Origin of the sequence: Streptomyces canus, from assembly GCF_041435015.1 — a bacterium.
Taxonomy (GTDB): Bacteria; Actinomycetota; Actinomycetes; order Streptomycetales; family Streptomycetaceae; genus Streptomyces; species Streptomyces canus_G.
Window position 1 is genome coordinate 5869561 of record NZ_CP107989.1, and the last position, 56765, is coordinate 5926325.

A 56765-nucleotide genomic window follows, 5' to 3' on the forward strand; every position below is an offset into this window, starting at 1 on the left:
CCCGAGCTCGTCGAGGAGCGGCCGGTACGCGGCGGTCACCGCGCGCTGGGCGGCGTACAGCGCGAAGCACAACTGGTCGTCGAGCAGCAGTGATCCGGCGTCCTCTTCGTTCGTCACGCGCCCATTGTCACGGACCGCGGATCGAATCCGAAGGGCAACTCCAGCCGGTGGGCCCGCATCAGCTCGTCGTCGGCGAGGAGTTCGCCCGTCTTTCCGTCCGCGGCGATGGTGCCCTCGCTCAGGATCAGCGAGCGCGGGCACAGCTCCAGCGCGTACGGCAGGTCGTGCGTCACCATCAGCACCGTCACGTCCAGCGAGCGCAGGATGTCGGCGAGTTCGCGGCGGGAGGCCGGGTCCAGGTTGGAGGAGGGCTCGTCGAGGACGAGGATCTCCGGCTCCATCGCCAGCACGGTGGCCACCGCCACCCGGCGCCGCTGGCCGAAGGAGAGGTGGTGCGGGGGCCGGTCCTTGAACTCCGCCATGCCGACCCTGCTGAGCGCCCGGTCCACGCGCTCCTCCAGCTCGGGGCCTCTGAGCCCGGCCGCCGCCGGTCCGAACGCCACGTCCTCGCGCACGGTCGGCATGAAGAGCTGGTCGTCGGGGTCCTGGAAGACGATGCCGACCTTGCGCCGGATCTCGGCCATGTGCTTCTTGTCCACGGGCAGCCCGGCGACCGTCACCGTGCCCACCCCGCCGCTCAGGATGCCGTTGAGGTGCAGCACCAGGGTCGTCTTGCCGGCGCCGTTAGGGCCGAGCAGCGCGACCCGCTCGCCGCGCGCGAGGGAGAAGTCCACGCCGAACAGGGCCTGGTGCCCGTCGGGGTAGGCGAAGGCGAGGCCGGAGACCTCCAGGGACGCGGTGCTCACAAGGTCGCTCACAGGGCCCATCCCACCACGCAGACGACAAGGGCGGCGACGGGGAGCGCGAGGGCGTACGACCACTGCGCCCGGGACGCGGTCACCTCGTCGATGACCGGCATCGAACCGGCGTACCCCCGGCTGACCATGGCCAGGTGCACGCGCTCGCCGCGCTCGTAGGAACGGATGAACAGCGCGCCGGCCGACTTCGCGAGGACGCCCCAGTGCTTGACGCCGCTCGCCTCGAATCCCCGCGACTCCCGCGCGATCCGCATCCGGCGCATCTCGTCGGTGATGACATCGCCGTAGCGGATCATGAAGGACGCGATCTGGACCAGCAGCGGCGGGAGCCTGAGCCGTTGCAGTCCGAGCAGCACCGAGCGCAGTTCGGTGGTGGACGCCAGCAGCACCGAGGCGGCGACCCCCAGCGTGCCCTTGGCGAGCACGTTCCAGGCGCCCCACAGGCCGCTCACGCTCAGGGAGACCCCGAGGACCTCGACCCGCTCGCCCTCCGCGACGAACGGCATCAGCACGGCGAACGCCACGAACGGCACCTCGATCAGCAGCCGCTTCAGCAGGAAGCCGGCCGGCACGCGTGCGGCGTACGCGACGACGCCCAGGAGGACGGCGTACAGGCCGAACGCCCACATCGCCTCGCGCGGGGTCGAGACCACGACCACCACGAAGCCGAAGGCCGCCGCGAGTTTCGTGTGCGGCGGCAGGGCGTGCACCGGCGAGTGTCCGTGCCGGTAGAGCCGGTGCGCGTGTCCGGCGCCCACGTCAGACGTCCGTGCCGACGGGGGTGGTGTCGGCCGTACGGCGCCTGCGCACCACCCAGAACACCGTGCTGCCCGCGACGACGGTGACGCCGACGCCGATCACGCCCGCCAGCCCCCCGGACAGGCGGGCGTCCTCGACGTCCTTCACGCCGTAGTCGGCGAGCGGCGAGTCCGACGTGGCGTGCTTCTCGGTCTTGGCGTCGATGCCCTTGTCGGCGGCGACCTTCTCCAGCCCGTCCGGGTCGGCGGACGCGTAGAAGCTGACGAACCCGGCGAGCACCAGCGAGGTGACCAGGCCGGTGATCCACACCGTGCGGTGCGACCGGGCGGTCACCGGGGCGGGTTCGGCGGGCACGTCGACGAGTTGGCCGTCCACCCGCAGCTTCAGTTTCTGCCGGAGGCCGCGGGCGCCGTACACCAGGTCGGGGCGTACGGCGACGACGGCGCCGACGGTCAGCGCGGTGATGACCGCCTCGCCGATGCCGATGAGGACGTGGACGCCGATCATCGCGGTGGCGACCTTGCCGAGGGAGACGTCGGTGGTGCCGCCGACGGCGTAGATCAGGGTGAAGGCGACGGCCGCGGCGGGCACGGAGAGCACGGCGGCCACGAAGGAGGCGGCGGTGATGGAGCCGCGCTTTCTGGGGAGCACCTTCACCAGCCCGCGGAAGACGGCGTAGGCCACGACCGTCGTGACGACGGCCATGTCGGTGATGTTCACGCCGAGCGCGGTCAGACCGCCGTCCGCGAAGAGGATGCCCTGCATGAGCAGGACGACCGAGACGCAGAGGACCCCGGTGTAGGGGCCCACGAGGATCGCGGCCAGTGCCCCGCCGAGCAGATGTCCGCTGGTCCCCGCGGCGACGGGGAAGTTCAGCATCTGCACGGCGAAGATGAACGCCGCGACGAGGCCGGCCAGGGGCGCGGTGCGTTCGTCCAGCTCGCGGCGGGCGCCGCGCAGGCTCACCGCGACGGCGGCCGCGGCGACGACTCCGGTCGCTGCCGAGAGGGGCGCGTCTATGAATCCGTCAGGCACATGCACCGTTCGATGATAGTGGCTTGTTGCGAACTCTTTGCAAGAGAGCCGTGCCACGAACAGCAACTCGCAGGCTTTCGACCCAGAGGGCGGAACACGGGAAATGTGCGACGCTGGAAGGGGAGCGGACGCACAGCTTCCACACAGGTTACACAGCGTGAGGGGTCCGTCACGATGTCTGTAGTCGAACAGTACGCACGAGCCCACATCGTTTCGGACGTGGACATCGCCGAGGACGAGGCGATCCCGGTGGTCCTGCGCTACGACCCGGAAACCGACCCGCGCTCGGTACGGATCGGCCTGCCGGGCACGCACGAATGGACCTTCTCGCGAGCGCTGCTGGAACAGGGACTCAGGGCGCCGGTCGGCAGCGGTGAGGTGCGGGTGTGGCCGTGCGGCCGGGTGCAGGCCGTGGTGGAGTTCCACTCCCCGCAGGGGGTGTCGGTGGTGCAGTTCGAGCAGAAGGCACTGCTCAGGTTCCTGCGGCGGACGTACATGGCCACGGCACCCGTGCGGAACTAGCCGCCCATCTTCAGCAGGGCCGCCACGATCGGGCCCGCCGTGTCGCCGCCGTGGCCGCCCGCCTGGACGACGCCCGCGGCCGCGAGGTCGCCCCGGTACGCGGTGAACCAGCCGTTCGGCTTCTTCTGGCCGTCGACCTCCGCGGAGCCGGTCTTCGCGCCGACGTTGCCGTAGACCCCGGACATCGCCTCGGCCGCGGTGCCGTAGCCCGCCGTGTACGCCATCAGCTCACGCAGCTGCGACAGCGTGCCCGAGGACATCGTGCGCGAGGCGGTGGCCAGCGTGCGGTGGTCGACCGAGGGGGAGACCAGGTAGGGCTGCTTGAAGGTGCCCGACTCGACGGTGGCGGAGACGGACGCCATGTTCAGCGGGTTCATCCGGACCCCGCCCTGGCCGATGAGCGAGGCCGCCTTCTGGGCCGCGCTCTGCACCGGCACCGAGCCGTCGAAGGACGGGACGCCGATCGCCCAGTTGTTCATGGACAGGCCGAAGACCTGCTGGGCCTGCTCGGTCAGGCTGTCGTTGTCCAGCTTGCCCGCCTGGCTGATGAAGGCGGTGTTGCAGGAGCGGGCGAAGCTCGCCTTGAAGGTGCCGCCCTTGATCTCGAACTTGTCGTCGTTCTGGAACTTCCAGCCGCCGTACGTGACGTACTTCGGGCACGGGTGCGCCTTGTCCGCCGACGCGAGGTCCTTGTCGATCAGCAGCGAGGAGGTGATGACCTTCATCGTGGAGCCCGGGGCGAGGGAACCCTGGAAGGCGGTGTTGAAGCCGTGGCTCGCGTTCGCCACCGCGAGGATCTCGCCGGTCGACGGACGCAGCACGACGACGGAGGACCGCGCCTGCTTGGCGACCTGCGCCTCGGCCGCCGCCTGGAGCGTCGGGTTCAGGGTCGTCCGCACGGTGCCCGGGGTGCCCTTGCTGAGCTCCACCAGCGTCTTGTCGGAGGACTTGGAGCCCTTCCCGCGGACCACCCGCAGCTCGATGCCCGCCTTGCCGCCGGCCTTCTTGCCGTACTTCTCGCGCAGGCCGTCCAGCACCGTGCCCAGCGAGGGGTACTTCGCCTCGGTGATCTCGCCGCCGTTCCGGTCGACCGCCTTGATCGGCGGGGTCCCGGACTCCCCGGTGACCAGGGTGTCGCCGTCCTTCAGGTCGGGGTGGACGACCGAGGCGGTCCAGTCGACCCGCGGCTTCCCGGTGGCGCTGTCGCGGACGACGGTCAGCGAACTGCCGTACGCCAGCGGCTTGCTGGTGCCCTTGTACGTCACCGTCGCCTTCACGGAGAAGGGCACCTTGTCGCCGGTGCGGGTGCCCGGGGTGAGGGTGACGCCGGTGAGGTGGGCGTCCTTGGTGTAGCCGGTGAGCAGGGAGGTGGCGGCCGCGCTGTCGCTCGTCGCGGCGGCGGCCGTGCTCACCTTGCCCTGCTGCCAGGAGGTCAGAAAGGTGGTCGCGGTGCTGGTGACCTCGGTCGCCGACAGCGGTCCGGTCTTGACCTTCGGCTTGTGGTCCTCGGCGGACGCGGACGTGTTCTGCGTCCGGTCGTCGGCCGCGGCCCCGGCACCGTAGAGCGCGTAGACGCCGAAGCCGGCGCCGCCGACGACCACGGCGATCATCCCGCCGATCACGGCGGGTTTGGTCTTCCGTCGCTCGGCGACGCGCCTTCTGCTACCCACGGCTTCCGTTTCCTCCGCCAGTTCCCAGGGTCCCCGTTGCCCTCATCCATCCCAACGACGGCCACAGCCTAGAGTCCCTGTCCCGCACGGGTGACGTCAGCCTGCGGCTCGTAGCACAGCTGCGACAATCGGGCCCGCCGCGTCGCCGCCGTGGCCGCCCTCCTCGGTCATGGCCGCCGCGGCCATGTCGTTGCGGAAACCGGTGAACCAGCTGTTGGACACCTCCTGCCCGTCGACCTCCGCGGAACCGGTCTTGGCGCCGATGTCCCCGCCGAGTCCCGCCATCGCCTTGGTCGCCGTGCCCTGGGTCGCGGTGAGCCGCATCATCTGCTTCAGCTGGGAGGCGGTGTTGTACGGCAGCCCCTTCGCGGTGGCCAGTTCGCGGTCGTCGAGCTTCGGCGAGACCAGGTAGGGCTGGCGGAAGGCGCCGGTGATGGCGGTGGCCGTCACCGAGGCCATGTTCAGCGGGTTCATCTGGACCTGGCCCTGGCCTATCGCGTTCGCCGCGCGGTCCGGACCGCTGACGGCGGGCACCTTCCCGTCGAAGGAGACGATGCCGGTCTTCCAGTCCTCGCCGATCCCGAACCTGTTCTGGGCCTCCAGCGTCAGCGACTCGTCGGTGAGCGGCTTCTCGTCGATCAGCTTGATGAAGGCGGTGTTGCAGGACCGCATGAAGCTGTTGGCCAGCGAGGCGCCCTCGTTGGGCTGCATGCCGGTGAGGTTCTTGAAGGTCTGCCCCTGCCACACGGCGTCGGGCGGACAGGGCGCCGGGCCGTTCATCGAGGTCACGCCGTTGTCGATGAGCATCGCGGCCGTGATGATCTTCATGGTGGAGCCGGGGGCCTTGGTGCCCTCGAAGGCCGCGTTGAAGCTGTCCGTGCGGTTGTTGGCCACGGCCAGCACCTCACCGGTGGTGGGCTTGACGGCGACCACCGACGACTGGCCGTACAGCTTCACGGCCTTCTCGGCGGCCGCCTGCGCGCTCGCGCTGATGGTGGTCTCCAGCTTGCCCGCCTTGCCCTCGGCGAGGGTCAGCAGCGAGGTGTCGGGCGTCTGGTCCGGATGCTTGATCGCCAGTTCGATGCCGGGGGTGCCGCCGGCCTCGGTTCCGTACTTCTCGCGCAGGGCGTCCAGGACCGGGCCCAGCGACGGGTACTTCTCCTTGGTCAGCACGCTGCCGTCGCGGGCCACCGCCTCGATGGACGGGTTCGCGGACTCGCCGGTGACCAGCCGGTCGTCCTTCTGGAGCTTCGGATACACCACGGAGGGCTGCCAGTCGACGAGCGCCTTCCCGGTGGTCACCCCGCGCACGACGGTCAGCTTGCTCTTGTACGCCAGGGGCTTCGACTTCCCGTCGTAGGAGACGGTCGCCTTCACGCTGTACGGCACGGTGGCGCCGGTCGCCTTGCCGGGCGTGATGCGCACATCGCCGATGTGCGCATCCGCCCCGTACGCGGCCAGCAGCACCTCGGCCGCCGTGTTGTTGTTCGTGAAGGCGGACGCGCTCGCCGCGTCGCCCTTCTCCCAGGCTGCGAAGAAGTCCTTCGACGTCTTCGCGATCTCGTCGTCGGTGGGCGGCCCGCTCCGCTTGGCCTCTCCGACCCCGCCGCTCCCGTCGTCGCTCAACGCCGACACGAAGTTGTACGCCCCGTATCCGGCCCCGCCGACCATCACGGCGAACACCGTGCTGACGACAGCGACCTTCACCCCCTTGGCCATGGTCTGGCCCCCTCCCCGATTTCCCCGTTGTTGTGGGAACTCTAAGCGGGAGGTGTGACACGAGGGGTAAGAGTTTCCCGATTCGTCGAAGCAGGTGCTCAATCACATACGTGAATGCCAGCCCTCTAGACCCACGTATCCAGCCACATCCGCGACCGCCAGTCGTCGATCGGAATGCTCGTGCCGGTGTACAGGGGCCAGAAGTAGATGAAGTTCCAGGCGATCAGGAGGACCAGGACTCCGGCCGCCGTGGCGCCCGCGACGCGGCGGGTGTCCTTGGCGCCCGGGGGGCCGACGAGGGCGCCGATGAGCATGGCGACGGCCAGGCAGAGGAAGGGCAGGAAGACGATCGTGTAGAAGAAGAAGATCGTGCGTTCCTGGTAGTTGAACCAGGGGAGATAGCCGGCCGCGATACCGCAGGCGATGGCGCCCGCGCGCCAGTCGCGGCGGAAGAACCAGCGCCACAGGACGTAGAGGATCGCGAAGCAGGCGGCCCACCACAGCAGCGGCGTGCCGATCGCCAGGACCTCGCGGGCGCACTTCTCGCCCGCGTCGGCCGGGCAGCCGTCGGTGCCGGGCGCGGGGGACTCGTAGAAGTACGAGACCGGGCGGCCGTCGACGATCCAGCTCCACGGGTTGGACATGTACGTGTGCGGCGAGGACAGGCCGACGTTGAACTTGTAGACCTCGTGCTCGTAGTGGACCAGGCTGCGCCACCAGTCGGGCAGGAAGGTCCAGCTGCCGCCCTGGCCGTCGTTCGCGGCCCAGTTGCGGTAGTAGCCGCCGGTGCCGTCCGCGGGGGAGAGGATCCAGCCGATCCACGAGGTGACGTAGGTGATGACCGCCACCGGCACCATGGCCAGGAACGCGATGCCGAGGTCGTACTTGAGGACCGCCTCGTAGGGGTGGCGCGCGCCCGCGACCTTGCGGGAGCCGACGTCCCACAGGACCGTCATGATGCCGAAGGCGATGAGGAAGAACAGGCCGTTCCACTTGGTGCCGATGGCCAGGCCGAGCAGCAGACCCGCCAGCCAGCGGTACGGCCGCATGCCGAGCCACAGCTTGTCGGCGACCCCCGCGTCGGGGCGCACGAACCCGTGGGCGTCGACCGGCAGCGCGGCCGCGAGTTTCTCCCGTGCCCGGTCGCGGTCGATGACCAGGCAGGCGAACGCGGCCAGCACGAAGAACATCAGCACACCGTCGAGCAGCGCGGTCCGTGCCATCACGAAGGCCAGGCCGTCCACGGTCATCAGCGCGCCCGCCAGGCAGCCCAGGAACGTGGAGCGGAAGATACGGCGGCCCACCCGGCACACGATCAGCACCGACAGCGTCCCCAGCAGCGCCGTCATGAAGCGCCAGCCGAACGGGTCGAACCCGAACATCAGCTCGCCGAGTCCGATGACGTACTTGCCGACCGGCGGGTGCACGACATAGGCGGCGTTCGTCGGGAGCGGAACGTTCCCGTTGTTGTTGAGGATCAGACTGTCGACGTTCTTGTCCCAGCTGAGCTCGAAGCCGCGGTGGACGAGCGCCCACGCGTCCTTGGCGTAGTACGTCTCGTCGAATATCACCTTCTTCGGGCTGCCCAGGTTCCAGAACCGCATCAGCCCCGCCACCAGCGTCACCAGCAGCGGCCCGAGCCAGCCCGACCAGCGCGCGATCCGCTCGGCGAGCGTCCGGGGCACGCCCAGGACCTGCCACATCCGCGGACTGGGCTCGACGAAGGGCGGCACCAGGCGCTCACGCACGTCGCTTCTGGCCTCGGGCGTGTAGCCGAAACGGCGCAGCCTCTGCTGCCACGACGGCCGCCGGTCCTGGGGGGCCTGGTCCTGCCGGGTGTCCGTGGAGGACGCGGTACTGGTCACCGCGCCATCGTAAGGAACGGCGCTGTGTGAGTCCCGTGCATGGGCGGATGCGTCCGGTTCGGGGCGCCCCTGGGAGGATGGGGGTGTGACTGGAACCCTTGTCTTGGCGGGCACCCCCATCGGCGACATCGCGGACGCTCCTCCCCGGCTGGCGGAGGAACTGGCCGGGGCCGACGTCGTCGCGGCCGAGGACACCCGGCGGCTGCGGCGGCTCACCCAGGGGCTGGGCGTGACGCCCAAGGGGCGGATCGTGTCGTACTTCGAGGGCAACGAGGCCGCCCGTACGCCCGAACTCGTCGACGAACTCCTCGGCGGCGCACGCGTGTTGCTCGTCACCGACGCCGGGATGCCCTCGGTGTCCGACCCCGGGTACCGGCTGGTCGCCGCGGCCGTCGAGAAGGACGTCCGGGTCACGGCCGTACCGGGACCGTCCGCCGTCCTCACCGCTCTCGCGCTGTCCGGGCTGCCCGTCGACCGGTTCTGCTTCGAGGGGTTCCTGCCGCGCAAGGCCGGTGAGCGGCTCTCGCGGCTGCGGGAGGTCACCGACGAGCGGCGCACCCTGGTGTACTTCGAGGCTCCTCATCGGCTCGACGACACGCTCGCGGCGATGGCCGAGGTGTTCGGGGCGGAGCGGCGGGCGGCGGTGTGCCGGGAGTTGACGAAGACGTACGAGGAGGTCAAGCGGGGGACGCTGGGCTTTCTCGCCGAGTGGGCCGCGGAAGGGGTCCGGGGGGAGATCACCGTCGTGGTCGAGGGGGCGCCCGACAAGGGAGCCGAGGAGGTCGACGACGCGGAACTGGTGCGCAGGGTGCGGGTGCGGGAGGAGGCGGGCGAGCGGCGCAAGGAGGCGATCGCCGCGGTGGCCGTCGAGGCGGGGGTCCCCAAGAGGGTTGTTTTCGATGCGGTCGTCGCGGCGAAGAACGTCCCTTCCTGACGCGTCGCATGAGGTGGGTCACACCCCCTCTGAGCAGGGCGCATGACTTCTGAGCGTGCGCCCCATGTGCCGGCAAAGCGGTGTCTCGGAATGCAAAGCTCCGCGTGGCCTCGCGGGGCGGTTCGGCAAGGAACGCCCAAATCGCCTCCAACAGTCGACAGGGCTGTCGCGCTCGGGTCCGCGGAGGCGTCCACTGGGGTGAGGGACGTACCCGTCCCCCCAACCAGCGGACACACAGGAGCTGGCATGAGCGAGATCGCAGGGCACCCCGGTGCGACAGCTGTCGTCAACGAGTCCTATTCCTTCGCCTGCATGCGCTGCGGGCACGGGTGGGAGCAGTCGTACGAGATAGAGCACCACGTCGACGGCGACGGCCGGGAATTCGTGCAGTACGTGGTGGACGGACAGATCGTGCCCTCTCCGCTCTCCAGGCCCGCGTGCGCGAACTGCGACCACCACGTTCTTCGGATCATGCGGCCCGGCCGGGTCGCGTCCGCCCGTGACGCGGCGCACCGTCAGCACCGCACGCCCGCCGCCGGGCCCGTGGAGGCGCCGACGGGTGGGGAGCCGGGCCAAGACCACCACTGGCACCTGGCCGACCTGCTGCACGTGTTCCAGCGCAAGGCGAGCTGACCGCTCCGGCATCCGGGTGGGCATGCCCCTTTCGTAGGATCGGGGCATGCCTTCGAACAGCCCCCGCGAGAAGAACGCGGCGCCGCCGCTCCCGGAACCCCTCCGGGTGCCCGTCGCCGACTCCCACACCCACCTGGACATGCAGGACGGGACCGTGGAGGAGGGGCTCGCGAAAGCCGCGTCGGTCGGGGTGACCACGGTCGTCCAGGTCGGCTGCGACGTACGGGGCTCCCGCTGGGCGGCCGAGACGGCGGATCGGTACGACGCCGTCCACGCCACTGTCGCCCTGCACCCCAACGAGGCGCCCCGGATCGTCCACGGCGACCCCGACGGGTGGTCACGGCAGGGGGCGCGCGGGGCGGGGGGCACGGCGGCGCTCGACGAGGCGCTCGCGGAGATCGACCGCCTGGCCGGGCTCCCGCAGGTCAAGGGCGTCGGTGAGACGGGCCTCGACCACTTCCGCACCGGGCCCGAGGGCAAGGAGGCGCAGGAGGCGTCCTTCCGCGCCCACATCGAGATGGCCAAGCGGCACGGCAAGGCGCTCGTCATCCACGACCGCGACGCCCACGCGGACGTCCTGCGCGTACTGAAGGAGGAGGGCGCTCCCGAGCGCACCGTCTTCCACTGCTACTCCGGTGACGCCGAGATGGCGGAGATCTGCGCAGGCGCCGGATACTTCATGTCCTTCGCCGGCAACGTCACCTTCAAGAACGCCCAGAACCTGCGGGACGCCGTGGCGGTGGCGCCGCTCGAGCTCCTGCTCGTGGAGACCGACGCGCCCTTTCTGACGCCGGTGCCGTACCGCGGACGGCCCAACGCCCCCTATCTCATTCCGGTCACGGTGCGCGCCATGGCCGCCGTACGCGGTATCGCCGAGGACGCGTTGGCCACGGCACTCGCCGCCAACACCGCACGCGCCTTCGGGTACTGAACCCCTCGAACGTAACTCCTGGTAGTCGTGTCACTTTGGAGAGTGACCACCGCTCCGCTAGGTTCTGTGGGCCCGATCCGGACCCTTCTGGACCCCTCGGCCCCTGGAGCGTGTCGGCGTGAGCAACTCGCCGTACGAGACGAACGAGACATACGGGCCCTATGAGCCGTACGGCCCGACCGAGCCGTACGGACCACCGGCGCACGGCGGTTTCGACACGCCCCCCGCCGATCCGCGGACCGCGGAGACGCTCGCCTACGGGCTGTACGGGGCACCGGACCCGGCGCGGACGCTGCCGTACGAGGACACGTACCGGCCCGCGTACGAGATGTCGGGCCCGGCGCCCCTGCCGTCCCCGCGTGCCGAAGCGGGTCGGGCCGCGCGCCGACGCAGGGCGCGGTCCGCGGAGCGCCCGGACAGCGCGATGCGCCGACTGCTTCCGCAGGCGCTGGTGGTCGCGTTCCTGGCGGGCGGTACCACCGCGTTCGTCGCCAAGGACAAGGCGATCGAGCTCAGCGTCGACGGCACGCCGCGGACCCTGCACACCTTCTCGGACGACGTGACCGAACTGCTCGCCGAGGAGGGAGTCGCGGTGGGGGCGCACGACCTCGTCGCGCCTGCCCCCGGCGAACAGCTCGCCAGCGGGGACGAGGTCGCGGTCCGTTACGGGCGTCCCGTGCGGCTCACGCTCGACGGGCACCGGCGAGAGGTGTGGACCACGGCACGGACGGTGGACGGGGCGCTCGAACAGCTGGGGGTGCGCGCGGAGGGCGCTTATGTGTCCACCTCGCGCTCCCGGCCGATCGGGCGGGAGGGGCTCGCGCTGGATGTGCGGACCGAGCGGTCCGTGACGATCATGGCGGACGGCCGGGCGCGGACGATCCGGACCAACGCGGCGACCGTGGGGGAGGCCGTCGAGGCGGCCGGGATCACGCTGAGCGGTATGGACACCACCTCGGTGGCACCGGGAAGCTTTCCGCGCGACGGGCAGACCGTCACGGTGCTGCGGATCACCGGGACGAAGGAAGTGCGCGAGGAGCAGATCCCGTTCCGGGAAGAGCGGAGCGAGGACTCCTCACTGTTCAAGGGCACGGAGGTCGTGGAGCAGGCGGGGGTGCCGGGGGTGCGACGGATCACGTACTCGCTGCGGACCGTCAACGGGGTCCGGCAGAAGCCGCGGCGGACCAGGGTCGAGTTGGTGCGGGAGCCCCGGGCGCAGAGGGTCAGGGTGGGCACGAAGCCGATGCCCACGTCGGTGCAGGGAGCGGACCATCTGAACTGGCGGGGGCTCGCGGTGTGCGAGTCCGGGGGCCGGCCGAACGCGGTGGATTCCTCGGGGACGTACGGAGGGCTGTACCAGTTCGACACGAGGACCTGGCAGGGGCTGGGCGGCTCGGGTCGGCCGCAGGACGCGCCTGCGGCCGAACAGACGTTCCGCGCGAAGAAGCTGTACGTGCGGCGGGGGGCGAGCCCGTGGCCGCACTGCGGAGCTCGCCTGCACGGGTGAGTACGGCACCCACGGCCCCGTACCCTTGGGGCCGTGAGCAGCAGCCCCTCCCCAGACGCCCTCCTCGGCCCCGCCGACATCCGTGAACTCGCGGCCGTCCTAGGGGTCCGCCCCACCAAGCAGCGCGGCCAGAACTTCGTGATCGACGCGAACACGGTCCGCCGTATCGTCAGGACCGCGGGCGTCCGCCCCGACGACGTGGTGGTGGAGGTGGGGCCCGGGCTCGGCTCGCTCACCCTGGCGCTGCTGGAAGCGGCGGACCGCGTGACCGCCGTGGAGATCGACGACGTACTCGCCTCCGCGCTGCCCGCGACGATCGCCGCCCGCATGCCGGACCGGGCCGACCGCTTCGCCGTCGTGCACTCGGACGCGATGCACATCACCGACCTCCCCGGCCCCGCGCCGACGGCACTGGTCGCGAACCTGCCGTACAACGTCGCCGTACCCGTGCTGCTGCACATGCTCGACACCTTCCCGAGCATCGAACGCACCCTCGTCATGGTCCAGGCGGAGGTCGCCGACCGGCTCGCCGCACCGCCCGGTTCGAAGGTGTACGGCGTCCCGTCCGTGAAGGCCAACTGGTACGCCGAGGTCAAGCGGGCCGGGTCGATCGGCCGCACCGTCTTCTGGCCCGCACCGAACGTGGACAGCGGGCTCGTCGCGCTGACCCGCAGGACCGAGCCGATCAAGACCAGCGCGTCGAGGCGCGAGGTGTTCGCGGTCGTCGACGCCGCCTTCGCCCAGCGCCGCAAGACGCTGCGGGCCGCGCTCGCCGGGTGGGCGGGTTCGGCCGCGGCCGCCGAGACGGCCCTCGTGGCGGCCGGGGTCTCGCCCCAGGCCCGCGGTGAGTCGCTCACCGTCGAGGAGTTCGCGCGGATCGCGGAACACGCAGAGCACAAGGAGTCCGGTCAGCTGTGAGCGTCACCGTCCGTGTCCCCGCCAAGGTCAACGTCCAGCTCGCGGTGGGCGCCGCCCGCCCCGACGGCTTCCACGACCTGGCCAACGTCTTCCTCGCGGTCGGCCTCTACGACGAGGTGACCGTGACGCCCGCCGAGGAGCTCCGCATCACCTGCGCGGGCCCCGACGCCGCCGAGGTCCCCCTCGACCGTACGAATCTCGCGGCCCGCGCGGCGATCGCCCTCGCGCAGCGCCGCGGGCTCGACCCCGCCGTGCACCTCCACATCGCCAAGGACATCCCCGTCGCCGGCGGCATGGCGGGCGGCAGCGCGGACGGGGCCGGTGCGCTGCTGGCCTGCGACGCGCTGTGGGGGACGGGCGCCTCCCGTGAGGAACTGCTCGAGATCTGCGCCGAGTTGGGCAGTGACGTGCCGTTCAGCCTGGTGGGCGGGGCCGCGCTCGGGACGGGCCGCGGGGAGAAGCTGCGCGCCCTCGAGGTCGGCGGCGGGTTCTCGTGGGTGTTCGCGATGGCGGAGCGCGGGCTGTCGACCCCGGCCGTCTTCCGGGAGTTCGACCGGCTCACCGAGGGCCTCGACGTACCCGAGCCCGTCGCCTCCGAGGGCCTGCTCGACGCGCTGGCCGGGGGCGACCCGGACGCGCTCGCCGCCGCCGTCTCCAACGACCTCCAGCCCGCCGCCCTCTCGCTCTTCCCCGAGCTCGCCGACACCCTCGCGGCCGGCAGCGCCGCGGGCGCCCTCGCCGGGCTCGTCTCGGGCTCGGGCCCGACCACGGCGTTCCTCGCCCGTGACGCCGGTGCGGCGGCGAAGATCGCGGACGCACTGCGCGCCTCCGGCACGTGCCGGACAGTGCGTGTGGCGTCGGGCCCTGCGCCGGGTGCGACGGTGATCTGATCCGGCCGGAGGCCGCGGGGCGAGGGGAAGTCGCGCGCCGGACTACCCTGGAGGGTCGATCGATCCCCCTGGGCAGGAGAGAAATGGCCGTCAATCTGGTCAATGTCGAGAACGTCAGCAAGGTGTACGGCACCCGTGCCCTGCTGGACGGTGTCTCGCTCGGCGTCTCCGAGGGTGATCGCATCGGCGTCGTGGGCCGCAACGGCGACGGCAAGACCACGCTGATCCGCATGCTCGCCAAGCTGGAGGACGCCGACACCGGGCGCGTCACGCACTCCGGCGGGCTGCGGCTGGGCGTCCTCACGCAGCACGACTCCCTCGACCCGACCGCCACCGTGCGGCACGAGGTCATCCGGGACATGGCCGACCACGAGTGGGCCGGCAACGCCAAGGTCCGCGATGTGCTGACCGGACTGTTCGGCGGGCTCGACCTGCCCGGTTTCCCGCAGGGCCTCGACACCGTCATCGCGCCGCTCTCCGGTGGCGAGCGCCGCCGTATCGCCCTCGCCAAGCTGCTCATCGAGGAACAGGACCTGATCGTCCTCGACGAGCCCACCAACCACCTCGATGTCGAGGGCATCTCCTGGCTGGCGAAGCACCTGCGCGAGCGGCGCTCGGCGCTCGTGTGCGTCACCCACGACCGGTGGTTCCTCGACCAGGTCTGCACACGGATGTGGGATGTGCAGAAGGGCGACGTCTTCGAGTACGAGGGCGGGTACTCCGACTACGTCTTCGCGCGTGCCGAGCGTGAGCGGATCGCCGCCACCGAGGAGACCAAGCGGCAGAACCTCGTCCGCAAGGAGCTGGCGTGGCTCAGGCGCGGTGCCCCCGCGCGGACGTCCAAGCCGCGGTTCCGGGTGGAGGCCGCCAATGAGCTCATCAAGGACGTGCCGCCGCCGCGGGACAGCAGCGAGCTGATGAAGTTCGCGTCGTCGCGGCTGGGCAAGACGGTCTTCGAGCTGGAGGACGTGACCGTCCAGGCCGGGCCGAAGGTGCTGCTGAAGCATGTGACCTGGCAGCTCGGTCCGGGCGACCGGATCGGCCTGGTCGGGGTCAACGGCGCGGGCAAGACATCCCTGCTGCGGGCCATGGCCGAGGCCGCGCGGACCGAGGGTGAGACCCAGCCCGTGGGCGGACGGGTCGTGGTCGGCCGGACCGTCAAGCTCGCCTATCTCTCGCAGGAGGTCGCCGAACTCAACCCCGGGCTGCGGGTGCTGGAGGCCGTCCAGCAGGTGCGGGAGCGCGTCGACCTCGGCAAGGGGCGCGAGATGACCGCCGGGCAACTGTGCGAGACGTTCGGCTTCAACAAGGAGAAGCAGTGGACGCCGGTCGGGGATCTCTCCGGCGGTGAGCGACGGCGGCTGCAGCTGCTGCGGCTGCTGATGGACGAGCCCAACGTCCTCTTCCTCGACGAGCCCACCAACGACCTCGACATCGAGACCCTGACCCAGTTGGAGGACGTTCTCGACGGCTGGCCCGGCTCGATGGTCGTCATCTCCCACGACCGGTTCTTCGTCGAGCGCACGACCGACCGGGTCTTCGCGCTGCTCGGGGACGCCACCCTGCGGATGCTGCCGCGCGGTATCGACGAGTACCTGGAGCGGCGGCAGCGGATGGAGGAGGCGGCCGCGGCTTCGGCGCCGGTGGTGGTGAAGCCGGTGGCCGAGAAGAGCTCCGCGGATCAGCGGACCGCGAAGAAGGAGCTCCAGAAGATCGAGCGGCAGCTCGACAAGCTCTCCGAGAGGGAGACCAAGCTGCACGCTCAGATCGCCGACAACGCCACCGACTTCGCGAAGGTGGCCTCCCTCGATGCCGAGCTGCGGGATCTCGCCGGGGAGCGGGAGGAACTGGAGATGCGGTGGCTGGAGCTGGCCGAGGACGCGTGAAGGTGCGGCACATCATCCTCGAATGACAGGAAAGCCAGGAATTAAGCTCTTCCGGGACACTTCTCACCGGTAGGGGAAGCGCAACGTCGAACTAGCGTGTAGCTTCCGGGGGCATGAAGGGCGGGGGTGCTGGGAGAGTGCCTCTGTCCGTGCGGATCAGAGGGCATCCATAGTGGGGCCTTCACGCGGATCCATGGGGGGACTGGGGGGTTGCTCGATGGGAGTTCGGCTCATGGTGGTCGACGACCACCGATTGCTCGCCGAGGCACTGGCCTCGGCGCTGAAACTGCGCGGGCACCGGGTGCTCGCGGCGGCGGCGCCTGCCGCGGGGGCGGCGGAGCTGGTGATCAGCCGGGCGCCCGAGGTGTGCCTGTTGGGGACGGCCACGCCGGCCGAGCCGGGGATGTTCGACCCGGTCGTGAGGATCAAGCGGGAGCGGCCGCAGGTGGCGGTGCTGGTGCTGGGCCCGGTGCCCAGCCCTCGGGGGATCGCCGCCGCCTTCGCCGCGGGGGCCTCCGGTTATGTGCGGCACGACGAGCGCATCGAGGGGGTCGAGCGGGCGATCATGAAGGCTCGGGCGGGAGAGGCGGCGGTTGCCCCGCAGCTGCTCCAGGGGGCGTTCAGTGAGCTGCTGAACCCCGCGGCCCAGCCGGACGACGAGGGGCAGCGGCTGCTGCAGATGCTGACACCCAGGGAGGTGGAGGTGCTGGTGCGGGTGGCCGACGGGGAGGACACGCGACTGATCGCGGCGGGGATGGGGATAGCGCCGTCCACCGCCCGTACCCATGTGCAGCGGGTGCTGATGAAGCTGGGCGTGGGTTCTCGCCTGGAGGCGGCGGCGCTGGCGGCTCGGACGGGGTTGCTGGACCGGGCGGGCCCGGTGGGAGGGCCTCCGGCGGTTTGACGGGTTTGCCTGCGGCGGCCCGTTTCGGTTGGGTGGGGGCGGGCGTTTTGCGCAGTTCCCCGCGCCCCTGGATGCCTGCGGCGGCCCGCTGCTGTCCGGTGGGGGCGGGTGTAGCGCGGCGGGTTCGGTGGGTGGGTCGGGGCCGGGGGGGGGGTGTCCGTCCTCGGTTCCGGCGGCTCGGATCGCTCCAACAGTGCTCTGTAACGGACGCCGGCCGCTGCGGGCGGACACCCCCCACCCCGGCCCCTGCGCGCCGTACGCGGCCAACGGCCCGTCGTGGCGCGCGGTGCGGAGAACGGTCCGTCGTGGCGCGGGTGACTGCAGCTCCCTAGGGGCGCGGGGAACTGCGCGACCAGCCCCCACCGGGCCGCAGTCGCCCGACAACCTCACCCGGCACGCCCCTGGGCCCTACTCGGTCGGCTCCTCCTCAGGTGTCGCCTCCGGTACCGGCGGCGGAGTCGGGCGCATCTTCAGCCAGACCAGGAAGAAGATGCCCAGGAGCAGCATCCCGAGGCCGGTCCAGAGGTTGATGTTGATGCCCTCCGACTTGTCGAGGGAGGAGTCGGAGGGGTTGATGCCGGCGATCGTGACGATGACGCCGTAGAGGACGAACAGGCCGCCGATGATGCGGCGCAGGTCGAAGATGCGGGCCGCGGTGGCCGACTGGGCCTGGAGTTCGGCGACTTCCCGCTGGACGTCGTGTTCGGAGTAGCCGTGGGGTTCGGACATGGTTCCTCAATTCTCCCGCGGTCAGAACGAGAACGGGATGTAGCAGGCGGCCGCCAGGACGATCGCGCCCCAGCCCAGCAGGGCAGGCCTGCGGTACCAGGCGTCGTCGCCGGCGGCGGGGGGCTCGGACATGCCGGGGGACGTCGTGCCGTAGACGAGGCCCTGGAGTTCCTCGGCGGGCTTGGGGGCCGTGAAGAGCGACACGGCGACCATGACCACCGCACCGGCCACGAAGCCCACGATCGCGGAGACGAAGTTGGCGCCCTGGTCGGTGGGGATGTCGATGATGCCCTGCTTGTAGATCCAGAAGTAGTTCACCATCGCCGCCACCGTGCCGGAGAGCAGACCCCAGAAGCCCGACTTCACGGACGCGCGCTTCCAGAACATGCCGACGATGAAGACGACGAACATCGGCACGTTGAAGAAGGAGAACAGCGTCTGGAGGTAGCTCATGATGTTCGAGAACGAGGACGCCAGGAACGCCGTGCCGACGGACGCGCAGACGCCGATCACCGTGATCAGGCGGCCGAAGCGGACGTAGTACTCGTCCTCGCGGCCCCGCTGCACATAGCGGCCCCAGATGTCGTTCGTGAACACCGTGTTGAAGGAGGACACGTTGGCCGCCATGCCTGCCATGAAGGCCGCCAGGAGGCCCGTGACCGCGATGCCCAGGACGCCGTTCGGCAGGAGCTGTTCCATCAGGTACGGGATGGCGTCGTTGTACTGGTAGCCCGAGTCGGCGGTGCCGAAGCCCGGGATCAGGGCCGCCGCCACCAGGCCCGGGATCATCACCAGGAACACGATGAAGACCTTCGGGTACGCGGCGATCAGGGGGGTGCGCTGGGCCGCTGACAGGTTCTTCGCCGACAGGGCTCGCTGGACCTCGGCGAAGTTCGTCGTCCAGTAGCCGAAGGACAGCACGAAGCCGAGGCCCAGCACGATCGTCAGCCAGTTCGCGCCCAGCGGGTTGGCGCTGCCGATGCCCGTGCCGCCCCAGGCGGTGGTGAAGTTCGCGCCGTGCTCCGCCGTCAGCTTGTCCGTGAGGCCGCCCCAGCCGCCCACCCTCTTCAGGCCCAGCACGGAGAGCGGAATGAGGGCCGCCAGGATCACGAAGAACTGGAGGACCTCGTTGTAGATCGCGGAGGAGAGGCCGCCGAGGGTGATGTAGGCGAGGACGAAGGCGCCCGCCACCACGATCGCCACCCACTGCGGCCAGCCCAGCAGGGCCTCGACCACGATCGCCAGGGCGTAGAGGTTCACGCCCGCGATCAGGATGGCCGCGAAGGCGAACAGGGCCGAACTGAGCAGGTGTGCCCACTTGTCGAAGCGCAGAAGCAGCATCTCGGGGACCGAGCGCACTTTGCTGCCGTAGTAGAAAGGCATCATCACCAGGCCCAGGAAGACCATGGCAGGGATGGCGCCGATCCAGTACCAGTGGACCGTATAGGCGCCGTACTGCGCGCTGTTGGCGGCCATCCCCAGGATCTCCGTGGCGGCCAGGTTGGCCGAGATGAAGGCGAGGCCGGTGATCCAGGCCGGAAGCGAGCGGCCGGAGAGGAAGAAGTCCAGGCTCGTCTTCACCGATCTCCGGGCCGCGAAACCGATGCCGAGGACGACGACGAAGTAGATGCCCAGGATCGTGTAGTCGAGCCAGTTGGTGGGGAGCCTGAGCTCGGCTGCCAGATATGCGCTTTTTGTGGGGGTTTGCATAGTCAACAAGTGAACACCTCGACTGATGCGCTTTGTTTGATTCTGATGTTGACGTGGGTGGGGGGTTATGGTTACTTGTGTTTAGTTATGTTTGAGTGAAGGAGTCCAGCGGTGAAGAAGACCTCGACCCGGCTGGCCGACGGTCGCGAGCTCATCTACTACGACCTGCGCGACGACACCGTCCGCGACGCCGTGGACCGACGTCCGCTGGAGCGGACCGTCACCACGTCCGAGGTTCGTCGGGATCCGCTGCTCGGCGACTCCGTGGCCATCGCCTCGCACCGACAGGGGCGCACCTACCACCCGCCCGCGGACGAGTGCCCGCTGTGCCCCTCGCAGGGTGAGCGACTGAGTGAGATCCCGGACTCGTCGTACGACGCGGTGGTCTTCGAGAACCGTTTCCCCTCGCTGGCCGGCGACTCGGGACGCTGTGAGGTCGTCTGCTTCACCTCGGACCACAACGCGTCCTTCGCCGACCTCACGCAGGAGCAGGCGCGGCTCGTCCTGGACGCATGGACCGACCGGACGTCGGAGCTGTCGCATCTGCCCTCCGTAGAGCAGGTCTTCTGTTTCGAGAACCGGGGTGCGGAGATCGGTGTGACCCTGGGTCACCCCCATGGCCAGATCTACGCCTACCCGTTCACGACGCCGCGCACCGCCCTGATGCTGCGTTCTCTCGCCACGCACAAGGAGGCGACCGGGGGTGAGAACCTCTTCGACGCCGTCCTGGAGCGCGAGCTCGCCGACGAGCGGGTCGTCCTGGAGACCGAGCACTGGGTCGCCTTCGTGCCCTACGCGGCGCATTGGCCGTACGAGGTGCACCTCTACCCGAAGCGCCGGGTTCCGGATCTGCTGGGCCTCGACGAGGACGCGCGCACAGAGTTTCCCCAGGTGTATCTGGAACTCTTGAGGCGCTTCGACCGGATATTCGGGGAGGGCGAGTCTCCGACGCCGTACATCGCCGCCTGGCACCAGGCGCCGTTCGGCCAGCTGGAGGAGTTCGAGGGCGTCAACCGCGACGACTTCGCGCTGCACCTGGAGCTTTTCACCATCCGCCGTACGTCCGGCAAGCTGAAGTTCCTCGCGGGTTCCGAGTCGGGCATGGGCGTCTTCATCAACGACATCCGACCGGAGGCCGCGGCTCAGCGACTGCGAGAGGTAGCGAGTTCATGAAGTACCTGGTGACAGGTGGCGCGGGGTATGTCGGCAGTGTCGTGGCCCAACACCTGCTGGAGGCGGGGCACGAGGTCGTCGTCCTCGACAATCTCTCCACCGGCTTCCGCGAGGGTGTCCCGGCCGGAGCCGCCTTCATCGAGGGCGACATCCGCGACGCCGCCGAGTGGCTGGACTCCTCCTTCGACGGCGTCCTGCACTTCGCCGCCTTCTCGCAGGTCGGCGAGTCGGTCGTGAAGCCCGAGAAGTACTGGGAGAACAACGTCGGCGGCACCATGGCGCTGCTCGGCGCCATGCGCGAGGCCGGCGTGCGCCGACTCGTCTTCTCCTCCACGGCCGCCACGTACGGGGAGCCCGAGGAGGTGCCGATCGTCGAGTCGGCGCCGACCAGGCCCACCAACCCGTACGGCGCCTCCAAGCTCGCCGTCGACTTCATGATCACCAGCGAGGCGAACGCGCACGGGCTGGGTGCCGTGTCCCTGCGGTACTTCAACGTGGCCGGCGCGTACGGCAAGCAGGGCGAGCGGCACGACCCCGAGTCGCACCTCATCCCGCTGGTCCTCCAGGTCGCGCAGGGCAGGCGCGAGGCGATCAACGTCTTCGGCGACGACTACCCGACCCCGGACGGCACCTGCGTCCGCGACTACATCCACGTCGCCGACCTGGCCGAGGCCCACCTCCTCGCCATCGAGGCCGCCACCGCGGGCGAGCACCTCATCTGCAACCTCGGCAACGGCGAGGGCTTCTCCGTCCGCCAGGTCATCGAGACGGTCCGCAAGGTCACCGGCCACCCGATCCCCGAGGTCGTGGCCCCGCGCCGGGCCGGCGACCCGGCCACCCTGGTCGCCTCCGCCGCCACCGCCCGCGAGAAGCTGGGCTGGAACCCGTCCCGCGCGGATCTCGCGGGGATCGTGGCGGACGCCTGGGAGTTCGCTCAGACCATCAGCGCAGCAAGGGAGCAGTAGTGGCGGCACAGCAGGTCCGGGACGGTTTCGCCGAGCTCTACGGAACCGAGCCCGAGGGTGTCTGGTCGGCGCCGGGCCGCGTCAACCTCATCGGTGAGCACACCGACTACAACGACGGCTTCGTGATGCCCTTCGCGCTGCCGCACACCGCGGTCGCGGCAGTCTCCCGGCGCACGGACGGCGTCCTGCGTCTGCACTCCTCGGACGTCGAGGGCGGGGTCGTGGAGCTGCGCCTCGACGACCTCGCGCCGGAGAGCGACCGGAACTGGACCGCCTACCCCGCCGGTGTCGTCTGGGCGCTGCGCGAGGCCGGCCATCCGGTCACCGGCGCGGACGTCCACCTCGCCTCGACGGTCCCGGCGGGCGCGGGCCTGTCCTCCTCGGCGGCCCTGGAGGTCGTCGTCGCGCTCGCGCTGAACGACCTGTACGACCTCGGTCTCCAGCGCTGGCAGCTGGCCCGCCTGTGCCAGCGCGCCGAGAACGTCTACGTCGGCGCCCCCACCGGGATCATGGACCAGACCGCGTCCGCCTGCTGCGAGGCCGGCCACGCCCTGTTCCTCGACACCCGGGACCTCGCCCAGAAGCAGATCCCCTTCGATCTCGCCGCCGAGGGCATGGTGCTGCTCGTCGTCGACACCCGCGTCAAGCACTCGCACAGCGAGGGCGAGTACGGCAAGCGCCGTGCGGGCTGCGAGCGGGGTGCGGCGCTGCTGGGCGTGGACGCGCTGCGCGACATCCCCTACGGCGAGCTCGACGCGGCCCTCGAGAGGCTCGGCGACGACGAGGAGGCGGTCCGCCTGGTCCGCCACATCGTCACCGAGGACGAGCGGGTCGAGAAGACCGTCGCCCTGCTGGAGTCGGGCGAGACCCGTGCGATCGGCCCCGTGCTGGTGGCCGGCCACGCCTCGCTGCGCGACGACTTCCGCATCTCCTGCCCGGAGCTGGACCTGGTCGTCGACACCGCCCTCGCCTCGGGTGCCCTGGGCGCCCGGATGACCGGCGGCGGCTTCGGCGGCTCGGCGATCGTGCTGGCGGAGGCGGCCGACGTGGAGCCTCTCACCAAGGCGGTGCAAGAGGCCTTCGCCGCAGCGGAGTTCACCGCTCCGCGGGTGTTCGAGGCGGTGCCCTCGGCGGGGGCGCGTCGCCTGGCCTGAGAACGGCTGACCGCTGTTTTGCCCGGCTTGATCCGAACTTGGGGAAAGCCGGGCCCCTCCCTGACATACGCCCCAGTAACGTCGGAGCGTGAGTCGAGGGCGCCATCGCATCCTGTCGGCGATCGGCATCGGCTGCTATGCGCTGGCCGCGATCGTCGGCTTCTTCCTCCTGGCGGGCCACCACGGTTCCGGTCTCCTGGTGCCCCTGTGGATCGCGCACGGCGTGCTGCTCGCCCTGCTGCTGACGAAGCTCGCCGCGGACGAGACGGGCCTTTCCGCGGCGCTGGTCGTCGTCGGTGCCTCCCTGGTGGCGGTGTACTTCGCCGACCTGGCCCGCGACGACCTCACCCTGGAGCGGCGCGGCGAGCGGATCACCGCCACCGTCATACGGGAGTGGCTCGCCCCGGACCAGGGGCGGGAGGTCAACAGCTACGACTACGCACTCGCGCGCCGCGACGGCACCAGGGTCCGGGGCCCCGCCCTCCAGGCCCGGTCCGGCACCTTCGCCGTCGGCCAGACCATCACGGTGCTCGCGGACCCCGAGGGCGTGCTGCGCCCCCGTACCCCCGGCGACGCGGACGCGACCGGCACCCTCATGGGCGTGGGCGCGTTCGCGTTGCTGGTGCTCGGCATCGTGGCGGCCACGGCCCGCCGGGGCGCGATCGTCGTACGGCAGCAGGAGGAGCGGGCCAGGCTGGAGGAGCAGGAACACATACTCCGCGAGGCGCTCCGCACGGCGTCGGCCGATGTGCACGGCTTCGTCGAGGTCCACCCCGGCCACTACCCCGACGTCTCCCACCGCCGTGCGGCCGGCATCGCCGGGGAGCTGGGTCTGCGGCCGGCGGACGAGCCGGGCTCCTGGCGTTTCAGGCGCTGAGCCGCTTGGTCAGCGTGTACTCCGTGATCCCCGGCGGATAGTCCGGGATCACGCACACCACCTCGTATCCCTGTTTCCGGTAGAACTCCGGCGCCTGGAAGTCCCATGTCTCCAGGCGTACGGAGGTGCAGCCCCGGCCGCGACGGGCCAGGCGCTCCGCCCGTGCGAGCAACTGCGAACCCAGGCCCGCGCCGCGGTGCCGTTCGTCGACCCACAGGTAGGTCACGTGCAGCCAGCTCGTCCAGGTGTGGCCGACCAGTCCGCCCGCGAGGGCGCCGGAGTCGTCCAACGCCCAGACGTGGAGCGGAAGTTCCCGTTCACCTGGGGTTCCGCGCAGCGCGCGCAGGATCGGGGAGGCCGCCGTGTTCGTCTCCCGCAGCCGGGAGCGCAGCAGATCGCGTCGGGCTTTGTCGACTTCTGTCTCCAGACGAAACATGCGGCTCACCATAAACGCACCGGACAGCCAGTTCTGCAAATAACCTTCCGCTCCTGCCCCCCGGCCGTACCCTGATGAACAGCACCGGTGGGGGCCGGTGCTGATCAGGGGGGCGAAACAGTCGGGTACGGCGCCCGAAGTGGGGGTAGCAGTTCTTGCGCGGCGACGGCCGTGCGGCCATCGTGCTTCGTGTGTCGTACCCGCGGCCGTGTCGTCTCCCGAGTCGTCCTCAGACGATGACGATGGGTATCCCCTGCTCTTCGAGAGCTTGGGGAAGGGGGTTTCGTGGTTCGTATCCGAGTCCTGGTCGTCGACGACCATCGCATCTTCGCCGAGTCGCTCGCCGCCGCGCTGGCGGCCGAGCCCGACGTGGAGGTCTCCGCGGCCGGCAGCGGTCCCGCCGCGCTGCGCAGTCTGGAGCGCGCGGCCGCCGAGGGCCGCCGTTTCGACGTGCTGCTCGTCGACGCAGATCTGGGCGGCAACGTCCAGGGCATCAGGCCCGCCGTGTCCGTACAGGACGGCAACGAAGAGGGGCTGGTCGACGGCATATCGCTGGTCGCCGGGGTCCGTACGGGGCAGCCGGCGGTCCGCATCGTCGTGCTCGCGGAGAAGGACGACCCGCGGCGGGCCGCGCTCGCCCTACAGGCCGGCGCCTCGGGCTGGGTCGCCAAGGACTGCTCGCTGTCCCGGCTGCTCACCGTCATCCGGGGGGTGCTGCGGGAGGAGACCCATCTGCCTCCGGCCCTGCTCACCGGCGTGCTCAGGGAGCTCACCGCCGCCCGCAAGCACCGCACCGAGAGCGAGCGGCTGGTGGAGTCCCTCACCCCGCGCGAGCGGGAGGTGCTGCGCTGCATGGTGGCCGGGCTCGGCCGCAAGGCGGTCGCGGAGAGACTGTTCCTCTCCCCGCACACCGTGCGCACGCACATGCAGAACGTCCTCGGCAAGCTGGGCGTCCACTCCACCCTGGCCGCCGTCGCCCTGGCGCGCCGCGCGGGGGTGGGGCCGGCGGACCTAGCCGGGGATGTTGTCGAACGGGGCGGTCAGCTGGCGTAGCAGCCCGGCCAGTTCCCCGCGCTGGGCGCGGGAGAGCTCCGCGAGGATCGCGCGTTCCTGTTCCAGCAGACCGGCGAGGGCCTGGTCCGCGCGGTCCTTGCCGTCCTCCGTGAGCCTGACCAGCACCCCTCGCCGGTCGCTCGGGTCGGGCAGCCGCTCCACCAGGCCCTTCTTGGCCAGGCGGTCGATGCGGTTGGTCATCGTGCCCGAGGTGACCAGCGTCTGTGTCAGCAGCTGTCCGGGGGAGAGCTGATACGGCGTCCCCGCGCGCCTGAGCGCGGTCAGCACGTCGAACTCCCAGGGCTCCAGGCTGTGCTCGGCGAAGGCCAGCCGGCGTGCCCGGTCCAGGTGCCGGGCCAGTCTGCTCACCCGGCTGAGCACCTCGAGCGGTTCCACGTCGAGGTCAGGGCGCTCCCGGCGCCACGCAGCGACCAGCCGATCGACCTCGTCCTCCATGACGATCAGTGTAGTGGTTGTGTCGATGTGAAGTCTCTTGATATCAAGTCTCTTGACATCAAGATAACTGGGCGGGGAAGGTGGGGGACATGACGACGCCCACCTGGGACCCCACCCAGTACCTCCGCCACGCGGACCACCGCGCCCGCCCCTTCACCGACCTCCTCGCCCGGGTCCCGGACCTGCCGGGGGACCCGCCCCTGATCGCCGACCTGGGCTGCGGCCCCGGCAACATGACGGCCGTGCTCGCCGCACGCTGGCCCACGGCCCGGATCACCGGCTACGACAACTCGGCCGAGATGCTCGACAAGGCGCAGGTCGAGTACGCGGGCCCCACCTCCGGCGGCGGGCACCTCGACTTCGCCCACGCGGACGTGCGCACCTGGGCGCCCTCACGGCCGTACGGCCTCATCGTCAGCAATGCGACGCTGCAGTGGGTGCCGGGGCACGTAGAGCGATTCCCCGACTGGATCGCCGGTCTCGCACCCGGCGGCACCTTCGCCTTCCAGGTGCCCGGAAACTTCGACTCACCGAGCCACCGGCTGATGCGCGAACTCGCCGGGTCCATGGGCCTCGCGGAGACCCTGCGCCACGACGACGCCGTGCTCGCGCCCCAGGCCTATCTGGCGGCGCTGGCCGACCTGGGCTGCGAGGTGGACGCGTGGGAGACGACGTACGTACACCTGTTGCAGGGCCGGGACCCGGTCCTGGACTGGGTCAAGGGGACCGGACTGCGGCCGGTCCTGACCGCCCTGGCCGACGACCCGCCGGCCAGGGAGGAGTTCGTGGGCGCCTACGGGGCGGCCCTGCGCGAGGCGTACCCGGCGGGGCCGCACGGCACGCCGTTCCCGTTCCGCCGCATCTTCGCCGTCGCCCGCAAGGGGCGCTGATGCTCGCCGCCGTGCACCACGTGCAGCTCGCCGCGCCGACCGGCTCCGAGGACCTGCTGCGCGCCTACTACGTCGATGTCCTCGGCATGACCGAGATCCCCAAGCCGCCGGTGCTCGCGGCTCGGGGCGGGTGCTGGTTCCGGGCGGGTGCGGTGGAGCTGCACCTGGGGATCGAGAACGACTTCCGACCGGCGAAGAAGGCCCATCCGGGGCTCGAAGTCACGGACATCTCGGCGTACGCCGCCCGGCTGGAGGCGCACGGCGCGACGCTCCGCTGGGACTCCGGCCTGCCGGGACGCCGGCGCTTCTTCTCGTACGACCCCGTGGGGAACCGGCTGGAGTTCCTTGTTTGACCGGGGCGGTCCGGGTCACCCGCTGTGATGTCAGCGGAGTCGACCAGCGCTGGGAGTGAGACCGGTGGCAGGAGACCAGAAGGCCAAGGGCAAGAAGGAACAGGCCAAGGGCAAGGCCAAGGAAACCGTGGGCCGTGCGGTCGGCAACGAGCGCATGGAGGCCGAGGGCCGCATGGAGCAGTCCAAGGGCGACGCGCGCCAGGCCAAGGAGAAGGCCAAGGACACCTTCAAGCACTGACGCCGCGAAAACGTACGACGGCCCGTGCACCCAGGGGTGCACGGGCCGTCGTACGTTCCGGTGACGGATCAGCTCTTCCTGCGGCCTATCAGGCGCGGCTTCGCCTCCAGCCCGTCCAGGCCGTGCCACGCCAGGTTCACCAGATGCGCCGCCACCTCCGCCTTCTTCGGGCGGCGCACGTCCAGCCACCACTGGCCGGTCAGGGCGACCATGCCTACCAGGGCCTGGGCGTACAGGGGGGCCAGCTTGGGATCGAAGCCGCGCCTCTTGAACTCCCGGCCCAGGATGTCCTCGACCTGCGTGGCGATGTCCGAGATCAGAGAGGCGAAGGAGCCCGTGGACTGGGGGATCGGGGAGTCACGGACCAGGATGCGGAAGCCGTCCGTGTACTCCTCGATGTAGTCGAGGAGAGCGAAGGCCGCCTGTTCGCACAGTTCGCGGGGGTGGCCGGCGGTCAGCGAACTCGTCACCATGTCCAGCAGGCGCCGCATCTCACGGTCCACCACCACCGCGTACAGGCCTTCCTTGCCGCCGAAGTGCTCGTACACCACCGGCTTCGAGACGCCCGCCTTCGCCGCGATCTCCTCCACCGACGTGGCCTCGAAGCCCTTCGAGGCGAAGAGCGTGCGCCCGATCTCCAGCAACTGGGCGCGGCGCTCGGCCCCCGTCATCCGGGTGCGCCGGGCACGCCGCGGCTTCGCTTCGTTGCTCGGGGTACTGCTGGAGTCGGTCGCCACGGCGTCCATCATGCCGCCTCGACGGCCTCCTTCTGGCGCCGGGAGCCGTCCCCGTCGGTGTTCCGGCGGGAATCGATACGCGAGCGTGACGGCCAGCGCACGTCGTACGCCCAGCCGAGCATCTCGAACCAGCGGATGAACCGCGCCGAGGAGTCCAGCTGGCCTCGCATCACCCCGTGCCGCGCCGAGGTCGGGTCGGCGTGGTGCAGGTTGTGCCAGGACTCACCGCAGGACAGCACGGCCAGCCACCACACGTTGCCCGAGCGGTCCCGCGACTTGAAGGGCCGCTTGCCGACCGCGTGACAGATCGAGTTGATCGACCAGGTCACGTGGTGCAGCAGGCAGACCCGGACCAGCGAGCCCCAGAAGAACCCGGTGAACGCACCCCACCAGGACATCGTCACCAGCCCGCCGATCACGGCGGGGAGGGCCAGCGAGAGCATCGTCCAGAAGATGAACTGGCGCGAGATCGCCCGGATCACCGGGTCCTTGACCAGATCCGGCGCGTACTTCTCCTGCGGGGTCTGCTCCTCGTCGAACATCCAGGCGATATGGGCCCACCACAGGCCCTTCATCAGTGCAGGGACCGTCTCCCCGAACCGCCACGGCGAGTGGGGGTCGCCCTCGGCGTCGGAGAACTTGTGGTGCTTGCGGTGGTCGGCCACCCACCGCACCAGCGGCCCCTCGACCGCCAGCGACCCCATGATCGCCAGCGCGATGCGCAGGGGCCGCTTGGCCTTGAAGGAGCCGTGGGTGAAGTAGCGGTGGAAGCCGATCGTGATGCCGTGGCAGCCGAGGTAGTAGAAGAAGACCAGAAGGCCCAGATCGAGCCAGCTCACACCCCAGCCCCACGCCAACGGCACCGCCGCGAGCAGGGCGAGGAACGGAACGGCGATGAAGAGGAGCAGCGTGATCTGTTCGAGCGAACGCTTCTGCTCACCGCCCAGCGTCGCGGAGGGTGGTGTCGAGCCGTCGGTCGCCTTCGGGGCGTCTGCGATCACATCGGAGCGCGTGGTCATGGGCGTCCCCTGTGGGGTTTCGAGGATTGGAGACAGGTGCCGGGCTGCGGGAATCCTTTCCCGGTTCCGTTACGACGGTCCCTACGGTTCCGTAACCTACGGCGTCGTAAGTATGGCAGCGCGGCGCCCGGCGGCAAGAGCCCGAGAGTCTGCGCGTCCGCATGGACACCTATCCTTGGAGTCGGTCGGACAGCGCGGTCCGCTCTGATTTCTTCCCGGATGTCCGGCCCGTATGCGGCGGCTGCCGCAGGACCGCACCCCGGGTTCCCCTCCCGGACGAGCTTCAACACTGCAAGGAGCCGCACCTGTGAGCAGTGCCGACGACCTGACCACGAGCGCCACGTCGACCAGTAGTGAGCTGCGCGCCGACATCCGCCGGCTGGGCGACCTCCTGGGCGAGACCCTCGTCCGCCAGGAGGGCCCCGAGCTGCTGGAACTCGTCGAGAAGGTGCGCCGCCTCACCCGTGAGGACGGCGAGGCCGCAGCCGAGCTGCTGCGCGGCATCGAACTGGAGACCGCCGCCAAGCTGGTGCGCGCCTTCTCCACCTACTTCCACCTGGCCAACGTCACCGAGCAGGTCCACCGCGGCCGCGAACTGCGGGCCAGGCGCGCCGCCGAGGGCGGTCTGCTCGCGCGTACGGCCGACCGCCTCAAGGACGCCGACCCCGAGCACCTGCGCCAGAGCGTCGCCAACCTCAACGTCCGCCCGGTCTTCACCGCCCACCCGACCGAGGCCGCGCGCCGCTCGGTGCTGAACAAGCTCCGCCGGATCGCCGCGCTCCTGGAGACCCCGGTCATCGAGACGGACCGCCGCCGCTACGACACCCGTCTGGCGGAGAACATCGACCTCGTCTGGCAGACCGACGAACTCCGGGTGGTGCGCCCCGAGCCCGCCGACGAGGCCCGCAACGCCATCTACTACCTCGACGAGCTGCACGCCGGCGCCGTCGGTGACGTCCTGGAGGACCTGACGGCCGAGCTGGAGCGCGTCGGCGTCAGGATCCCCGACGCCACCCGCCCCCTCACCTTCGGCACCTGGATCGGCGGCGACCGCGACGGCAACCCCAACGTCACCCCCCAGGTCACCTGGGACGTCCTGATCCTCCAGCACGAGCACGGCATCAACGACGCCCTGGAGCTCATCGACGAGCTGCGCGGCTTCCTGTCGAACTCCATCCGCTACACCGGCGCCACCGAAGAGCTCCTGGAGTCCCTGAAGGCCGACCTGGAGCGCCTGCCGGAGATCAGCCCCCGCTACAAGCGCCTCAACGCCGAGGAGCCGTACCGCCTCAAGGCCACCTGCATCCGGCAGAAGCTGGAGAACACCAAGACCCGCCTGGCCAAGGGCATCCCGCACGAGGACGGCCGCGACTACCTCGGCACCAGTGAGCTCCTGAGCGACCTGACCCTGATCCAGACCTCGCTCAGGGAACACCGCGGCGGCCTGTTCGCCGACGGCCGGATGGACCGCACCATCCGCACCCTGTCCGCCTTCGGCCTCCAGCTCGCCACCATGGACGTCCGCGAGCACGCCGACGCCCACCACCACGCCCTCGGTCAGCTCTTCGACCGGCTCGGCGAGGAGTCCTGGCGGTATGTGGACATGCCTCGCGAGTACCGCACCAAGCTGCTCGCGAAGGAACTGCGCTCCCGCAGGCCCCTCGCGCCCAGCCCGGCCCCGGTCGACGCGGCCGGCGAGAAGACCCTCGGTGTCTTCCAGACCGTGAAGCGGGCCCTCGCGGTCTTCGGACCCGAGGTCATCGAGTCGTACATCATCTCGATGTGCCAGGGCGCCGACGACGTCTTCGCCGCCGCCGTCCTCGCCCGTGAGGCCGGCCTGCTCGACCTGCACGCCGGCTGGGCGAAGATCGGCATCGTGCCGCTCCTGGAGACCACCGACGAGCTCAAGGCCGCCGACACCATCCTGGAGGACATGCTCTCCGACCCGTCGTACCGCAGGCTCGTGGCCCTGCGCGGGGACGTCCAGGAGGTCATGCTCGGCTACTCCGACTCCTCGAAGTTCGGCGGCATCACCACCAGCCAGTGGGAGATCCACCGGGCGCAGCGGCGGCTGCGTGACGTGGCGCACCGCCACGGGGTGCGGCTGAGGCTGTTCCACGGCCGCGGCGGCACCGTCGGCCGCGGTGGCGGCCCCTCCCACGACGCCATCCTCGCCCAGCCCTGGGGCACCCTGGAGGGCGAGATCAAGGTCACCGAGCAGGGCGAGGTCATCTCCGACAAGTACCTCGTGCCCTCGCTGGCCCGCGAGAACCTGGAGCTCACGGTCGCGGCCACGCTCCAGGCGTCGGCCCTGCACACCGCACCCCGCCAGTCCGACGAGGCGCTGGCCCGCTGGGACGCGGCGATGGACGTCGTCTCCGACGCCGCGCACGCCGCGTACCGCAGGCTCGTCGAGGACCCGGACCTGCCGACGTACTTCCTCGCGTCGACGCCGGTGGACCAGCTCGCCGACCTGCACCTCGGCTCACGGCCCTCCCGCCGCCCCGGCTCGGGCGTCTCCCTCGACGGACTGCGCGCCATCCCGTGGGTGTTCGGCTGGACCCAGTCCCGGCAGATCGTCCCCGGCTGGTTCGGCGTCGGCTCCGGCCTGAAGGCGCTGCGCGAGGCGGGCCTGGACACTGTGCTCGACGAGATGCACGAGCAGTGGCACTTCTTCCGGAACTTCATCTCCAACGTCGAGATGACACTCGCGAAGACCGACCTGCGCATCGCGCGCCACTACGTCGAGACCCTCGTCCCCGCCGAGCTCCAGCATGTCTTCGCCGACATCGAGGCCGAGCACGAGCTGACCGTCCGCGAGGTCCTGAAGATCACGGGTGAGACCGAACTCCTCGACGCCACCCCGGTCCTCAAGCAGACCTTCGCCATCCGCGACGCCTACCTGGACCCGATCTCGTATCTCCAGGTGACGCTGCTCAAGCGCCAGCGCGACGCGGCGGCCGCGGGCGAACAGCCCGACCCGCTGCTCTCCCGCGCCCTGCTCCTCACGGTCAACGGCGTGGCCGCGGGCCTGCGCAACACCGGCTGAGCCCATGAGCACAGCGGTGCCCCCGAGCCGGTCGGCTCGGGGGCACCGCTTTTCGGATCTGCGTCAGGCCCGGCGCCGCCTGACGACGAGGTAAGCGCCGGCCGCCAGCAGCGCCGCCGAGACACCCGAGAGCAGGCCGACGGGAGCGCCGTTCCCGGTCTCCGCGAGGTCACCGGTGGAGCCCTGCGCGGAAGCGGAGGCGGACGGGGAGGAAGAGGCCGACGGGGAGGCCCCGGCCTCAGCGGATTCGCTGGGATCGGCGCTGGGAGAGGCGGAGTCGCCCGACCCGGGGGTGCCGGAGGCCGACGCGGTGGGCGTGGCCGTCGTACCGCCGCCGCCTTCCTCGTCCGCGCAGTCCGTCCAGAACACCTTGTGCTTGGCGGCGCCGTTCTCGCCCTCGAAGTTCCAGAACAGCTTGTAGTGGCCGTCCGGCAGTGACAGGTCGTCCGTACGGCCGTGGCCGTCGGTGTCCAGCGTGATCTCGCCGGACTTCACGGTCTCGCCCTTGACGTCGGCCGTCGGGGCCCAGGCCTCGATGTGCCAGTCGACTTCCTGGACGGCGTCGAAGCCGAAGGCGTCGAGGTAGAAGGTGCAGACGTGCGGCTCGTTCTTGCGGAGCTCTTCGCCCGTGGTGGCGTCGTGGATCTTCACGGTTCCGTTGTCACCGTGAGGGGTGGCGTGGGCGACCGGTGCGACCAGAAAGGCCGCCGAAGCGACGGCGCACACGGCGCCGACGCGGGAGAGGGTACGCATGGGGCAGTAGTCCATCTTCGAGAGTCAAACGGGAAGATGTGGAGGGGGCGGCTCAGCTTCCACCGTGATTGACCTCTGGTCAATCACGAACAGACAACACTCACGTTCTCCATAGAGGCGGAGAACACCGAAAGCTGTCAGATGGCCACGAAAGCCGCCGTGAGCAGCGCGATCCCCGACCCCGCCAACACCCACGCGAACCGCGTCCTGCGCAGCCCGCCCGCCACGACCACCGACGCGAGCAGCAGCGCCCCGCCCATCGGCACCCAGGAATACAGCACCCCGGCCGGCCCGGACCGTACGACATCGGCGCTGCCGGGCTTCACCACCACCGTGTAGGTCCGGCCCTTCCGCACGGCCACCGTCTTCTCGATGACGACCCGGCCCCGCGCCTGCGACCCGTGCGACAACGGTGTGTACGGACCACTGCACACGTCCTGCGCACACCGCGCCACCTCGATCGTGCCGCGCTCCCGCCCCTTGGTCAGCATCACGTACTGCGCGCTGCCCCAGGACGCCCACACCCCCGCGATCAGGATCAGCACCGTGACCGCCCCCATCGACGCGAACCGACCGAACCGCAGCGCGGCGACCGAGGTCCGGCGGGAGGTGAGGGCTGTGGCAGGCATGGCCGGGATCATTGGCCATGGCCCTGCGGGTGGTCAACTCCGTCCCGGTCACCGGGCGGACAAGTCAGGAGTTGTACGTGCTTTGCGCCCGCTCGAGACCCTCGATCACCAGAGCCTCCACCGCGTCGGCCGCCCGGTCCACGAAGTAGTCGAGCTCCTTGCGCTCGCTCGACGAGAAGTCCTTCAGCACGAAGTCCGCGACCTGCATACGGCCCGGAGGGCGACCGATCCCGAACCGCACCCGGTGGTACTCCGCCCCGAACGCCTTCGTCATCGACTTCAGCCCGTTGTGACCGTTGTCCCCGCCGCCCAGCTTCAGCCGCAGGATGCCGTAGTCGATGTCCAGCTCGTCATGGACGGCCACGATGTTGGCGACCGGCACCTTGTAGAAGTCCTTCAGCGCGTTCACCGGACCGCCGGACAGGTTCATGAACGACATCGGCTTCGCCAGGACCACCCGCCGGTTCCCCGGCCCCGGCGGCCCGATCCGCCCCTCCACGACCTGGGCCTGCGCCTTCCCGGCCCGCTTGAAGCGGCCCCCGACCCGCTCGGCCAGCAGGTCGGCCACCCTGAAGCCGACGTTGTGCCGATTGCCCGCGTACTCGGGCCCCGGATTGCCGAGGCCGACGATCAGCCAGGGGCCGTTGGCGGGGGTAGTCACGTCCATCTCTCCTCTGCACATGCCGCAGCCGCCGCCCCCTGGACAGGGGCGACGGCTGGAGCGTATATCGCTACCGCGGTGCCGCGGCGCCGGGGAAGCGGCGGCACGACAGCTACGGCCGGACCGTCGGTCAGGCCTCGGCGGCCTCGTCGCCCTCGGCGGCCTCGCCCTCGGACTCCTCGGCCTGCGCGGCCAGGACCTGCAGGACGACGGTGTCACCGTCGACGGCCAGCGTGGTGCCCTTCGGCAGGGTGATGTCCTTGGCCAGGACGGAGTCGCCGGCGGCCAGGCCCTCGACGGAGACGGTGACCGACTCGGGGATGTGCGTGGCCTCGGCCTCGACCGGAAGCGCGTTCAGGACGTGCTCCAGCAGGAAGCCGCCCGGGGCCAGCTCGCCCTCGGTGTGGACGTAGATCTCGACGTTGACCTGCTCGCCGCGCTTGACCAGCTGGAGGTCGACGTGCTCGAGGTAGCCCTTGATCGGGTCACGCTGCACGGACTTCGGGATCGCCAGCTCGTTGGTCTTGCCGTCGATGTCCAGGGCGATCAGGACGTTCGACGTACGCAGCGCGAGCAGCAGCTCGTGGCCCGGGAGGGTCAGGTGGATCGGGTCGGAACCGCGACCGTACAGAACACCGGGAACCTTGTTGTCACGGCGGATACGGCGGGCGGCACCCTTGCCGAACTCGGAACGGGTCTCGGCGACGATCTTGACCTCGGACATGCGGATCACTCCTCGTGGAAACAGCGGCGGACGTGGTCACCCGGCCACGAACGGCCTGCTACGAAGAGCGCGTCGATAACGGACCGCCGACACCTGCGCGAACAGGTACGGCCTCCCTCGCCGAGCAACTGGAGCAGTCTACTCGGAGAGGGAGGCCGTACCCAAAAGGATCTTCTGCAGAACCCTTACTGCTCGTCGAAGAGGCTCGTCACCGAACCGTCCTCGAACACCTCGCGCACCGCGCTCGCGATCGTCGGCGCGATCGACAGGACCGTCATCTTGTCCAGGTCCCGGCCCAGCTCACCCGGCGTCGGCAGGGTGTTCGTGAACACGAACTCGCTCACCCGGGAGTTCTTCAGCCGGTCCGCGGCCGGCCCGGACAGCACACCGTGCGTGGCCGTCACGATGACGTCCTCCGCGCCGTGCGCGAACAGCGCGTCCGCGGCGGCGCAGATCGTGCCGCCCGTGTCGATCATGTCGTCGACCAGGACACACACCCGGCCCTTGACCTCGCCCACGACCTCGTGGACGGTCACCTGGTTCGCCACGTCCTTGTCACGCCGCTTGTGCACGATCGCCAGCGGCGCACCCAGCCGGTCGCACCAGCGGTCCGCGACCCGCACCCGGCCCGCGTCCGGGGACACGACCGTCAGCTTGTCCCGGTCGACCTTCCGGCCCACGTAGTCCGCGAGCAGCGGAAGGGCGAAGAGGTGGTCGACCGGCCCGTCGAAGAAGCCCTGGATCTGGTCCGTGTGCAGATCGACGGTGAGGAGGCGGTCCGCACCCGCCGTCTTCATCAGGTCCGCGATCAGCCGCGCCGAGATCGGTTCACGGCCGCGGTGCTTCTTGTCCTGCCGCGCATAGCCGTAGAACGGCACGATGACCGTGATGGAGCGGGCCGACGCACGCTTCAGCGCGTCGATCATGATCAGCTGCTCCATGATCCACTGGTTGATCGGAGCCGTGTGACTCTGGATCACGAAGCAGTCCGCACCGCGTGCCGACTCCTGGTAGCGGACGTAGATCTCGCCGTTCGCGAAGTCGAAGGCCTTGGTCGGGACGACCCCGACACCCAGCTGCTGGGCGACCTCCTCGGCAAGCTCGGGGTGGGCGCGGCCGGAGAAGAACATCATCTTCTTCTCGCCGGTCGTCTTGATCCCGGTCACAGCTGTCTCCTCAGAGGTGTTTCAACTGGGTGTGCAGTTATCACGGTACGACGACTTCGGCGCACCTGTTTCCGGTCAGTCCTCGCTCGCGCCCTCCCGGGAAGCCGCCTCGGCAGCCTTCGCCGCCGCGCTCCCCGGACGCTTCCGGGCCACCCAGCCCTCGATATTCCGTTGCTGGCCACGGGCCACGGCCAGCGAACCGGGCGGCACATCCTTCGTGATCACCGACCCTGCGGCGGTGTACGCGCCGTCCCCGACCGTGACAGGCGCCACAAACATGTTGTCCGAACCCGTGCGGCAGTGCGACCCGACCGTCGTGTGGTGCTTGTCCTGACCGTCGTAGTTCACGAACACGCTCGCGGCACCGATGTTCGTGTACTCGCCGATCGTCGCGTCACCGACATAGGAGAGATGCGGGACCTTCGTCCCCTCCCCGATGCTCGCGTTCTTCGTCTCGACGTACGTCCCGATCTTGCCCTTCGCGCCCAGCCGGGTGCCGGGGCGGAGATAGGCGAACGGTCCCACGCTCGCGTGGTCGCCGATGTGGGCGCTGTCGGCGACGGTGTTGTCGACGCGTGCCCCCGCTCCGACGTGCGTGTCCGTGAGGCGGCTGTGGGGACCCACCTCGGCGCCCTCGCCGAGGTGCGTGGAGCCGTGCAGCTGCGTGCCCGGGTGGACGACGGAGTCCTGGCCGAAGGTGACGCCGACGTCGACCCAGGTGCTGGCAGGGTCGACGACCGTGACGCCGGAGAGCATGGCGCGGGTCAGCAGCCGGTCGTTGAGGATCCGCCGTGCCTCGGAGAGCTGCACACGGTTGTTGATCCCGGCGATCTCACGGTGATCGACGGCGACGGAAGCGCCGACGCGGTGCCCGGCCTCCCGGAGGATCCCGAGAACGTCGGTGAGGTACTCCTCGCCCTGGGAGTTGTCGGTCCGCACCTTGCCCAGCGCGTCGGCGAGGAGCTGCCCTTCGAAGGCGAAGACGCCCGAGTTGATCTCGCGGACGGCCCGCTGCGCCTCGGAGGCGTCCTTGTGCTCGACGATCCCGGTCACCGCACCGGACACCGCGTCCCGCACGATCCGCCCGTACCCGGTCGCGTCCGGCACCTCGGCGGTCAGCACGGTGACCGCGTTCCCGTCCGTGGAGTGCGTGGCGGCAAGGGCGTTGAGGGTCTCGCCGGTCAGCAGGGGGGTGTCCCCGCACACGACGACGACGGTCCCGTCGACACGGCCGCCGAGCTCCTCCAGCGCCATCCGTACGGCGTGCCCCGTGCCGTTCTGCTGCGCCTGCACGGCCGTCCGTACGTCGGCGTCGGTGTCGGCGAGATGAGCGGTGACCTGCTCCCGGGCGTGCCCCACGACCACGACGAGGTTCTCGGGGTCCAACTCGCGGGCGGCGGCGAGCACATGCCCGACGAGGCTGCGGCCACAGATCTCGTGCAGGACCTTGGGTGTGGCCGACTTCATACGGGTGCCCTCACCCGCTGCGAGAACGACGACGGCTGCCGGGCGAATGGCGCTCACGGGATGCCCTTCGGCTGTGGAGGGGGTGGGGTGACATCCGCAGGATACCGGGGCGTTTCTCGGGGGACATGAGAGTGGGCCCTGACAGTGCTGTCAGGGCCCGACCAGGGTGCGGCTCCCCCGCCAGGACTCGAACCCGGACAGATGGCACCAAAAGCCACAGTGCTGCCAATTACACCACGGGGGAACAATTTCGGCTAAACCAGACATTCAGTCAGGCTGCCGAGTGGCGGCTCCTACTATGCCGTACCAGGTGCCCTCCATGCGACGGTACAGATCGGCGCTCTGCCGGACGTACATCACGAGGCAGCCGTGATAGGTGTCTCCGGTGTTCTTGCGAACCGTCCGGGGGTTGTGCCGTTTCAGAGTTGCTCTGCTGAATGCTGACGTGTCGACACCGGCGACGTCGGCCCAGAGCCTCTCGGCGGCCTCCGTGTCTGCGGTCTCGTGAATGCTGACGCGCAAGGTCAGGCGCTCCCGTTGCACTCCCAGGAGCTCGCGGTCCGTCAGTTCGCCGACGGCCGCTTCTGCGGCTGCCTTGGTCGCTTGACGCTCTTGGTCGTCTTCCGGTGTTCACTTGGGCTCCGGGGTCGGCAGATCCCGCACCCGAAGCGACACCGAGCTGAGCACCCCAGCTCCGTCTGGATCCGGCCGTACGTCCAGCCCGGCGTCCGTAGTTCTCGCGCCCTCTTGCGTAGATCGTCCTTCGCTCGCGGCCGTTTCGTCCATTCCGGAGGCGGCTCACTCTCGACGAGGCGCTGAAGAGCGACCGCCTGCCCGCGCAGACTCTCGAAGTCCGCGTACGTGTCATGTGGATGTGCCATACGCGTACCATCCGGCCGGAATCCGATCTTCCGGCCTCGAACGGTGAGCGATTCAGCAGTTCGAGGGATATCGGGTGGTTTCGTGGTCGATCGGTCACTCAAGGTGGTGTAGGCCAGTCGTCGAAATGCACCGGAAAACCTCCCACCGCCGAACGTAGGCTGGAGGCATGACCACGACGGGGGAAGACTTCACCGCGGCCCAGACGGGGCCGTGGTGGTGGGCACGGTGGCGCAGTGCGGTACTGGACGTGGGCCTGGCGTCGGCGTCCGCGGTGGAGTGTGCGTTCGAGGGGATCCGGTTCGCGGAGGACGCCGGGATCCCGATGGCCGCGGGGATCGTGTTCGGTGTGCTGGCGGGGTCCGTGCTGGTCGTCCGGCGCAAGTGGCCGATCGCCGTCGTGCTCGTCTCGATCGCCATCACGCCCGCCCAGATGGGCTACCTCATGGGCATCGTCGGCCTGTACACGCTCGCCGCGTCCGAGCTGCCGCGCCGGATCATCGGCTCGCTCGCGGGAATGTCACTGGTCGGGATGCTGATCGTGATGTTCGTGCGGGTACGCCAGGACATGGCGCACGGCGAACTGGACCTGGGGGACTGGTTCGTCCCCTTCGCGTCGATCACCACGGCCATCGGCATGACCGCGCCGCCGCTGCTGCTCGGGCTGTACGTGGGCGCTCGGCGCCGGCTCATGGAGAGCCTGCGGGAGCGGGCCGACGATCTGGAGCGGGAGCTTCAGTTGCTCGCCGAGCGGGCCGAGGAGCGGGCCGAGTGGGCGCGGGGCGAGGAGCGGACCCGTATCGCCCGCGAGATGCATGACGTCGTGGCGCACCGGGTGAGCCTGATGGTGGTGCACGCGGCCGCGCTTCAGGCCGTCGCCCGGAAGGATCCCGAGAAGGCCGTCAAGAACGCCGCGCTGGTGGGGGACATGGGACGGCAGGCGCTCACCGAGCTGCGGGAGATGCTCGGGGTGCTGCGCAGTGGGGACGGATTCGGGCGGCAGGAGCGGGCCGCGGTGCCACTCGTCGCGGTGGGGATGGCGGCGGCCGTGGCGGCCTCCCGGGCGGTGGACGAGGCCGACGGGCCCTGCCTGGACGATCTGGAGACGTTGATCGGACAGTCGGCCGCGGCGGGGATGGCCGTGGATCTGTCGGTGGAGGGCGACGTGCGGTCGTATGCCGCGCAGATCGAGCAGACGGCGTTCCGGGTGGTCCAGGAGGCTCTGACGAACGTCCACAAGCACGCCGCGGGCGCGAAGACGCACGTACGGCTGGCGCACCGGGCGTCGGAGATCGCGATGCAGGTGGAGAACGAACCGGCGCCGGAGGTGCCGTCGCTCGGGTCGGCGCGGCTGCCGTCGGGGGGCAACGGCCTGGTGGGGATGAAGGAGCGGGTCTCCGCGTTGGGCGGGGTGTTCGTGTCGGGGCCGACGGAGGCGGGCGGTTTCCGGGTGTCGGCGGTGATTCCGGCGGCGTGACCGTCGTGGGGATGCAGGGGATGCACGGGATGCACGGGATGTAGGGGGCAGGGACGTGCAGACGTGGGCCTCTGGACCCCCGGGGGTGGGGCTCAGCCCGCGATGAGCCGGGTCGGTTCGATGCCCGAGACGAGGCCGGCGAGGGCCTGGTCGATGTCGGGGCCGAGGTACCAGTCGCCGGTGTGGTCGAGGACGTAGACACGGCCCTCGGTGTCGATGCAGAGGATGGCCTGGGAGTCGGTCTCGGCGCCGAGCGGGCAGACCTCGCTGCCGAGGGCGCGGCCGAGGTCGGCGAGGGTGCGGGCCATGTGGAGACCGTGCAGCGGGTCGAGGTGGAGGTGGACGGGGGCGACCTGGCGGCCGGTGCCGGTGGGGGTCAGGTGCAGTCCGCCGAACTCGGCCCAGGCCTCGACCGCGGCCGGGAACACCGCGTGCCGGTGTCCGGCCGGTGAGGTGTGTTCGCGCAGGGCGTCGGCCCAGAACTCGGCCTGCTTTATGTCCCAGCGTCCGGGCTGCCAGCCGGCGGCGCGCAGAACGGCGTCGACGGGGACGGGGAAACGGGTGGTGCCGGTGCGGTCGGGGTGCATCTGCCCTTCGCGTTCGTCGAGGTCATGGGTGGGCGCCGTGGTGTACGGCGGCGCCGTCGTACGGGTGGTACGGGTCGTGCTGGTGGGGGGTGTCAGCCGCCGTTCGCCGTCGGGTCGACGATGCGTACGCCGAAATGGGCGCTCAGAGCGGTACAGGCGCGGCAGGGCGCGGCGAAGCTGCCGTGCAGCGGGTCGCCGTCCTCGCGGATGCGGCGGGCGGTGAGCTTGGCCTGCTTGAGGGCGCGGCGGGCCTCGCCGTTGGTCATCGGTTTGCGGACGGCGCGCTTGCTGCGGGCGGCGTCGGCGGCGGCGATGTGCCGCGATATGAGCATGGCCTCGGCGCAGCGGCCGGTGAAGCGGTCGCGGCGGTCGCTGCCGAGGGTGTCGAGGAAGTCCTGGACGAGCGGGTGCAGCGGCGGGGCCTGGTCGCTGCGGGCCGCGGTGGAGGTGAGGGTGGCGCCGCGGACGGAGAGAGCGGCGGCGACCGTGGGCAGTATGCCGTCGCGGCGGTGGCGGAGAGCGGGCGCGTGGGGTCTCTCGGCGCTGCTCCAGCCGATGCGGGGATCGCCGTTGAGGCCGGCGTGCGGGCTGCCGTTCGCGCCGGTCGTCGTACCCGTGTGCGGCCCTGGGTGCGGTCCCGTCTGCGTCGTGTTCATGATCGTCTTCCCCTCCCGAGCATCCCCCCGGATGTCACAGACTGCCAAACAGCGGGGCTGGTGCGGAAGCTGGGGCGGTGCGACACGCCCGGGATCGGGCAGGCTGTCACAGCGGGGTGACGGCTGGTCACGGAACCGGAGGGGGGCTGACCGGTGCCCGGTGACCGGTGTCGTCGTACCGCATAGGCTGTCGGCACCGCGATCCAAGTGGTTGCCGCGATGCGCGCGGTTGACGCGTGGAGACGGACGAGACAGTCGATACGGCGCGTGACGGCCCTGCTGAGACCAAGGGGCCGCCGCGGGTCGTACCAGAGCGCCGCAGGGGGCTTTCGCCATGACGACAGGTCGGCTCGGGCAACAAGCCGCGCCGCCGAACGCGGCCTACGCCGGGCAGGTCGTGCATTTCCCGGATCCGGTCCGGGCCACGCGTCATCCCAGAGGGGTGCGGGTGGACGAGCGTGGCTACCCCGACTTCTCGCCGTATGCGCGTGCCGCCGCCGAGATCGCCGATCCGCCGGAGGGTTTCGGGGTCGACGAACTGCGGCTGACGGACTACGTGTCGGCGAACGCGGCACTGGCGGCGACCGGTCACGAGCTGTGGGACACGGTGCCGGCGGTGGCGACGCCGCACGGCTGGACGTGGCATCACGTGGTGGGTTCCCGGCGGCTCGAGCTGATCCCGGTCGAGGTGAAGGCCCTGCTGCGGCATCACGGCGGGATCGCGACGACACGTGTCGACCAGAACAAGCGGGGGACGCGGCCGTTGCAGGAGACGCGTCCGGCGCATTTCGGGCTGCCGAAGTCGTCGGTGGCGGTGACGGAGTCGCAGGTGCAGGGGGTCGAGGAGGATCTCGGGTACCGGCTGCCGGGCGCGTACCGGTCGTTCCTGAAGGCGGCGGGCGGGTCGGCGCCGGTGGGGGCCGCGCTGGACGCGGAGCTGGGGCTCCTGGTCGACCAGCCGTTCTTCACGGTGCGGGACGAGGCGGCGGTCAACGACCTCGTGTACGTCAACAAGTGTCTGCGCGACCATCTGACGAAGGACTACCTCGGTGTCGGCTTCGTCCAGGGCGGGCTGCTGGCCGTGAAGGTGAGGGGCGAGGGGACCGGATCGGTCTGGTTCTGCGCCTACGACGACGCGCGGGACGTCGATCCTTCGCTGCCGCCGGCGGAGCGTGTGCAGCGGCTGTTGCTGCCCTGCGGTGCGGACTTCGATGTGTTCCTGTCCCGACTGGCCGGTAATCCACCGGAGTTGGAGACGGTGGCGAACCTGATGGTGGACGGCGGTTTCGCGCGGTCCGTTCCGGTGTCCTCGGTGGGGGAGTGAACTGACCGATGGTGACGTTCGCGCAGGCGCAGGAGCGCGCGGAAGAGTGGATCAACGGGGACGTGCCGTCGTATCAGCATCGTGAGGTGCGGGTGCGGGAGTTCGACCTCGGGTTCGTGGTGTGGGCCGAGGACCGTGCGGAGGGACCGCGTTCGGACGGTGGTGCGCAGCGGCTGGTGATCGCCCGGGACAGCGGGGAGGCCACGCTGTGGCCCTCGTTGCCGGTGGGTGAGGTGATCCGCCGGTACGAGGAGACGTACGGCCGTGAGGACGGGGTCGAGGGCGCGGGGGGCGCGTCCGCGGCGTCCCGGGTCGACCTGAACCAGACGTCGTTTCTTCTGACGCCGCCGGAGTGGTTGCAGGACGCGGCGGACAAGCTGGGGATCGGCGGCGACGGCGCGGGGGATTCTTCCGGGGCTCGGGACGGTGGGTCCGGCGGTGCGGGGCCGACTGCTGGTTCAGGCGCTGATCCGGGTGCCGAGCCGGGGGTGCCTGCCGGGGCGCGGCCGTGGACCGGGACCGACACGAACGGGGGTGAGGACCTCTCCGTGGCGTTGCCGGAGACGGTGTTCTCGGCGCCGGTGCGTGGTGGCGGTGGTGGTAGCGGTAGCGATACGGAGGAGGGGGCTTCGTCGGCCTTGGAGGGGTCGGAGGTCACGGAGGTCTCGGAGGGCGTGGACGTCCAGGAGGTCTCGGAGGTCCCCGAGACCTCGGAGGTCTCGGACTCCAGGACCGCGCGGATTTCGGGGGGCGTGCGGGGGGCTACGCCGCCGGGTGCGTCTTCGTACGGGTATCCGCAGGGCGCCGGTGTTCCGGGTGCGGGTGCTGCGGGTGGCCCGGGGGCTGGTGTCACGCCTCCGCCTCCGTCTGCGCGGGGTGGGTCTTCGTACGGGTATCCGCAGGGTGCTGGTGCTCCGGGTGCGGTTGGTTCTGCGTCTGCGCCGGGTGCGTCCTCGTACGGTTACCCGCAGGCGCCCGGTGGTGGCGCCGGGGCGCCTCAGCCATCGGGTGTGCCCGGCGCTCCCGGTGCTCCGGGGCCCGCGCCGAGCGCCGGGGACATCGCCGATGTCGCCACGAGCAAGTTGGCGCCTCCTTCGCGCGGGGCGCAGGCCGGGGGATCGACCCCGCCGCCTCCGCCGGGTCCCCCGGGGGTGCCCGGTGCGCAGGCGGGGAACTCGAATCCGCCGCCCGCTCCCGGTGCGCCGGGGGGCGGGTATGTGCCCACCCAGTTCGTGTCGGCGCCGGGTGTCGAGGGGCCTTCGGGATCGGGAGCACCGCAGCCTCCGGGTGCACCGCCCGCTCCTGGTGGTGCGCCGACTCCGCCTCCGCCCGGGGCTCCGGGTATGCCGAATGCGTCCGGCGGTCCGGGATTCCCGGGTGCAACGGGCGCGCCACAGGCTTCTGGTGGCCAGGGTTCGTCTCAGTTCCTGGATGCGCCGGGTGGGTCCGGTGTTCCGCGGCCGCCCGGTGCTCCGGGTGCTCCCGGCACACCGCAGCCTCCTGGTGCCCCAGGTGTGCCACGGACCGCGCCTGGAGCCGTGCATCACGCGGAGACCGTGTTGTCCTCACCCCCGGCGGGCGGCCCCGGCATTCCTCCGCCGCCGCAAGCGCCCCGCTCTCCTGGCGCCCCAGGGGCCCCTGGAACCCCGGGCGTTTCCGCGGCGGCTCCGGGTGCTCCGCAATCGATGCCGCCCGGCACGATGCCGCCCCCGCCCCCGGGTGCCGTACCGTCCCCGGGTCCGGTGCCTCCGCCCGGGCAGCCGGCGCCAGGGCAGTCTCCGTCCGGGCAGCCGGCGCCGGGACAGCCCACACCTGGACAGCCCGTGCCAGGGCAGTCTCCGTCCGGGCAGCCGATGTCGGGACAGCCCGCCCCGGTTCCGTCCTCGCCCGGTAGGCCCGGGCCCGGTCAGCCCCCGGCCTACGGCTATCCCCAGCAGACGCAGCCCACCGTCGGGCCCGGGTATCAGGCCGTCCTTCGCTACCGTGCGCAGGACGGGTCGGAGCAGCAGTTGATCCGGCGGTCGGCGCCGGGGACGCCGCACCCCGAGTGGCAGATCTTCCACGAGCTGCGTGGCATGAACGTACCCCCGGACCAAGTGCTGGAGCTGCACACCGAGTTGGAGTCGTGCGAGCTGCCGGGGGCGTACTGCGCGCGGATGATCCGGGAGCAGTGGCCGCAGGCGCGGATCGCGAGCATCGCACCGTACGGCACGGATCACGCGAGCCGGCAGCAGGGCATGCAGCAACTGCTGGCGCACCAGGGCGAGTTGCACCAGGTGGCGGATGGGCCTGCCCGCCCGGCGCCGGTGCGCGCGCCGTTGCCGCCCGTTCAGGCCGCGCCGCCGATCCCCCCGGAGGGCGTGGCGCAGGAGCTGGCAGGGGCCTTCGGCCCCGGCATCTTCCGGTTCGAGCAGGCCGCGGTGTCCCGCCAGGGCGTACCGCCGGTCGTCGCGCACTCGCTGGTCGTGGCGGGGTTGCCGTTGGACATGGGCCCGTTCTTCTGGGCGCAGGCCCAGCCGGGGCGTCCGGTGCCGACGCTGGCGGAGCTGGCGGCCGAGCGCGGGGTGCAGCCGGCCTCCGACGCGGGCTCGTACCTCGTCATGGGCAGCGACTTCGGCAAGGCGATCTGCGTGCAGTACGGGACGGCGAACATCGTCGCCGTACCCGTCGAGGCGGGCCCCGGCGGTGCCCCCGTACCGCCGCAGTTCGTGAACACGGGCCTGCTCGAGTTCCAGCGCTGCCTGGCGCTGCTCGGCCGGATGTGGCGGCTTCGCTTCGGTCTGAACCAGGAGCAGGCGGGTCGTTGGACCGTCGACTTCCAGGCCCAGCTGGCCTCGCTGGATCCGGCGGCGCTGGGCTCGCCGGAGAGCTGGTGGTCGGTGCTGCTGGAGCAGATGTGGGACGGGCTGCTGTGACGCTCCGCCGCCGCTGATCCGTATGTGTGCAGGGAGGGCCGGCCCGGTCGTGTGACCGGGCCGGCCCTTTCGCATGTGTGCGACTGACGACCGTCATGACCGGGAGCCACCGGGACCTGTACGCGGAGTGTCGCGTTATGAACATTTCCGACCGATACATCAAGATGTGCGCGAAATCATCATTTCGTGCCCGTTCGTGTTGTTTCGGCGGAGAGGGGTTCCAGGATGAGCAGCGCACCGGTGTCGCCGCAGGCGTTCGTGGCCGTACGAGGGCGCGGCTACCGTCCCGAACAGGTCGACGCATACGCCGCGGCCCTGTCCCAGAACCGTGACGCCGCCTGGGAACGGGCCGCCCGGCTCACCGTGCTGGCCCGGGAGATGGAGGCGGAGGTGGTGCGCCTGCGGGAGGTCGTGGCGGGGCTGGCACCGCAGGCGTACGAGGCGCTCGGCGAGGGTGCGCGGCGGCTCTTCGAACTGGGGCAGGAGGAGGCCGCGGACGTCCGGGAGAGGGCGCGACAGGAGGCGCAGCGCCTCGCGGACGAGGCACAGGCGCACGCCGACGGTGTACGGAATGTCGCGCAGGCGCACGCCGACACCGTGCGCGCCGAGGCCGACGAACATGCCCGTCAGCGGCTGCTCGCCGCGCGCGCCGAGGCCGACGACATCCGTGTCGCCGCCCGGCGTGAGGTGAAGGCGGGGCGCGGGGAGGCGCTCGCCGTGTTGCGCGACGTACGCCAGCGCACCATCGGGATGCTCGCCGAGCAGGCCACGGAGCAGGCGGAGCGATGGGCCGAGGTGGAGCGGGCCGACGAGAAGAGGGCGGCCGAGGCGGACGCGCGGTGCGCCGAACGGGTGGCACGGGCGGAGGCGGCGCTGTCGGACGCGAAGCGGGAGTTCGCGGAGGCGGAGGCCTCGGTGGGACGGTGCGAGGAGGAAGCACGCGCGCGTGCGGCGGAGATCCTTGCGCAGGCGCGGGCCCAGGAGGAGCGGATCGCCGGGGAGACGGAGCGGGTGCTGCGAAAGCACGAGGAACGCCGGGACGAGGTCCAGGCCCAGATGGACCACGTACGCAGCAGCCTGACGGCCCTCACGGGGACAGCGGCGACGGAGTAACAGCTGGGGCGTCTGGGATAGCCAGGGCAGCCAGGGCAGTCAGGTCAGCCGGGGCAGCAAGGGCAGTTGGCCAGCAAGGGCAGCGGGACAGTCAGGTCAGCCGGGCCAGCGGGACAGCAGGGGCAGTCTGGTCAGCTGGGACAGCGGGACAGCAGGGGCAGTCTGGTCAGCTGGGACAGCGGGACAGCAGGGGCAGTCTGGTCAGCCGGGCCAGCGGGACAGCAGGGGCAGTCTGGTCAGCTGGGACAGCGGGACAGCAGGGGCAGTCTGGTCAGCTGGGACAGCGGGACAGCAGGGGCAGTCTGGTCAGCTGGGACAGCGGGACAGCAGGGGCAGTCTGGTCAGCCGGGGCAGCTGCCCAGTCGGGGCAGCTGGGGCAGTCAGGGCAGCTGGAGCAGCGGCGCAGGCCCGACACCGCCCGCCCGCACCCACCCAGGGGCGCGGGGAACTGCGCGACCAGCCCCCACCGACCCGCACCTGACAGACGACCGCTCCTGGCAAGCCCCCACCGACCCGCACCCGAGAGACGACCCCCGGCTCACCCCCACCGACCCGCACCCGAGAGACGACCCCCGGCTCACCCCCACCGACCCGCACCCGAGAGACGACCCCCGGCTCACCCCCACCGACCCGCACCCGACAGACGCCCCCCGGCGCACCCCTCACTGACCGGCACCTGCCAGACGACCCCCGGCTCACCCCCACCCACATGCACCGCCAAACGACCCCCGGCTCACCCCTTCCGCACGGCCCCCGCCAAGATCCACCCCTCCACCGCCTCGTACTGCCGCCGCTGCTCCTCCGCCTTCCGCCGCCCGGAGATCACCGTCCCCAGCCACCCGAACAAGAACCCCGCCGGAATGGACACCAGCCCGGTCGTCGTGAACGGCAGCCAGTTGAAGTCGGCTTCGGGGAACGCGGACACAGGCGACCCCGACACGAGATTCGTGCCCGGCATCAGCAAGAGCACCGTCAGCGTGCCGCCGATCAGCGTGCAGAGCAGCCCCGCCCGCGTGTAGCGCCGCCAGAACAGGCTGTACACGAGCGCCGGCGCCAGCGCGGACGCGCCGACGCAGAAGGACAGGATCACCAGCGGCTGCAGACTCCGGTGCTGGATCAGTGTCGCGAGGAAGATCGTGGGGACACCGACCGCCAGCGCGGACACCCGGGCCAGCAGAATCTCACGGTGCGCCGGCATCGACCGGGCCCGCGCCGCGAACACGTCATGCGCGAGGGAGTTGGCGCAGGCGAGGATCATGCCGGCGACGGAGGCGAGGAGGGTGAGGAAGAGCGCCGTGGTGACCGTGGTGAAGAGAAACGTCTCTCCGGTCGACACCTCGGGCCCGAACACCGCCCGGGAGCCCAGCAGATACGCCGTGTTGCCCTGCGGATCCGCCTCCGCGATCACCGACCGCCCGATCATCGCCGTCGCCCCGACCCCGACGACCGTGATGACCAGGACGAACACGGCCACCGACGACACCGCCCAGGACATCGAACGGCGCACCTGACGTGCGCTGGACGCGGTGTACATGCGCATCGTGACGTGCGGCAGACACGCCCCGCCGATGACGACCGCGAGCTGCGAGGTGATCATGTCGAGGCGCTGGTACGGCCCGCTCGCGAACTCCAGGCCGGAGCGCAGGTAGTCCGGCCCCACCCCGCTCTGCCGGGCCGCCGTGTCGAACAGGGCCGCGAGGTCCCAGTCGAACCGGTTCATGACCAGTACGGCGACCACGGTGCCGGACCCGAGGAGCATGACGATCTTCAGTATCTGGATGAGGGCAGTGCCTTTCATGCCGCCGATGGCCGCGTAACTGATCATCAGGATGCCCAGACCGATGATGACGCCCGTCTTCAGGGAGTCGCCGGAGAATCCGAGGATGAACGCCAGCAGTTGGCCGGTGCCGGCGAGCTGTACCAGCATCAGCGGCAGCAGCGCGGCGAGAGTGACCAGGCACGCGGCGATGCGTACCGCACGGCCCGGCATCCGGCGCGCGAGGGCGTCACCCATGGTGAACCGGCCCGCGTTGCGCAGGGGTTCGGCCAGCAGGAACATCAGCAGCATCAGCGACAGGACCGTGCTCAGCGCGAGAACGATGCCGTCGTAGCCGCAGAGCGCGATGACCCCGCCGGTGCCGAGGACGGTCGCGGCGGAGATGTAGTCGCCCGCGATGGCGAGGCCGTTGCGCATCGCGGACAGGGAGTTGTAGCCGGTGTAGAACTCGTCGAGGTCGTCGCGGTCCGGGCCGGTCATCACGCACAGCAGGAGGGTGATGGTGGCGACGGCGGAGAACGCCACCAGGCTCATCGCCTGAGCGGAGTCGCTGAAGCCGGTCATCGGGCGCCCGCCCCTCGCCTGGCGTCCACCTCGGACTGCTTGCGGATGCGGTCCGCGAGCGGGTCGACGTAGCGGCGCGCGGTGTGCTCGTACACGGCGATCGCCAGCCAGGTGACGGGCAGTTGGAGCAGGGCGAGGAGCAGACCGGTGGGCAGTCCGTCGGTGACGCTGCTCGCCATGAAGGACGGCGCGTACGCGGACAGCACGAGGAAGAGCGTGAAGTACCCGAGCGCGGTGAGCGTGGCGGTGCGCCGCTGCCAGCGGTAGGCGCTGCGCAGGATCCGCAGGTCGCTGTGGTGGCCGAGCGGGGAGCGGTGGCGCGGGCTCCGGGCGACCGGTTCGGGCGGCGAGGGGGGTGGCTGCCAGGGGTAGGTGGGATACGGCTGTGACGGGTCGTAAGACACCCGGTGCTCCTTGCGAGGCTCGGGCCCGACGTGGCGGACCGCAGGGAGTTGGGGGGTGGACGGGGGAGCGGAGCCCCGCACGTTACTCGGCGGTTCGGAGTTGTACAGCCCTTTCGGCAAACTGATCGGTCGGTATGCGCTTACTTCTCTGACCTGCGGTGTTACCCCCGTTAACTCGGACTTTTGAGCTGGCCGGAAGGCTGGATCCCTCGGCATCGTCAAACACGGCGCTCTATAGGCGGTGTTGAGCCATCATGTACTCACTCTCTGTGGTGCGCGGGAAGCAAGGGGGAGGCCACATGAGCGGGGCGCCGTCGCCTGTGCGGGTGTTCATCTCGTACGCCCATGACGATCAGAAGCACGTGGACCGGGTCCGGGAATTCTGGGTTTTCCTGCGTTCCTGCGGGATCGACGCGGAATTGGATCTGCCCGCCGACGAACGCCGTCAGGACTGGTCCTTGTGGATGCTGCGGGGAATCCGGGACAGCCGTTTCGCGCTGGTGGTCGCCTCGCCGCAGTACAAGCGGCGCGCGGACGGCGATGCGGCGGCGGGTGAGGGCATGGGTGTGCAGTGGGAGGCCGGTCTGCTGCGAAGACTCGTCTACGAGGACCCGGCCGGGGCTCTGGACCGGATCGTCCCCGTGGTCCTGCCCCACGGCTCGGCGACCGATCTGCCCGCCTGGCTGGGCGGCGCCACCACGGCCTACTACCGGGTTGAGGACTTCACCGTTCCCGGCGCGGAGCGACTGCTTCGGCTGTTGACCGGGCAGCCGCACGAGACCATGCCGGAGTTGGGCCCCGTTCCCACGCTCGCACCTCGCGACGAAGCCGCCCGGCAGCCCCTAGAGCTGCCCGCCCCGGTGACGGAGCCCGCCCCGGTCCCGGCTCCGCGACCGCCCCACGCCACCTTCAGGTTCCCTGACCAGGGGGCCCTCGTCGACGCTCTCATGGCCTGCAGGGACATCCACATGCTGGCCGTCCGCAACGAACTGGTGCTGCTGATGGGGGAGCACCTCGGCCTGGGCCATGCGTTCCCCGCCCCCGAGAGCCCGGACACCCGCACGCATCTGCGGTCCCTGGTCCGCTCCGTCAGCCGCACCCTGACCCGTGACGCGGCCCTGAAGGCCCTGTTCGTCGCACTGGAGGAGATCGCCCCGGACGACGTGGGCACGGCGGGCGTGCGGGCGGTGCTGGCCGACGCCGGGCTGGATTTCGGGAAGGAGTGACATGGGCCGCAGACGCCCGTGGTCGCGCCGGGCAGGCTCTTGGATGCCCGGTCACTCGTGGCGGGACGATCGACTGCTGGCGGCCATCCTGGCCGACATCCCGGCACTCCAGGTGCTCGAGAGCCGCCTGGCCCTCCTCTACGACGTCGGACCCGAGCTGAGAGACGCCGTACGGCAGCACAACCGGCCCCTCGAGCACCTCAGGGAGGTCGTCCGCACCGGCCGTCGCGTCAGAGCGCTGCCCGAGCTGAGGGACGTACTGCTGCAGGCCGAGCCGCGTGACATCGGCGCTCACTGGTTCGCGCTCGCGGTCACCGTTCTCACCGTTCCCGGTCCGCTGCCCGCCGGGTACATGCTGGGTCTCATCGACGAACTGAGGCAGTTGCCACCGGAGTTCGGCATGAACACCGTCGACCGGTACGCGATCGAACGGCGCAGAGCGGACCAACCGCTGGACGCCGACGGACTCCCCGCCGCGCTGTTAGGGCTCTACGACACCCAGGTGGCCCCCAGCGAACCGGCCACGCGCCTTGCCCGGATGGCGTACTTTCTCGAACTGCTCGCGCAGGAGGCGCGGGCCCACGAGCAGGGAGAGCGGCTCGCCAGGCTGCTTGCACGTGTCCCGGGCCGGCGCGGTGTGGCCGCGGCTCTTGCCGCACAGGAGGGGCTCCCGGGGCCGGAGGGGCACGAGAGCAGGGCCATCATCCAGATACGGGTTCAGGAGGCGGGCCCACCGGTCGAGGCGCACGTGCCGTTCACCCGGCGCACCTACTTCCTGCGCGGCTTCCGCTACGACGCCGCGGGCGTCGGTGAGCCGCGGTTCCGTCGGGCGACGGACCCCACCGAGGTCTTCCTGGGCGCCGAACTCGACCGCCGCGGCAAGGAGTTCCTGCTCGCCTGGCAACAGCACGCGGAGGCCGGCGGGGGCGGGGTCGCGCGGTACGAGTTCCTGCTGCCCGACGAACTGCTCGGCCACCCTGTCGAGTTGTGGCCGGGCGGCTCCGGGGTGCCACTGAGCTACGGCTGCCAGGTCGTCGTACGGTCTCTGACCCGCTATGACGACAGCTTGATCCATCAGCAGTGGGCCCGCCGCTGGGAGGCGCTCGACCGCGACTGTGCGCCCGGCGACGCACTGGAACGCATCGGCTGGATGAGCCCCGGCGTCACGAACGGTGTCACGAACTCCCTCGACACAAGCTGGAGTTGTCCGCCGGGGCGATACCCGCCGCTGCTGCTCACCGACGCCGCGGACGTGGAGGACTGGCTGCGGGACCACAAGGACCTGGCCTGTCTGGGCCTGGGGGCACCGTACGAACTGCACGACCCCCTCATGCGGGACGCGGTGCGCGACGCCCTGATGTACGACGGTGTCCCCGTCATCGTCTGGCGGCGTGACGCGGGCGATCCCGGCCTGCTGCTGGACGCGCTGCGCGACAGTTGCCCGCCCGCCCTGCTCGCCCAGTTGCCTGCCAGCGTCCACGGGGCGCGACAGCGCCGCCGCCGCGACCCGCGCAGTGTGGGCAGCCACATCACCCTGCTCTGGGACGACCCGACGTGCGTCTTCAGGAACCAGAACAGCCAGATGCCCGGCACCCGCGGGGCCGGAACCGGTGAAGGAGCAGCATGACCGAGCCGCAGGACTGGTGGGTCTACCGGGGCACCGGCGTCCCGCACGAGGGCATCCACCGACTGCCCGGAGCACCGCCCTGGCGCGCTTTCCGGCACGCGGGTGCCACCCCCGGTGATCTGCCCGAACCACCGCCCGCCCCCGACGACGACGCCGTTCAGCGCCACCTCGGCCGCCGGGGCCAGGGAGCCGCCTACCAGGCCGGCGAACGCGAGATCCACCTCGTCAACCTCGCCCTGCACCTGCGCCGTCCCCTGCTCCTGACCGGCAAGCCCGGCACCGGCAAGTCCACGCTGGCGTACGCCGTGGCGCACGAACTGAATCTCGGGCCGGTGCTTCGCTGGCCGATCACCAGCAGGTCGACCCTCAAGGACGGGCTGTACGAGTACGACGCCGTGGGCCGCCTGTACGACGCCGGACTGCGCAACGCCGGACTGCGGGGCGACCTCGGAGGCCCGGTTCCGGAACCGCCGGACATCGGCCGGTACATGTGGCTCGGTCCGCTGGGCACCGCACTGCTGCCCTGGCGGAGCCCCCGGGTCCTACTGATCGACGAGATCGACAAGAGCGACATGGACTTCCCCAACGATCTGCTGAACGTCTTCGAGGAAGGCGAGTTCGCCATTCCCGAACTGGCCCGGCTGGGACGCCGGGCGCAGCGGGTGATGACCGCCGATCGCCGACCTGTCGAGGTCGTCGGAGGCGAAGTGGCCTGCGCGGAGTTCCCGTTCGTGGTGCTGACTAGCAACGAGGAGCGGGAGTTCCCGATGGCCTTCCTGCGCCGCTGCATCCGACTGGAGATCGGCACCCCGGACCCGAAGCGACTGGCCGGCATGGTCGCGGCCCATCTCGGCGGGACGGACACCGCGGTCGGGGCGCGGGCTGAACTGATCGCCGAATTCCTTTCACGGCAACGGGAGATGGGGGCGCTCGCCAACGACCAACTGCTCAACGCGCTGCTGATGGCGGAGCGCGGGCTGTGGGACGGCGAGGCGGGTCGGGACCTGGTGCGGGACCACTTGTTGCGGCCGTTGGACCGAGGGTGATGGGGCGGTGGCCGGGGCTGGGTGGAGGCATGTCGGGTATGTGCGGTCGGGGGGCTCCGAGGACGCCTCGTCTACCGGTCGGAACCCGGGTCCACGGCCCACCGTCCCGGACAGTGTCCTGCGAGAGGAACTCGCCCGGCTCCTGAACCCGGACGGCCGCCCGGACGCGGGCGACGCCCTCGACGTCCTGTGGATCGCTCGGCTCAGCGGTATCGGCCCCCTGGACTGGGCCCGGATCGGCGACGGCACCGACCCGACGGCCGGCGCGCAGGACACCGATCCGCCGCCGGCTCCTCTGCCCGCGCCCCACCCCGCCCACCACACCGGTCCGCGGGCCCCCTCGGCCCGCCTGTACCTGCCCGAAGCCACCGGCACGGCGCCGCCGCGTCCCGGCGGCGCGCACGCCGTCCGCGTGACCCAGCCACACGCCCTCCCCGACGCCCTGCCCCTGGCCCGCGCGCTGCGCCCGCTGCGCCAGAGAGTCCCCTCCGCCCGTACCTGGGTCCTCGACGTCGAGGCCACGGCGGCCGCCTCCGGCGACACCGGACTGCTTCTGCCGGTCCTGCGCCCGGCGAGCGAACTCCGCTTCTCCGTCGACCTGTTGATCGACACGGGGACGACGATGGGCGTCTGGCACCGGCTCGCGGACGAACTGCGCACCCTCTTCGCCCGGCACAGCGCCTTCGACGAGGTACGCGCCTGGGCGCTGCACACCGATGAGCCGGAGCCGAGCCTGGCGCCCTTCCGGCGAGATGCGCGGGCCGTGTCCCCGACGCGCCGCTGGCGTGAGGCCCTGGCCGACCCCACCGGCCGCCGGGCCGTCCTCGTCCTGACGGACGGCGTGAGCCCGGCCTGGTACGGCGCCGACCTGCCCGGGACGCTGGCCGCATGGTCCCGCGAGCGCCCCGTGGCCGCGCTTCAGGTGCTCCCCGGCCGCCTGTGGCACCGCACGGCCCTGCGTACCTCGGTCGTCCGCGCTCGCGGTACGGAGGCGGCCCACGCGACGATCGAGGTCAGCTCCTCCGGCCCCCTGTCCGGCATCGCCCGAGGTCGCGCGGGAGCGGCCGACCGGGCCCGGATCTGCTGGCTGCCGGTGCTGGAGCTCTCCGGCCCCTGGCTGGACCCGTGGGCCCGTCTGGTCTCGGGCCGCACCACGGACTGGACCCCGCTGCTGGCCACCCCGCTCACCGTGGCCGACCGCCCTGCCCCGGCCCCCGACCGGCCCGACGGCCGGACCATCCCGGCCGCCTGGATCGAACGCTTCGAGGAGGGCTACTCCCCGGAGGCCTTCCGCCTCCTGCGCCTCCTCGCGGCGGCTCCGCTCAGCCTCCCGGTGATGCGGCTCGTCCAGCAGGCGCTGCTCCCGTCGTCGACCCCGATGCACCTGGCCGAGATCTTCCTCTCGGGCCTCCTGGTCCGCCGGACACCGGCTGGCACCGGCGAGGACCCGGACACGGTTGTTTACGACTTCCGGGACGGCGTCCGCGAGGCGTTGCTGGACCGCCTGACACGCACGGAGTCGCTGAGGGTGCTCCGGGAGGTGCTGGCGGGCGTCAACGGGCGGGTGTCCCGGACGCTGGGCGGGGTGACGGACTTCGCGGCGCTGGTGGCGGCGGGCTCTGCGGCTGGACTCGACGGGGTCGAACTGCCGGCGGAGAGCCGGGCGTTCGCGGAGGTGGCGTTGGCCGTGATCAGCCGGGCGGGCGGTGACTACGCGGAGCTGGCGATACGGCTGGGCGTCGGTGACGCCGGCGAGGCGCTGGTGCCGGACCAGGGTGACACCGACGAGAACGAGGCCGAGGAGGCGGGGCGGTGGAGCCGTCGGGGGTGGTCGCTTCCGTGGCGGCGACGGCGTGGTGCCGGACCCGGTGAAGAGGGGGGTTCGTCGGCGGGGGTGTCGAACACGATTCCCCCGCTTCCGGAGCACTACCTCCCGCGGGCGGAGACCAGCCGTGTCCTGGAGGTGCTGCGCAGGGGCAGCCGTTCGCGCGGAAGCCGCTCCAAGGGTCCGAGCATCGTCGTCTTGACAGGTCGGCCGGGCACCGGGAAGACCACGCTGGCCATCGCCTGCGCCCGGGAACTGGTTGCGGATTTCGCGAGGGTCCGATGGGTCAGAGCGCACAGCCGCAAGGTCTTGGAGGATGATCTCGTCAGCTTCGCCGTCGACCTCGGCGTCGTCCGTCATGGTGAGGAGTTCGACGCGGACTCTCTCCTGGAAGACTTCTATGCCTACTTCGCGAGAAATCCTGACATGCTGCTGATTCTCGACGGAGCCACTGCGGAAACCCTCGCTTTTGTGGATCAATTGCCGCTGTTGACGGATGCTTACGGCAGCATGCTGGTGACCTGTTCCGGGCGGCTGGGGAGGGTGGCCATGCCCCACGAGAGCTTGGAGCTGGGCGACTTCCCCTGGGGCGAGGCCATGGAGTACGTCAGGCTTTCCCTCGGTCCCCAAGGTCGATTCTGGGCTAAGGACTCTGAGCTGGCCGAGTTGGTCGAAGTGACGGGAACGAACCCGGGTGCGCTCACGCATGCCGTGACGGCTATCGAGACGAAGGACAGATCGGTCCGCTTCAGGATCATGCGGGTGCTGGCGAGCAGCGACGGATTCCGGCGGATCGAGCCGTCGCTCGTGTGGATCACCCGAGACGGGGAGTTCGTCGGAACCGGGGTTGTCGTGGGAACCGGCCTGGTGCTGACCGGCCTCACCGACCTGGCCCCGGGCGTCCTGCGTGTGCATCGACTGCTCGGTCGGGGTCTCGACGTGATCGGAGTTCGCCCACTCGATGCGCCAAGGGTGACTCTGCTGGTGGTTCCTGAAGAGCTGCCCCGGGAAGTGGTGGCCGCCGTGGCCGACGACTTCAGCCCCTTCGCCGCGGTCTGGCTCCAGGAACCGGGGGGTTTGGGAACACCGGGTCTTCAGGTCCGATCTGCATCACGAAGGCTGAACGACGGGGTTCCGGGGGCAGTGGTGGTCGATGAGGACGGACGGCTCTGCTCCTTGGTGCGGGAGACCGCCGACGGCGTTTTGAGGACGACGAGGATCAGTCCTGCGCTGCTTGATCTGCCACGGGCATCCAGGCCGTTGCCCGTGGCGGCCCAGGCTCCGCTCTTTTACCTGAGTTACGCCCATTTGCCGTCCGTCGAAACCGTGGACGACGACCTGGAGCTGCGCTTCTTCAGGGATCTGAGCACAGAGATCTCGAACCTCACCGATCTGCCACCGTCGGCCACAGGCTTCATCGACGCGGAGATTCCCGCAGGGGCAGACTGGCAGGCGACGATGATGCGGGCCTTGGCCGAGGCCCAGGTGCTCGTTCCTCTTTATTCCCCGCGTTATTTCAAGAGCGAATGGTGCGGCAGGGAGTGGGGGGCTTTCAACTGGCGTATGGAGATGGAGTCTTCCTCCGGTAGGAGCCCCCTGGCGGCCATGGTCCCCGTGATCTGGCTTCCCACAGACAGCGAACAACTGCCATTGGCCGTAGGGAACATCCAGTACGGGGATGTGGCGTTCGGCAGCGAGTACTTCCGGGAGGGACTGCTCGGCCTGCTGAAATCCGGCCGCTACCACGCGTACTGGCGGGCGGTCGGGCGGATCGCCGCGTCCGTCGTGGAAGCGGCCCGAGTGGTCCAACTGAGGCCCTGTGACCCCAGCGACCTGGCGGACCTGCGCAACGCCTTCGAGGACATTCAGCCCTGACGCACATCGGCGACGAAGGCGCACCAGGCGGAGGCTCTGAAGACGAGCACGGGTCCGCCGGGCTGCTTGCTGTCGCGGACCGGGACGAACGGGTGGCCGGTGTCGGCCACTTCGAGGCAGTCGCCGCTGCTTCCGCCGCTGTGGCTGGACTTTCGCCATGAGATCAGAGCAGAGGCGTCA

The 56765-nt window shown here is 70.6% G+C and carries 51 protein-coding genes, 1 tRNA gene and 1 pseudogene (3 of these 53 cut by a window edge); 26 read left to right on the forward strand and 27 right to left on the reverse strand.

Translation table 11 applies throughout. The annotated features are described in order from the left end of the window. The 4 genes in view from OG841_RS26910 to OG841_RS26925 are tightly spaced (at most 1 nt apart) and all read right to left on the reverse strand, a layout consistent with a single transcriptional unit that may run on beyond the window. A protein-coding gene (locus tag OG841_RS26910) for a MarR family winged helix-turn-helix transcriptional regulator (protein WP_328639143.1) crosses the window boundary here: on the reverse strand, positions 1-117 show its start. It extends 345 nt beyond the left edge of the window; 117 of the gene's 462 nt are visible here — the first part of the coding sequence; its start codon is at positions 115-117; its stop codon lies off the left edge, out of view. Further along, positions 114-887, reverse strand: a complete 774-nt coding sequence (locus OG841_RS26915; protein WP_371566976.1) for an energy-coupling factor ABC transporter ATP-binding protein — start codon at positions 885-887, stop codon at positions 114-116. Before OG841_RS26915 ends, OG841_RS26910 begins: the two co-directional genes overlap by 4 nt. Further along, positions 875-1636, reverse strand: coding sequence for a cobalt ECF transporter T component CbiQ (gene cbiQ / locus OG841_RS26920; RefSeq protein ID WP_352388369.1), 762 nt, complete (start codon positions 1634-1636; stop codon positions 875-877). The genes OG841_RS26915 and cbiQ overlap by 13 nt, the downstream gene beginning before the upstream one ends. 1 nt (position 1637) lies before the next feature. Continuing rightward, positions 1638-2678 (reverse strand): energy-coupling factor ABC transporter permease, encoded by a 1041-nt coding sequence (locus tag OG841_RS26925; RefSeq protein WP_371566977.1) that lies wholly within the window; start codon positions 2676-2678, stop codon positions 1638-1640. A 168-nt stretch (positions 2679-2846) separates the two neighbouring features. On the opposite strand from OG841_RS26925, the gene OG841_RS26930 reads away from it, so the two are divergent. Continuing rightward, a complete protein-coding gene (locus OG841_RS26930) occupies positions 2847-3194 on the forward strand; it encodes an SsgA family sporulation/cell division regulator (RefSeq protein WP_371566978.1) in 348 nt (115 codons plus the stop codon). On the opposite strand, the gene OG841_RS26935 is transcribed toward OG841_RS26930, so the two are convergent. From OG841_RS26935 to OG841_RS26945, 3 genes are all read right to left on the reverse strand, one after another. Beyond that, positions 3191-4864, reverse strand: a complete 1674-nt coding sequence (locus OG841_RS26935) for a penicillin-binding transpeptidase domain-containing protein (protein WP_328639139.1) — start codon at positions 4862-4864, stop codon at positions 3191-3193. The genes OG841_RS26930 and OG841_RS26935 overlap by 4 nt on opposite strands. Positions 4865-4960: 96 nt before the next feature. After that, positions 4961-6583, reverse strand: coding sequence for a penicillin-binding transpeptidase domain-containing protein (locus tag OG841_RS26940; RefSeq protein WP_365118546.1), 1623 nt, complete (start codon positions 6581-6583; stop codon positions 4961-4963). 125 nt (positions 6584-6708) lie between these two features. After that, positions 6709-8448 carry a dolichyl-phosphate-mannose--protein mannosyltransferase gene (locus tag OG841_RS26945; protein ID WP_365118548.1) on the reverse strand — a complete coding sequence of 580 codons (1740 nt, stop codon included), beginning with the start codon at positions 8446-8448 and terminating at the stop codon, positions 6709-6711. An 85-nt stretch (positions 8449-8533) separates the two neighbouring features. Between OG841_RS26945 and rsmI the strand changes: the two genes are divergently transcribed. From rsmI to OG841_RS26985, 8 genes are all read left to right on the forward strand, one after another. Next, the gene (gene rsmI / locus OG841_RS26950; protein ID WP_328639136.1) at positions 8534-9382 is read left to right on the forward strand and encodes a 16S rRNA (cytidine(1402)-2'-O)-methyltransferase; all 849 of its coding nucleotides are present in this window, start codon (positions 8534-8536) and stop codon (positions 9380-9382) included. A gap of 246 nt (positions 9383-9628) precedes the next feature. After that, positions 9629-10015 carry a hypothetical protein gene (locus OG841_RS26955; protein WP_328639135.1) on the forward strand — a complete coding sequence of 129 codons (387 nt, stop codon included), beginning with the start codon at positions 9629-9631 and terminating at the stop codon, positions 10013-10015. Positions 10016-10061: 46 nt separating this feature from the next. Further along, entirely contained in the window at positions 10062-10946 is an 885-nt protein-coding gene (locus tag OG841_RS26960) for a TatD family hydrolase (RefSeq protein WP_328639134.1), read from the forward strand. Positions 10947-11064: 118 nt separating this feature from the next. Next, positions 11065-12453, forward strand: a complete 1389-nt coding sequence (locus tag OG841_RS26965) for a ubiquitin-like domain-containing protein (RefSeq protein WP_328639133.1) — start codon at positions 11065-11067, stop codon at positions 12451-12453. 33 nt (positions 12454-12486) lie between these two features. Continuing rightward, positions 12487-13371: a 16S rRNA (adenine(1518)-N(6)/adenine(1519)-N(6))-dimethyltransferase RsmA gene (gene rsmA / locus OG841_RS26970; RefSeq protein ID WP_328639132.1), complete on the forward strand. Its 885-nt coding sequence runs from the start codon at positions 12487-12489 to the stop codon at positions 13369-13371. Then, the gene (locus tag OG841_RS26975; RefSeq protein WP_365118553.1) at positions 13368-14261 is read left to right on the forward strand and encodes a 4-(cytidine 5'-diphospho)-2-C-methyl-D-erythritol kinase; all 894 of its coding nucleotides are present in this window, start codon (positions 13368-13370) and stop codon (positions 14259-14261) included. Before rsmA ends, OG841_RS26975 begins: the two co-directional genes overlap by 4 nt. An 83-nt stretch (positions 14262-14344) precedes the next feature. Further along, positions 14345-16147, forward strand: coding sequence for an ABC-F family ATP-binding cassette domain-containing protein (locus tag OG841_RS26980; protein WP_328639130.1), 1803 nt, complete (start codon positions 14345-14347; stop codon positions 16145-16147). A 217-nt stretch (positions 16148-16364) separates the two neighbouring features. Then, positions 16365-17051 carry a helix-turn-helix transcriptional regulator gene (locus tag OG841_RS26985; protein WP_079077117.1) on the forward strand — a complete coding sequence of 229 codons (687 nt, stop codon included), beginning with the start codon at positions 16365-16367 and terminating at the stop codon, positions 17049-17051. A gap of 408 nt (positions 17052-17459) precedes the next feature. Here the strand turns inward: OG841_RS26985 and OG841_RS26990 are convergent, their stop codons facing one another. Both OG841_RS26990 and OG841_RS26995 read right to left on the reverse strand, forming a co-directional pair. Further along, positions 17460-17780, reverse strand: a complete 321-nt coding sequence (locus tag OG841_RS26990) for a hypothetical protein (RefSeq protein ID WP_328639129.1) — start codon at positions 17778-17780, stop codon at positions 17460-17462. A gap of 21 nt (positions 17781-17801) precedes the next feature. Then, positions 17802-19490: a sodium:solute symporter family protein gene (locus tag OG841_RS26995; RefSeq protein ID WP_328643563.1), complete on the reverse strand. Its 1689-nt coding sequence runs from the start codon at positions 19488-19490 to the stop codon at positions 17802-17804. A gap of 111 nt (positions 19491-19601) precedes the next feature. Between OG841_RS26995 and galT the strand changes: the two genes are divergently transcribed. The 4 genes from galT (at position 19602) to OG841_RS27015 (ending at position 23659) form a co-directional block, all read left to right on the forward strand. Further along, positions 19602-20663 (forward strand): galactose-1-phosphate uridylyltransferase, encoded by a 1062-nt coding sequence (gene galT / locus OG841_RS27000; protein WP_328639128.1) that lies wholly within the window; start codon positions 19602-19604, stop codon positions 20661-20663. Next, positions 20660-21628 (forward strand): UDP-glucose 4-epimerase GalE, encoded by a 969-nt coding sequence (galE, locus tag OG841_RS27005; protein WP_371566979.1) that lies wholly within the window; start codon positions 20660-20662, stop codon positions 21626-21628. Before galT ends, galE begins: the two co-directional genes overlap by 4 nt. After that, a complete protein-coding gene (gene galK / locus OG841_RS27010; protein ID WP_328639126.1) occupies positions 21628-22782 on the forward strand; it encodes a galactokinase in 1155 nt (384 codons plus the stop codon). Before galE ends, galK begins: the two co-directional genes overlap by 1 nt. Positions 22783-22870: 88 nt before the next feature. Then, positions 22871-23659 (forward strand): hypothetical protein, encoded by a 789-nt coding sequence (locus OG841_RS27015; RefSeq protein ID WP_328639125.1) that lies wholly within the window; start codon positions 22871-22873, stop codon positions 23657-23659. Here the strand turns inward: OG841_RS27015 and OG841_RS27020 are convergent. Beyond that, a complete protein-coding gene (locus OG841_RS27020) occupies positions 23649-24107 on the reverse strand; it encodes a GNAT family N-acetyltransferase (RefSeq protein ID WP_328639124.1) in 459 nt (152 codons plus the stop codon). The two genes, OG841_RS27015 and OG841_RS27020, sit on opposite strands and share 11 nt — an antisense overlap. Positions 24108-24380: 273 nt before the next feature. On the opposite strand from OG841_RS27020, the gene OG841_RS27025 reads away from it, so the two are divergent. After that, on the forward strand, positions 24381-25148 hold the full coding sequence (locus OG841_RS27025; protein ID WP_328639123.1) for a response regulator transcription factor: 768 nt from the start codon (positions 24381-24383) through the stop codon (positions 25146-25148). Here OG841_RS27025 and OG841_RS27030 read toward each other — a convergent pair. Further along, the gene (locus OG841_RS27030) at positions 25107-25604 is read right to left on the reverse strand and encodes a MarR family winged helix-turn-helix transcriptional regulator (RefSeq protein WP_007382615.1); all 498 of its coding nucleotides are present in this window, start codon (positions 25602-25604) and stop codon (positions 25107-25109) included. The two genes, OG841_RS27025 and OG841_RS27030, sit on opposite strands and share 42 nt — an antisense overlap. Before the next feature lie 89 nt (positions 25605-25693). On the opposite strand from OG841_RS27030, the gene OG841_RS27035 reads away from it, so the two are divergent. The 3 genes from OG841_RS27035 to OG841_RS27045 all read left to right on the forward strand — a co-directional run bounded on the left by OG841_RS27035 (position 25694) and on the right by OG841_RS27045 (position 27085). Continuing rightward, positions 25694-26494 (forward strand): trans-aconitate 2-methyltransferase, encoded by an 801-nt coding sequence (locus OG841_RS27035; RefSeq protein ID WP_328639122.1) that lies wholly within the window; start codon positions 25694-25696, stop codon positions 26492-26494. Further along, on the forward strand, positions 26494-26847 hold the full coding sequence (locus OG841_RS27040) for a VOC family protein (RefSeq protein ID WP_328639121.1): 354 nt from the start codon (positions 26494-26496) through the stop codon (positions 26845-26847). The genes OG841_RS27035 and OG841_RS27040 overlap by 1 nt, the downstream gene beginning before the upstream one ends. A gap of 64 nt (positions 26848-26911) precedes the next feature. Continuing rightward, positions 26912-27085: a CsbD family protein gene (locus OG841_RS27045; protein WP_328639120.1), complete on the forward strand. Its 174-nt coding sequence runs from the start codon at positions 26912-26914 to the stop codon at positions 27083-27085. Positions 27086-27153: 68 nt separating this feature from the next. Here the strand turns inward: OG841_RS27045 and OG841_RS27050 are convergent, their stop codons facing one another. Next, positions 27154-27834: a TetR/AcrR family transcriptional regulator gene (locus OG841_RS27050; RefSeq protein ID WP_057610408.1), complete on the reverse strand. Its 681-nt coding sequence runs from the start codon at positions 27832-27834 to the stop codon at positions 27154-27156. After that, a complete protein-coding gene (locus tag OG841_RS27055; protein WP_328639119.1) occupies positions 27831-28841 on the reverse strand; it encodes an acyl-CoA desaturase in 1011 nt (336 codons plus the stop codon). The genes OG841_RS27050 and OG841_RS27055 overlap by 4 nt, the downstream gene beginning before the upstream one ends. 307 nt (positions 28842-29148) lie before the next feature. Here OG841_RS27055 and ppc point away from each other — a divergent pair, with 307 nt between their 5' ends. Further along, a complete protein-coding gene (ppc, locus tag OG841_RS27060; protein WP_328639118.1) occupies positions 29149-31890 on the forward strand; it encodes a phosphoenolpyruvate carboxylase in 2742 nt (913 codons plus the stop codon). Positions 31891-31953: 63 nt separating this feature from the next. On the opposite strand, the gene OG841_RS27065 is transcribed toward ppc, so the two are convergent. The 8 genes and pseudogenes from OG841_RS27065 to OG841_RS27100 all read right to left on the reverse strand — a co-directional run bounded on the left by OG841_RS27065 (position 31954) and on the right by OG841_RS27100 (position 38171). Then, positions 31954-32643: an LPXTG cell wall anchor domain-containing protein gene (locus OG841_RS27065; RefSeq protein WP_328639117.1), complete on the reverse strand. Its 690-nt coding sequence runs from the start codon at positions 32641-32643 to the stop codon at positions 31954-31956. A 137-nt stretch (positions 32644-32780) separates the two neighbouring features. After that, on the reverse strand, positions 32781-33284 hold the full coding sequence (locus OG841_RS27070) for a hypothetical protein (protein WP_328639116.1): 504 nt from the start codon (positions 33282-33284) through the stop codon (positions 32781-32783). A gap of 52 nt (positions 33285-33336) precedes the next feature. Further along, positions 33337-33939, reverse strand: a complete 603-nt coding sequence (gene pth, locus OG841_RS27075; protein ID WP_328639115.1) for an aminoacyl-tRNA hydrolase — start codon at positions 33937-33939, stop codon at positions 33337-33339. Positions 33940-34063: 124 nt separating this feature from the next. Next, entirely contained in the window at positions 34064-34657 is a 594-nt protein-coding gene (locus tag OG841_RS27080; protein WP_328639114.1) for a 50S ribosomal protein L25/general stress protein Ctc, read from the reverse strand. A gap of 185 nt (positions 34658-34842) precedes the next feature. Continuing rightward, positions 34843-35823 (reverse strand): ribose-phosphate diphosphokinase, encoded by a 981-nt coding sequence (locus OG841_RS27085; protein WP_266563665.1) that lies wholly within the window; start codon positions 35821-35823, stop codon positions 34843-34845. A gap of 75 nt (positions 35824-35898) precedes the next feature. Continuing rightward, the gene (gene glmU, locus OG841_RS27090) at positions 35899-37347 is read right to left on the reverse strand and encodes a bifunctional UDP-N-acetylglucosamine diphosphorylase/glucosamine-1-phosphate N-acetyltransferase GlmU (RefSeq protein WP_328639113.1); all 1449 of its coding nucleotides are present in this window, start codon (positions 37345-37347) and stop codon (positions 35899-35901) included. A 115-nt stretch (positions 37348-37462) separates the two neighbouring features. Next, positions 37463-37534, reverse strand: a tRNA-Gln gene (locus tag OG841_RS27095). A gap of 23 nt (positions 37535-37557) precedes the next feature. Next, positions 37558-38171 (reverse strand): annotated as a pseudogene (locus OG841_RS27100) (hypothetical protein). Positions 38172-38338: 167 nt separating this feature from the next. Here OG841_RS27100 and OG841_RS27105 point away from each other — a divergent pair. Next, positions 38339-39646 (forward strand): sensor histidine kinase, encoded by a 1308-nt coding sequence (locus OG841_RS27105; RefSeq protein ID WP_371566980.1) that lies wholly within the window; start codon positions 38339-38341, stop codon positions 39644-39646. 92 nt (positions 39647-39738) lie between these two features. Here OG841_RS27105 and OG841_RS27110 read toward each other — a convergent pair whose 3' ends face one another. Both OG841_RS27110 and OG841_RS27115 read right to left on the reverse strand, forming a co-directional pair. Next, complete coding sequence (locus OG841_RS27110) at positions 39739-40233, reverse strand: SUKH-3 domain-containing protein (protein ID WP_371566981.1); 495 nt, start codon at positions 40231-40233, stop codon at positions 39739-39741. 92 nt (positions 40234-40325) lie between these two features. Next, positions 40326-40889, reverse strand: coding sequence for a YwqJ-related putative deaminase (locus tag OG841_RS27115; RefSeq protein ID WP_371566982.1), 564 nt, complete (start codon positions 40887-40889; stop codon positions 40326-40328). Between the two features lie 334 nt (positions 40890-41223). Here OG841_RS27115 and OG841_RS27120 point away from each other — a divergent pair, with 334 nt between their 5' ends. From OG841_RS27120 to OG841_RS27130, 3 genes are all read left to right on the forward strand, one after another. Further along, complete coding sequence (locus OG841_RS27120) at positions 41224-42213, forward strand: SMI1/KNR4 family protein (RefSeq protein ID WP_328639109.1); 990 nt, start codon at positions 41224-41226, stop codon at positions 42211-42213. A gap of 8 nt (positions 42214-42221) precedes the next feature. Further along, positions 42222-45128: an SUKH-4 family immunity protein gene (locus OG841_RS27125; RefSeq protein ID WP_371566983.1), complete on the forward strand. Its 2907-nt coding sequence runs from the start codon at positions 42222-42224 to the stop codon at positions 45126-45128. Between the two features lie 225 nt (positions 45129-45353). Continuing rightward, entirely contained in the window at positions 45354-46241 is an 888-nt protein-coding gene (locus OG841_RS27130; RefSeq protein WP_328639107.1) for a cellulose-binding protein, read from the forward strand. 733 nt (positions 46242-46974) lie between these two features. Here OG841_RS27130 and OG841_RS27135 read toward each other — a convergent pair. Both OG841_RS27135 and OG841_RS27140 read right to left on the reverse strand, forming a co-directional pair. Beyond that, positions 46975-48582 (reverse strand): sodium/solute symporter, encoded by a 1608-nt coding sequence (locus OG841_RS27135; RefSeq protein WP_328639106.1) that lies wholly within the window; start codon positions 48580-48582, stop codon positions 46975-46977. Then, the gene (locus OG841_RS27140; protein ID WP_371566984.1) at positions 48579-48986 is read right to left on the reverse strand and encodes a DUF485 domain-containing protein; all 408 of its coding nucleotides are present in this window, start codon (positions 48984-48986) and stop codon (positions 48579-48581) included. The genes OG841_RS27135 and OG841_RS27140 overlap by 4 nt, the downstream gene beginning before the upstream one ends. 299 nt (positions 48987-49285) lie before the next feature. On the opposite strand from OG841_RS27140, the gene OG841_RS27145 reads away from it, so the two are divergent. From OG841_RS27145 to OG841_RS27160, 4 genes are read left to right on the forward strand one after another with little or no spacing between them, the layout of a single operon-like run. Continuing rightward, a complete protein-coding gene (locus tag OG841_RS27145; RefSeq protein WP_371566986.1) occupies positions 49286-50212 on the forward strand; it encodes a TIR domain-containing protein in 927 nt (308 codons plus the stop codon). A 43-nt stretch (positions 50213-50255) separates the two neighbouring features. Then, entirely contained in the window at positions 50256-51839 is a 1584-nt protein-coding gene (locus OG841_RS27150; protein ID WP_371566988.1) for a VMAP-C domain-containing protein, read from the forward strand. Continuing rightward, entirely contained in the window at positions 51836-52885 is a 1050-nt protein-coding gene (locus OG841_RS27155; RefSeq protein ID WP_371566989.1) for an AAA family ATPase, read from the forward strand. Before OG841_RS27150 ends, OG841_RS27155 begins: the two co-directional genes overlap by 4 nt. Before the next feature lie 40 nt (positions 52886-52925). Further along, on the forward strand, positions 52926-56585 hold the full coding sequence (locus OG841_RS27160) for a TIR-like protein FxsC (RefSeq protein WP_371566990.1): 3660 nt from the start codon (positions 52926-52928) through the stop codon (positions 56583-56585). On the opposite strand, the gene OG841_RS27165 is transcribed toward OG841_RS27160, so the two are convergent. Next, positions 56576-56765, reverse strand: partial view of a DUF397 domain-containing protein gene (locus tag OG841_RS27165; protein WP_371566991.1) — the 3' portion only. The gene runs 26 nt beyond the window's last position; only the last 190 of its 216 coding nucleotides appear in the window; its start codon lies beyond the right edge, outside the window; it ends in the stop codon at positions 56576-56578. The two genes, OG841_RS27160 and OG841_RS27165, sit on opposite strands and share 10 nt — an antisense overlap. Further along, positions 56763-56765, reverse strand: the 3' end of a protein-coding gene (locus OG841_RS27170; RefSeq protein WP_371566992.1) for a helix-turn-helix domain-containing protein. 837 nt of this gene lie beyond the right edge of the window; the window shows 3 of its 840 coding nt (coding positions 838-840); its start codon lies off the right edge, out of view; its stop codon occupies positions 56763-56765. Before OG841_RS27170 ends, OG841_RS27165 begins: the two co-directional genes overlap by 29 nt.

What these genes read in the sequence shown, in the direction of transcription:
- OG841_RS27120 (WP_328639109.1), top strand. Translation starts at nt 41,224, where the DNA reads ATGACGACAGGTCGGCTCGGGCAACAAGCCGCGCCGCCGAACGCGGCC.
- galE (WP_371566979.1), top strand. Translation starts at nt 20,660, where the DNA reads ATGAAGTACCTGGTGACAGGTGGCGCGGGGTATGTCGGCAGTGTCGTG.
- OG841_RS27080 (WP_328639114.1), bottom strand. Translation starts at nt 34,657, where the DNA reads ATGTCCGAGGTCAAGATCGTCGCCGAGACCCGTTCCGAGTTCGGCAAG.
- OG841_RS27050 (WP_057610408.1), bottom strand. Translation starts at nt 27,834, where the DNA reads ATGATGGACGCCGTGGCGACCGACTCCAGCAGTACCCCGAGCAACGAA.
- OG841_RS27035 (WP_328639122.1), top strand. Translation starts at nt 25,694, where the DNA reads ATGACGACGCCCACCTGGGACCCCACCCAGTACCTCCGCCACGCGGAC.
- OG841_RS27110 (WP_371566981.1), bottom strand. Translation starts at nt 40,233, where the DNA reads ATGCACCCCGACCGCACCGGCACCACCCGTTTCCCCGTCCCCGTCGAC.
- OG841_RS26940 (WP_365118546.1), bottom strand. Translation starts at nt 6,583, where the DNA reads ATGGCCAAGGGGGTGAAGGTCGCTGTCGTCAGCACGGTGTTCGCCGTG.
- OG841_RS27145 (WP_371566986.1), top strand. Translation starts at nt 49,286, where the DNA reads ATGAGCGGGGCGCCGTCGCCTGTGCGGGTGTTCATCTCGTACGCCCAT.
- OG841_RS26995 (WP_328643563.1), bottom strand. Translation starts at nt 19,490, where the DNA reads ATGCAAACCCCCACAAAAAGCGCATATCTGGCAGCCGAGCTCAGGCTC.
- OG841_RS27065 (WP_328639117.1), bottom strand. Translation starts at nt 32,643, where the DNA reads ATGCGTACCCTCTCCCGCGTCGGCGCCGTGTGCGCCGTCGCTTCGGCG.
- OG841_RS27125 (WP_371566983.1), top strand. Translation starts at nt 42,222, where the DNA reads ATGGTGACGTTCGCGCAGGCGCAGGAGCGCGCGGAAGAGTGGATCAAC.
- OG841_RS27055 (WP_328639119.1), bottom strand. Translation starts at nt 28,841, where the DNA reads ATGACCACGCGCTCCGATGTGATCGCAGACGCCCCGAAGGCGACCGAC.
- pth (WP_328639115.1), bottom strand. Translation starts at nt 33,939, where the DNA reads ATGGACGTGACTACCCCCGCCAACGGCCCCTGGCTGATCGTCGGCCTC.
- OG841_RS26960 (WP_328639134.1), top strand. Translation starts at nt 10,062, where the DNA reads ATGCCTTCGAACAGCCCCCGCGAGAAGAACGCGGCGCCGCCGCTCCCG.
- OG841_RS27135 (WP_328639106.1), bottom strand. Translation starts at nt 48,582, where the DNA reads ATGACCGGCTTCAGCGACTCCGCTCAGGCGATGAGCCTGGTGGCGTTC.
- OG841_RS27115 (WP_371566982.1), bottom strand. Translation starts at nt 40,889, where the DNA reads ATGAACACGACGCAGACGGGACCGCACCCAGGGCCGCACACGGGTACG.
- OG841_RS26955 (WP_328639135.1), top strand. Translation starts at nt 9,629, where the DNA reads ATGAGCGAGATCGCAGGGCACCCCGGTGCGACAGCTGTCGTCAACGAG.
- OG841_RS27105 (WP_371566980.1), top strand. Translation starts at nt 38,339, where the DNA reads ATGACCACGACGGGGGAAGACTTCACCGCGGCCCAGACGGGGCCGTGG.
- OG841_RS26990 (WP_328639129.1), bottom strand. Translation starts at nt 17,780, where the DNA reads ATGTCCGAACCCCACGGCTACTCCGAACACGACGTCCAGCGGGAAGTC.
- OG841_RS27040 (WP_328639121.1), top strand. Translation starts at nt 26,494, where the DNA reads ATGCTCGCCGCCGTGCACCACGTGCAGCTCGCCGCGCCGACCGGCTCC.
- OG841_RS27130 (WP_328639107.1), top strand. Translation starts at nt 45,354, where the DNA reads ATGAGCAGCGCACCGGTGTCGCCGCAGGCGTTCGTGGCCGTACGAGGG.
- OG841_RS27070 (WP_328639116.1), bottom strand. Translation starts at nt 33,284, where the DNA reads ATGATCCCGGCCATGCCTGCCACAGCCCTCACCTCCCGCCGGACCTCG.
- OG841_RS27155 (WP_371566989.1), top strand. Translation starts at nt 51,836, where the DNA reads ATGACCGAGCCGCAGGACTGGTGGGTCTACCGGGGCACCGGCGTCCCG.
- OG841_RS26980 (WP_328639130.1), top strand. Translation starts at nt 14,345, where the DNA reads ATGGCCGTCAATCTGGTCAATGTCGAGAACGTCAGCAAGGTGTACGGC.
- OG841_RS27020 (WP_328639124.1), bottom strand. Translation starts at nt 24,107, where the DNA reads ATGGTGAGCCGCATGTTTCGTCTGGAGACAGAAGTCGACAAAGCCCGA.
- OG841_RS26930 (WP_371566978.1), top strand. Translation starts at nt 2,847, where the DNA reads ATGTCTGTAGTCGAACAGTACGCACGAGCCCACATCGTTTCGGACGTG.
- OG841_RS26915 (WP_371566976.1), bottom strand. Translation starts at nt 887, where the DNA reads ATGGGCCCTGTGAGCGACCTTGTGAGCACCGCGTCCCTGGAGGTCTCC.
- OG841_RS26985 (WP_079077117.1), top strand. Translation starts at nt 16,365, where the DNA reads ATGGGAGTTCGGCTCATGGTGGTCGACGACCACCGATTGCTCGCCGAG.
- OG841_RS27030 (WP_007382615.1), bottom strand. Translation starts at nt 25,604, where the DNA reads ATGGAGGACGAGGTCGATCGGCTGGTCGCTGCGTGGCGCCGGGAGCGC.
- OG841_RS27150 (WP_371566988.1), top strand. Translation starts at nt 50,256, where the DNA reads ATGCCCGGTCACTCGTGGCGGGACGATCGACTGCTGGCGGCCATCCTG.